At 48.6% G+C, this 57671-nt stretch carries 55 protein-coding genes and 1 tRNA gene (1 of these 56 running past the window's edge); 15 read left to right on the top strand and 41 right to left on the bottom strand.

All coding sequences use genetic code 11. From position 1 onward, the window contains the following. The 10 genes from T472_RS15785 to T472_RS15740 all read right to left on the bottom strand — a co-directional run. Window positions 1-1143, bottom strand: the 5' portion of a protein-coding gene (locus tag T472_RS15785) for an FAD-dependent oxidoreductase (RefSeq protein ID WP_023388569.1). Its footprint begins 516 nt before the window's first position; the window shows 1143 of its 1659 coding nt (coding positions 1-1143); it begins with the start codon at window positions 1141-1143; the stop codon falls past the left edge of the window. Window positions 1144-1286: 143 nt separating this feature from the next. Then, window positions 1287-1928, bottom strand: coding sequence for a bifunctional phosphoribosyl-AMP cyclohydrolase/phosphoribosyl-ATP diphosphatase HisIE (gene hisIE, locus T472_RS15780; protein WP_023388570.1), 642 nt, complete (start codon window positions 1926-1928; stop codon window positions 1287-1289). After that, a complete protein-coding gene (hisF, locus tag T472_RS15775; RefSeq protein ID WP_023388571.1) occupies window positions 1921-2685 on the bottom strand; it encodes an imidazole glycerol phosphate synthase subunit HisF in 765 nt (254 codons plus the stop codon). Before hisF ends, hisIE begins: the two co-directional genes overlap by 8 nt. Further along, on the bottom strand, window positions 2682-3386 hold the full coding sequence (hisA, locus tag T472_RS15770) for a 1-(5-phosphoribosyl)-5-((5-phosphoribosylamino)methylideneamino)imidazole-4-carboxamide isomerase (RefSeq protein WP_023388572.1): 705 nt from the start codon (window positions 3384-3386) through the stop codon (window positions 2682-2684). The genes hisF and hisA overlap by 4 nt, the downstream gene beginning before the upstream one ends. Then, on the bottom strand, window positions 3383-3958 hold the full coding sequence (hisH, locus tag T472_RS15765) for an imidazole glycerol phosphate synthase subunit HisH (RefSeq protein ID WP_023388573.1): 576 nt from the start codon (window positions 3956-3958) through the stop codon (window positions 3383-3385). The genes hisA and hisH overlap by 4 nt, the downstream gene beginning before the upstream one ends. Beyond that, window positions 3959-4534, bottom strand: a complete 576-nt coding sequence (gene hisB / locus T472_RS15760; protein WP_023388574.1) for an imidazoleglycerol-phosphate dehydratase HisB — start codon at window positions 4532-4534, stop codon at window positions 3959-3961. It lies immediately after the preceding gene. Beyond that, entirely contained in the window at window positions 4531-5520 is a 990-nt protein-coding gene (locus T472_RS15755; RefSeq protein ID WP_023388575.1) for a pyridoxal phosphate-dependent aminotransferase, read from the bottom strand. The genes hisB and T472_RS15755 overlap by 4 nt, the downstream gene beginning before the upstream one ends. Next, entirely contained in the window at window positions 5517-6770 is a 1254-nt protein-coding gene (gene hisD / locus T472_RS15750; RefSeq protein WP_207643985.1) for a histidinol dehydrogenase, read from the bottom strand. The genes T472_RS15755 and hisD overlap by 4 nt, the downstream gene beginning before the upstream one ends. Further along, a complete protein-coding gene (gene hisG / locus T472_RS15745) occupies window positions 6767-7369 on the bottom strand; it encodes an ATP phosphoribosyltransferase (protein WP_040907912.1) in 603 nt (200 codons plus the stop codon). Before hisG ends, hisD begins: the two co-directional genes overlap by 4 nt. A 9-nt stretch (window positions 7370-7378) precedes the next feature. Next, complete coding sequence (locus T472_RS15740; RefSeq protein ID WP_207643984.1) at window positions 7379-8194, bottom strand: ATP phosphoribosyltransferase regulatory subunit; 816 nt, start codon at window positions 8192-8194, stop codon at window positions 7379-7381. Between the two features lie 151 nt (window positions 8195-8345). On the opposite strand from T472_RS15740, the gene hisJ reads away from it, so the two are divergent. Next, entirely contained in the window at window positions 8346-9119 is a 774-nt protein-coding gene (gene hisJ / locus T472_RS15735; protein ID WP_242864820.1) for a histidinol-phosphatase HisJ, read from the top strand. A gap of 79 nt (window positions 9120-9198) precedes the next feature. Here the strand turns inward: hisJ and nifJ are convergent, their stop codons facing one another. The 4 genes from nifJ to murG all read right to left on the bottom strand — a co-directional run bounded on the left by nifJ (window position 9199) and on the right by murG (window position 17197). Beyond that, window positions 9199-12720, bottom strand: a complete 3522-nt coding sequence (gene nifJ / locus T472_RS15730; RefSeq protein ID WP_023388579.1) for a pyruvate:ferredoxin (flavodoxin) oxidoreductase — start codon at window positions 12718-12720, stop codon at window positions 9199-9201. A gap of 210 nt (window positions 12721-12930) precedes the next feature. Further along, window positions 12931-14514, bottom strand: a complete 1584-nt coding sequence (locus tag T472_RS15725) for an MBL fold metallo-hydrolase RNA specificity domain-containing protein (RefSeq protein WP_023388580.1) — start codon at window positions 14512-14514, stop codon at window positions 12931-12933. Between the two features lie 123 nt (window positions 14515-14637). Next, entirely contained in the window at window positions 14638-16077 is a 1440-nt protein-coding gene (locus T472_RS15720; protein ID WP_023388581.1) for a glycoside hydrolase family 1 protein, read from the bottom strand. Window positions 16078-16132: 55 nt separating this feature from the next. Further along, a complete protein-coding gene (murG, locus tag T472_RS15715) occupies window positions 16133-17197 on the bottom strand; it encodes an undecaprenyldiphospho-muramoylpentapeptide beta-N-acetylglucosaminyltransferase (RefSeq protein ID WP_023388582.1) in 1065 nt (354 codons plus the stop codon). A 279-nt stretch (window positions 17198-17476) separates the two neighbouring features. On the opposite strand from murG, the gene rsgA reads away from it, so the two are divergent. Both rsgA and T472_RS15705 read left to right on the top strand, forming a co-directional pair. Continuing rightward, the gene (rsgA, locus tag T472_RS15710) at window positions 17477-18544 is read left to right on the top strand and encodes a ribosome small subunit-dependent GTPase A (RefSeq protein WP_023388583.1); all 1068 of its coding nucleotides are present in this window, start codon (window positions 17477-17479) and stop codon (window positions 18542-18544) included. 140 nt (window positions 18545-18684) lie between these two features. Further along, window positions 18685-19194 carry a GNAT family N-acetyltransferase gene (locus T472_RS15705; protein ID WP_023388584.1) on the top strand — a complete coding sequence of 170 codons (510 nt, stop codon included), beginning with the start codon at window positions 18685-18687 and terminating at the stop codon, window positions 19192-19194. A gap of 96 nt (window positions 19195-19290) precedes the next feature. Here the strand turns inward: T472_RS15705 and T472_RS15700 are convergent, their stop codons facing one another. The 3 genes from T472_RS15700 to T472_RS15690 all read right to left on the bottom strand — a co-directional run bounded on the left by T472_RS15700 (window position 19291) and on the right by T472_RS15690 (window position 21676). Next, a complete protein-coding gene (locus T472_RS15700; protein ID WP_023388585.1) occupies window positions 19291-20145 on the bottom strand; it encodes a MurR/RpiR family transcriptional regulator in 855 nt (284 codons plus the stop codon). 216 nt (window positions 20146-20361) lie between these two features. Next, complete coding sequence (locus T472_RS15695) at window positions 20362-21333, bottom strand: HAAS signaling domain-containing protein (protein WP_023388586.1); 972 nt, start codon at window positions 21331-21333, stop codon at window positions 20362-20364. Between the two features lies 1 nt (window position 21334). Continuing rightward, window positions 21335-21676, bottom strand: coding sequence for a PadR family transcriptional regulator (locus T472_RS15690; RefSeq protein WP_023388587.1), 342 nt, complete (start codon window positions 21674-21676; stop codon window positions 21335-21337). Window positions 21677-21874: 198 nt separating this feature from the next. On the opposite strand from T472_RS15690, the gene scfA reads away from it, so the two are divergent. The 3 genes from scfA to T472_RS15675 all read left to right on the top strand — a co-directional run bounded on the left by scfA (window position 21875) and on the right by T472_RS15675 (window position 25016). After that, entirely contained in the window at window positions 21875-22021 is a 147-nt protein-coding gene (gene scfA / locus T472_RS15685; RefSeq protein ID WP_023388588.1) for a six-cysteine ranthipeptide SCIFF, read from the top strand. Between the two features lie 113 nt (window positions 22022-22134). Then, window positions 22135-23538, top strand: coding sequence for a thioether cross-link-forming SCIFF peptide maturase (scfB, locus tag T472_RS15680; protein WP_023388589.1), 1404 nt, complete (start codon window positions 22135-22137; stop codon window positions 23536-23538). Next, a complete protein-coding gene (locus T472_RS15675) occupies window positions 23535-25016 on the top strand; it encodes an aminotransferase class I/II-fold pyridoxal phosphate-dependent enzyme (RefSeq protein ID WP_023388590.1) in 1482 nt (493 codons plus the stop codon). The genes scfB and T472_RS15675 overlap by 4 nt, the downstream gene beginning before the upstream one ends. Window positions 25017-25070: 54 nt before the next feature. Here the strand turns inward: T472_RS15675 and T472_RS15670 are convergent, their stop codons facing one another. Together T472_RS15670 and proA are read right to left on the bottom strand one after the other, a co-directional pair. Further along, window positions 25071-25607, bottom strand: a complete 537-nt coding sequence (locus tag T472_RS15670) for a phosphatase PAP2 family protein (protein ID WP_023388591.1) — start codon at window positions 25605-25607, stop codon at window positions 25071-25073. A gap of 1 nt (window position 25608) precedes the next feature. Beyond that, window positions 25609-31359, bottom strand: a complete 5751-nt coding sequence (gene proA, locus T472_RS15665; protein WP_023388592.1) for an anti-phage protein ProA — start codon at window positions 31357-31359, stop codon at window positions 25609-25611. 169 nt (window positions 31360-31528) lie between these two features. Between proA and T472_RS15660 the strand changes: the two genes are divergently transcribed. Continuing rightward, window positions 31529-31933, top strand: a complete 405-nt coding sequence (locus T472_RS15660) for a DUF4332 domain-containing protein (protein ID WP_023388593.1) — start codon at window positions 31529-31531, stop codon at window positions 31931-31933. A gap of 49 nt (window positions 31934-31982) precedes the next feature. On the opposite strand, the gene T472_RS15655 is transcribed toward T472_RS15660, so the two are convergent. Next, window positions 31983-32918 (bottom strand): hypothetical protein, encoded by a 936-nt coding sequence (locus T472_RS15655; RefSeq protein WP_023388594.1) that lies wholly within the window; start codon window positions 32916-32918, stop codon window positions 31983-31985. 187 nt (window positions 32919-33105) lie between these two features. On the opposite strand from T472_RS15655, the gene T472_RS15650 reads away from it, so the two are divergent. The 5 genes from T472_RS15650 (at window position 33106) to T472_RS15630 (ending at window position 37349) form a co-directional block, all read left to right on the top strand. Then, the gene (locus T472_RS15650; RefSeq protein ID WP_023388595.1) at window positions 33106-34041 is read left to right on the top strand and encodes a DUF4349 domain-containing protein; all 936 of its coding nucleotides are present in this window, start codon (window positions 33106-33108) and stop codon (window positions 34039-34041) included. Window positions 34042-34276: 235 nt separating this feature from the next. Beyond that, a complete protein-coding gene (locus T472_RS15645; protein WP_023388596.1) occupies window positions 34277-34636 on the top strand; it encodes a CidA/LrgA family protein in 360 nt (119 codons plus the stop codon). Beyond that, entirely contained in the window at window positions 34633-35340 is a 708-nt protein-coding gene (locus tag T472_RS15640) for an LrgB family protein (protein ID WP_023388597.1), read from the top strand. Before T472_RS15645 ends, T472_RS15640 begins: the two co-directional genes overlap by 4 nt. Before the next feature lie 18 nt (window positions 35341-35358). Then, window positions 35359-36249, top strand: coding sequence for a DMT family transporter (locus T472_RS15635; protein ID WP_023388598.1), 891 nt, complete (start codon window positions 35359-35361; stop codon window positions 36247-36249). A 122-nt stretch (window positions 36250-36371) separates the two neighbouring features. Further along, the gene (locus T472_RS15630) at window positions 36372-37349 is read left to right on the top strand and encodes a diaminopimelate dehydrogenase (protein WP_242864819.1); all 978 of its coding nucleotides are present in this window, start codon (window positions 36372-36374) and stop codon (window positions 37347-37349) included. Window positions 37350-37440: 91 nt separating this feature from the next. On the opposite strand, the gene T472_RS15625 is transcribed toward T472_RS15630, so the two are convergent. From T472_RS15625 to T472_RS15590, 8 genes are all read right to left on the bottom strand, one after another. Next, window positions 37441-37854: a hypothetical protein gene (locus tag T472_RS15625; RefSeq protein ID WP_023388600.1), complete on the bottom strand. Its 414-nt coding sequence runs from the start codon at window positions 37852-37854 to the stop codon at window positions 37441-37443. A 175-nt stretch (window positions 37855-38029) separates the two neighbouring features. After that, on the bottom strand, window positions 38030-39019 hold the full coding sequence (locus tag T472_RS15620) for an ABC transporter ATP-binding protein (RefSeq protein WP_023863703.1): 990 nt from the start codon (window positions 39017-39019) through the stop codon (window positions 38030-38032). Further along, window positions 39016-40026, bottom strand: coding sequence for an ABC transporter ATP-binding protein (locus tag T472_RS15615; protein ID WP_023863702.1), 1011 nt, complete (start codon window positions 40024-40026; stop codon window positions 39016-39018). The genes T472_RS15620 and T472_RS15615 overlap by 4 nt, the downstream gene beginning before the upstream one ends. 13 nt (window positions 40027-40039) lie before the next feature. Further along, a complete protein-coding gene (locus tag T472_RS15610; protein ID WP_023385294.1) occupies window positions 40040-40990 on the bottom strand; it encodes an ABC transporter permease in 951 nt (316 codons plus the stop codon). A 1-nt stretch (window position 40991) separates the two neighbouring features. Continuing rightward, window positions 40992-41921, bottom strand: coding sequence for an ABC transporter permease (locus tag T472_RS15605; protein WP_023385292.1), 930 nt, complete (start codon window positions 41919-41921; stop codon window positions 40992-40994). Between the two features lie 97 nt (window positions 41922-42018). After that, a complete protein-coding gene (locus tag T472_RS15600; protein ID WP_023385290.1) occupies window positions 42019-43665 on the bottom strand; it encodes a peptide ABC transporter substrate-binding protein in 1647 nt (548 codons plus the stop codon). A 547-nt stretch (window positions 43666-44212) separates the two neighbouring features. Beyond that, window positions 44213-44977 carry a MerR family transcriptional regulator gene (locus T472_RS15595; RefSeq protein WP_023385288.1) on the bottom strand — a complete coding sequence of 255 codons (765 nt, stop codon included), beginning with the start codon at window positions 44975-44977 and terminating at the stop codon, window positions 44213-44215. Between the two features lie 80 nt (window positions 44978-45057). Further along, entirely contained in the window at window positions 45058-45708 is a 651-nt protein-coding gene (locus T472_RS15590) for a CAP domain-containing protein (RefSeq protein WP_160319146.1), read from the bottom strand. A gap of 200 nt (window positions 45709-45908) precedes the next feature. Here T472_RS15590 and T472_RS15585 point away from each other — a divergent pair, with 200 nt between their 5' ends. Genes T472_RS15585 through T472_RS15575 form a run of 3 tightly spaced genes read left to right on the top strand, consistent with a single transcriptional unit; the run spans window position 45909 to window position 47944 of the window. Next, on the top strand, window positions 45909-47087 hold the full coding sequence (locus tag T472_RS15585; protein ID WP_023385281.1) for a PQQ-dependent sugar dehydrogenase: 1179 nt from the start codon (window positions 45909-45911) through the stop codon (window positions 47085-47087). 33 nt (window positions 47088-47120) lie between these two features. Beyond that, complete coding sequence (locus T472_RS15580; RefSeq protein ID WP_023385279.1) at window positions 47121-47363, top strand: alpha/beta fold hydrolase; 243 nt, start codon at window positions 47121-47123, stop codon at window positions 47361-47363. Next, window positions 47348-47944 carry an alpha/beta fold hydrolase gene (locus T472_RS15575; RefSeq protein ID WP_082447741.1) on the top strand — a complete coding sequence of 199 codons (597 nt, stop codon included), beginning with the start codon at window positions 47348-47350 and terminating at the stop codon, window positions 47942-47944. The genes T472_RS15580 and T472_RS15575 overlap by 16 nt, the downstream gene beginning before the upstream one ends. 7 nt (window positions 47945-47951) lie before the next feature. On the opposite strand, the gene T472_RS15570 is transcribed toward T472_RS15575, so the two are convergent. The 13 genes from T472_RS15570 to T472_RS15510 form a co-directional block, all read right to left on the bottom strand. Then, a complete protein-coding gene (locus T472_RS15570; RefSeq protein ID WP_023385275.1) occupies window positions 47952-48494 on the bottom strand; it encodes a hemerythrin domain-containing protein in 543 nt (180 codons plus the stop codon). 37 nt (window positions 48495-48531) lie between these two features. Then, window positions 48532-49008, bottom strand: a complete 477-nt coding sequence (locus tag T472_RS15565; protein WP_023385273.1) for an SgcJ/EcaC family oxidoreductase — start codon at window positions 49006-49008, stop codon at window positions 48532-48534. A 12-nt stretch (window positions 49009-49020) separates the two neighbouring features. Further along, window positions 49021-49644: a GyrI-like domain-containing protein gene (locus T472_RS15560; RefSeq protein WP_023385270.1), complete on the bottom strand. Its 624-nt coding sequence runs from the start codon at window positions 49642-49644 to the stop codon at window positions 49021-49023. A 104-nt stretch (window positions 49645-49748) separates the two neighbouring features. After that, a complete protein-coding gene (locus tag T472_RS15555; protein WP_023385268.1) occupies window positions 49749-50576 on the bottom strand; it encodes an HAD family hydrolase in 828 nt (275 codons plus the stop codon). Window positions 50577-50604: 28 nt separating this feature from the next. Beyond that, window positions 50605-51618 carry a magnesium/cobalt transporter CorA gene (gene corA / locus T472_RS15550; protein WP_023385266.1) on the bottom strand — a complete coding sequence of 338 codons (1014 nt, stop codon included), beginning with the start codon at window positions 51616-51618 and terminating at the stop codon, window positions 50605-50607. A gap of 98 nt (window positions 51619-51716) precedes the next feature. Continuing rightward, window positions 51717-52274, bottom strand: a complete 558-nt coding sequence (locus tag T472_RS15545; RefSeq protein ID WP_023385264.1) for a 3'-5' exonuclease — start codon at window positions 52272-52274, stop codon at window positions 51717-51719. 41 nt (window positions 52275-52315) lie between these two features. After that, window positions 52316-53086 (bottom strand): DUF6904 family protein, encoded by a 771-nt coding sequence (locus T472_RS15540; protein ID WP_023385262.1) that lies wholly within the window; start codon window positions 53084-53086, stop codon window positions 52316-52318. A gap of 207 nt (window positions 53087-53293) precedes the next feature. Further along, window positions 53294-53369 (bottom strand) — tRNA-Thr (locus T472_RS15535). A gap of 199 nt (window positions 53370-53568) precedes the next feature. Further along, entirely contained in the window at window positions 53569-53769 is a 201-nt protein-coding gene (locus tag T472_RS15530; RefSeq protein ID WP_023386965.1) for a hypothetical protein, read from the bottom strand. Between the two features lie 3 nt (window positions 53770-53772). Continuing rightward, window positions 53773-54729: a phosphodiester glycosidase family protein gene (locus tag T472_RS15525; RefSeq protein WP_023386968.1), complete on the bottom strand. Its 957-nt coding sequence runs from the start codon at window positions 54727-54729 to the stop codon at window positions 53773-53775. After that, a complete protein-coding gene (locus tag T472_RS15520; RefSeq protein WP_023386971.1) occupies window positions 54730-55821 on the bottom strand; it encodes a bifunctional glycosyltransferase family 2/GtrA family protein in 1092 nt (363 codons plus the stop codon). It abuts the gene before it with no gap. Between the two features lie 136 nt (window positions 55822-55957). Further along, window positions 55958-56794 carry a pirin family protein gene (locus tag T472_RS15515; protein ID WP_023386973.1) on the bottom strand — a complete coding sequence of 279 codons (837 nt, stop codon included), beginning with the start codon at window positions 56792-56794 and terminating at the stop codon, window positions 55958-55960. Window positions 56795-56814: 20 nt separating this feature from the next. Beyond that, window positions 56815-57333 carry a cysteine hydrolase family protein gene (locus T472_RS15510; RefSeq protein WP_023386975.1) on the bottom strand — a complete coding sequence of 173 codons (519 nt, stop codon included), beginning with the start codon at window positions 57331-57333 and terminating at the stop codon, window positions 56815-56817. Between the last annotated feature and the right edge of the window lie 338 nt (window positions 57334-57671).

The following is a 57671-nucleotide window of genomic DNA, read 5'->3' as shown; positions in this document are numbered from 1 at the left end:
GTCAGCAATGGACTTTATGACCATTTCCTTACCGCCATAATACGTGGGCCTGTCAGGCTTTATGTTGTGTGACACTTCGATGTCGCAGCCTTCCTGAAGAGCCTCCCTCTCTGTAAGCCCGGTCTGGCCAACAGTCATGTCAAACACCCTGAAGATTCCGGTTCCAAGTACTCCCCTGAATTCAAGGCTGTCATTGAAGATCGAGTTTCCAGCAATCCTTCCGGTCTTGTTTGCTGTGGATCCGAGCGGCCTGTATACAGGCTTCCCTGTGATGACGCTGAAGCTCTCTGCGCAGTCACCGCAGGCATATATGTCATTTATGCTTGTTTTCATGGACCTGCCAGTGCGTATCGCCCCGGACTGTCCGGTTTCGATTCCGCAATTCCTTGCAAGTGTGGTCTCAGGTCTTACCCCTATTGCAAGTATCACCATGTCCGCCTGAAGGGTTTCACCGGATTCAAGCGTAACCCCCGATACGGTCCCATCTCCCTGAATGGCAGCTGCAGAGGTCCCGAGGTGAAGGATTACACCTTTCTTTTCAAGGTAGTCCCTGAGATAGTTTGACATGTCGCTGTCGAGCCCCGGTGTGACCTGAGGAAGCTTCTCGACCATATGGACTTCAAGACCATTCTTCACCAGCACCTCGCATAACTCAAGCCCGATGAAGCCGGTTCCCACGATCACAGCCCTTTTCGGGGACCTCGACCTGAGGAATTCCCTTATCCTGTCTGCGCTCTTGACATTCCTCAACGTGAAGACACCGTCCAGGGATATCCCCTCCATCTGAGGTACGAAAGGCCTGGCTCCGGTAGCTATGATGAGCTTGTCATAAGATTCCTCATATTCCCTTCCGTCAGTGAGGTCCCTTACACTAAGGGATTTCCTGGTCGGATCTATTGCCAGCACCTCATGCGAGGTCCTCACATCGACATTGTACTTGTCCCTGAAGAAGGCAGCATCCCTTGGGACGAGCTCGCTCCTCTTCTCCACTTCTCCTCCGATGTAGTAAGGGAGGCCGCAGCCTGAATAGGAAATGTCACTGTCCTTATCGAATATTATGATCTCAGCATCCTCGCTGTTTCTTCTTGCCTTTGCAGCAGCGGAAGTTCCTCCTGCCACCGCCCCGATTATAAGTATCCTCATATGTTTCCCTCCATGTTTCGATTCTCAAATCTAATTATATCGATATGACTTTGGTTATGGAAGGATTCCTGCAAGAATTAACACAAACGCAACAAAAGGCATCCAGACGGATACCTCTTGTTATCCATCCGGATGCCATAATGTCAATATTCCTCAACATCTCGGCGAGTTCCCTTGAAGTTCTTCTTTTTCATGTGCCTTGCATGGAGCACCTTTTCAACATCGCTGATGCTGACTCCCCTCTCATAGAGGAGCACCGACAGATGGTAAAGTACGTCTGCGGCTTCGTTTGCCAGCTCTTCTTTATCGCTGTTCTTCGCAGCGATCACAGCCTCGAAGCTTTCTTCGCCGAACTTCTTTGCTATCTTGTCAGTCCCTGCTGTAAGGAGGTAGTTGGTGTAGGAGCCCTCTTCAGGATTCTCGGCCCTTTCCCTTACTGTATCCTCAAGGTCCCTGAGCGTGAATGAGACATCAAGGTCAAAGCAGCTTTCAGTGTTCCTGTGGCAGGTCGGTCCCTGGGGGTCAACCTGCACAAGGAGCGCATCGCTGTCGCAGTCAAGGTACATATCCTTTACTGTCTGCACATGTCCGCTTGATTCGCCCTTCATCCAGAGCCTTCCCTTGCTCCTTGAGAAGAACCATACGACACCCTCGGCACAAGTGCGCCTGAAGGCCTCCTCGTCCATGTAGCCCACCATCAGCACGTTCTTGTTGGTATGGTGCTGAAGCACCGCTGTAAGAAGCCCTTTGTTGAAATCAGGCTTCAGTTCGCTGTAATCAGACATTCCTTATTGCAACCCCTTCCTTTGCGCAGGCTTCCTTGACCTCGGATATGCTCACCTGTTCGTCGTGGAAAATTGATGCTGCAAGTCCTGCAGAGACATCGGTCTCCTTGAAAAGGTCAACGAAATGCCTGGCGTTCCCTCCTCCTCCGGAGGCTATTATAGGTATGTTCACGATTGACATGAGCTTCCTTAGAAGCCTGTGGTCGAAGCCCTGCTTCATTCCATCATAGTCCATGCTTGTCACAAGGAGCTCTCCGGCTCCAAGTTCCTCGACACGCTTTGCCCACTCAAGGGTCCTTATTTCGGTAGGTCTCTTCCCGCCATGGGTATAGCAGAACCAGTCACCCTTCTCCTCGTCCCACTTGGCGTCTATCGCTACGCAGGTGCACTGGGCACCGAACATCTCCGATGACCTCCTTACAAGGTCAGGGTCCCTGAGCGCCGCAGAATTGAGGCTCACCTTGTCAGCCCCGGCGTTAAGCATCCTTGATATGTCTTCAACGGATTTCAGCCCGCCTCCCACGGTCATGGGAATGAAGAGCTGCTCTGCCGTCCTTCTTATGACGTCTACCATGAGCGCATGGCCAGTTTCCGTTGCAGATATGTCAAGGAACACAAGCTCGTCAGCGCCAAGGTCGTTGTACCTTCTGGCCATGGCCACGGGATCGCCGACCTCCCTTAGTCCCTTGAACTGTATCCCCTTTACCACTACGCCGTCCTTGACGTCGAGGCAGGGTATTATCCTTTTCTTGATCACTTTACATCCCTCCAGAACTCAGGGGTGTTTGCCGCTTTCCCTACGATCGCAGCATGGACTCCCAGTGCATCGAGGCGCATTATGTCCTCCATGCTCCTGACCCCGCCTGAAGCGGTTACGGGGTGGACGGAGAGCTTTGAAAGCTTCGCGGTAAGCTCGAAGTTAGGTCCCGCCATCCTGCCGTCCTTTGAGATGTCGGTGAATATTATCCCTCCGAGGGGTATGCTGTTCGAACGCTCTACGACCTCGTATATTGTCTCGCCAGTCTCTTCGGTCCAACCGTTCACGGAGACCATCTCTTCCCTGGCATCAAGGCCCAGGTATATTTTCCCCGGAAAGGCATTGGCCATTTCAGCGAGCCACTCCGGATCCTTAAGCCCCCTTGTACCGACAATGAGATATGAAGCTCCGGCTTCAAGGTATGACTCAATGATCTCCCTTGAACGTATGCCTCCGCCTATTTCAACAGGCAGCGGGCAGTTCCTTATGAGACCTCTTATGAACTCGGATTCCTCAGGACCCTTCTTCAGGGCACCCATAAGGTCTACGATATGTATCCTCTTGACCATGCTGAAGCCTGAGTAGAAGGCTATGGCCTCTTCAGGCGTCCTCTCCATCTCAGTGCTTGTTCCGTAGTCGCCTTCAGTCAGCCGCACGCTTTTGTTTTCAATCAGGTCTATGGCAGGCCAGATTTCAATCATAGGAATCCTCCTTTCAATGCCTTGTCGAGTATTGCAAGTCCTGCATAGCCGCTCTTTTCCGGATGGAACTGTATCCCTATGAGGGAGCCCTTCTGGACTATAGCTGTTATCCTCTGGCCATAGTCTGCCCAGGCCACCACGTTCTCATCGGTGGCAACCTTATATGAGTGGATGAAATAGACATCCTCCTCGAGGCTGCCATCCTTTGTTACCAGTGTATTCCATCCAAGGTGAGGTACGGGAAGGTCGCTCCTTATGAGCTCCACTTTTCCTGGAAGGTAGCTGAGTCCGTCAACATCACCTTCCTCGCTGTGGGAAAAGAGAAGCTGCATGCCAAGGCAGATCCCTATGAAGGGCTTCGACCTTCTGAGCTCATCAAGCACAGGTATGAGGCCTTCCTCCCTGAGCCTGTCCATAGCAGCCTTGAAGTGGCCTACACCGGGAAGTATGACATGTGAAGCCGCTGCAAGTACCTCCGGGTCCTTTGTCAGCACGACATCATATCCCAGGTATTTCAGCGCATTCTTGAGGTTCTGTATGTTGCCGAGACCGTAGTCAACCAATGCGACCATCTAGAGCACTCCCTTTGATGAGGGCACCCTGCCCGACTGGGACGGAGAAAGTGCGATCCTTACGCTCTGGGCAAAGGACTTGAATATGGACTCGATCTCATGATGCGAATTTCCTCCCCTTATGAGGTCGATGTGCACGGTATACCTGGCATTGATGACAAGAGCCCTGAAGAATTCCTCCACCAGCTCAGTGTCAAAGGTCCCTACCTTTTCAGTCGAGAACCTGGCGCCGAACGAAAGGTAGGGCCTTCCGCTGACATCCGTTACGGTCCTTGACAGGGTCTCGTCCATGGGCACGTATGCATGCCCGTATCTTGTTATCCCGGCCTTGTCAGCCGACATCTCGGAAAGGAGCTGGCCAAGGACTATACCAACATCCTCAACGGTATGGTGGTCATCCACGGTCACATCGCCGTCAACTGTGCAGTTCAGGATAAAGTGGCCGTGGAATGCGAAAAGGTCGAGCATGTGGTCAAGGAACCCGACACCTGTGTCTATGCTCGACGGTCCTATTCCCTTCTCTATCGATATGCTTATCTTAGTTTCGCTGGTCTCCCTAATCTTCTTGAATATCAAAGCTTTGCCCTCCATTCCTTAAGGACCTCATGAAGCCTTTCAAGGTCCTTTTCTTCTGCTATGGAATATCTTACGACGTCCTTTAGACGATCATCCTTATAGAGCCTTGGCAGGAATCCCTTCTCCATGATGTATTCACCAAGTGAAGGAGCGTTCTTGCCGTATGTGAACACGAAGTTGGTCTCGCTTGGAAGCACTTCAATGACATCGGAGACAGTTTCACTGAAGATCTCCTTCAGTTTGTCAGAAAGGGCCCTCTGCCTGCTGAAGAATGCCCTAAGGTCGTCCTCGTGGGTAAGTAGGTAGGTCCCGATATTCAGTGAAAGTGAATTCACTGGGTACGGGTGGGCTATGGAGTTCAGCATCTCGATGGTGTTCCTCGTCGATACCGCCACGCCAATCCTCAGTCCTGCAAGCCCGTATATCTTGGACAGGGTCCTTATTACAATGACATTGTCACCGGTCGGCTTTTCGTAGCTCCTGCTTGAAAACTCCAGGTATGCCTCATCCACCACCAGGTAACCGCCTGCTTCAGTTACTGCAGCGGCGATTGCCTCCACGAACGAATCGCTGTGCATAGCCCCTGTAGGGTTGTTGGGCTGTGAAAAGATGAAGAAGGAAGGCTTGTGCTCCCTTATTGCCTGAACTGTCCTCTCCTCGTCGAATGTGAAGTCATCGTTGCATGGGACCTTGATGACAGGTCTCTTCAGCTGCCTGGCGTAACCCTCGTACATCGAGAAATCCGGGTCCAGCGTCATCATCGGACCTTCTCCGAGAAGTATCATGAACTTCTGTATCCACTCGTCGGACCCGTTGGCAATCGCTATGCACTTAGGGTCCAGATGATGGAACTTGGCGTATGCTTCAACGAACCTGTCGTGCTCCTCTGCGGGATACCGGAAGAACGGTGTCTCCTGTATGATCTCCCTGATCTTCTCCTCTGAAAGCGACGGAACGGGGCTTTCATTCTTGTTTATCCTTATCATGCTCTTCCCCCCATCCTTTTGGATACTGAATCCCTGTGCGCAGCAAGAGACTCCTCGTTCGCTATGGCAACCGCTGTAGCTGCGCATTCCATGAATGTCCCCCTGCTCAGTGCGATCACTGAGTTTGTCCTGAGGAAGTCGTTCACAGAGAGCCCGCTGGCAAACCTTGCATTCCCTGAAGTCGGAAGCACATGGCTCGGACCTGCGGAGTAGTCCCCGATAGCTTCAGGCGAGTACTCCCCTATGAAGATCGCTCCTGCAGTCCTTACATTATCCACATAGTCTTCGGCATCGGCTGTCTGTATGGAAACATGTTCACCGGCAATCAGGTTGACGATACCTATGCTCTCAGCCCTGTCTGATGTAAGGATTGCATAATGGTTATTGGCAAGGCTTTCTTCAATTACATTTATCCTTGGCTGAAGAAGCTTCTGCTTCATGAGCTCCTCTTCGATGTCAGACAACACCTTTTCATCGGAGCTTATGAGGAAGGTCCTCGCCATCTCGTCATGCTCGGCCTGGGCAAGTATGTCCAGAGCCACCCACTCCTTGTTTGCGGTATGGTCAGCGACTATGACTATCTCTGAAGGTCCTGCTATGGAATCTATTCCAACATCACCATATACAAGCTTCTTTGCTAGGGCAACGTACTGGTTGCCGGGTCCCACTATCTTGTCTACCCTCGGTATTGTCTCGGTGCCGTATGCAAGCGCTGCGACAGCCTGGGCTCCGCCGGTCTGGAAGACCCTGTCCACTCCAGAGATGTAGCATGCTGCAAGCGTAGCCCGGTTGATTCCATCCTTCTGCGGTGGTGTGACAACCACTATCTCCTCAACACCAGCCACCCTTGCAAGGACTGCAGTCATGAGGACCGTCGAAGGATAGCTTGCCTTTCCGCCCGGAACGTAAATCCCGACACGCCTCAGCGCATGGACCTTCTGGTAAAGCTCCGACTTTTCCATCTGCTTCCACATTATGGTCTTCTGGTATTTCTCGATGTTTCCCTTCGAGAGAAGAAGGGCAGCCTTAAGCTCCTCATCAAGCCCGTTCCAGGCATTCTCCATTTCGGACGCGGGAACTTCAAGCTCGCTGGTTTCGACTCCGTCAAACTTCAGCGAGTATGACCTTAATGCGGCATCACCCTTTTCCCTGACTTCCCTGATGATGTCCATCACCGAGGCTGCCTTGCTGAAGTCAAGGGTATCCATTTCCTTGTATGCCTTCCTGAATTCATCTGCACTGATCATCATTTCACCTTCAACCGCTCTATGATTCCCTGGATCTCATCGTATTTGATGAAGTAAGCGTGCTTGTTGGATATGAGCCTCGCGTTTATCTTGTCCAGGGTCACCCTTTCCTTGAGTCCGTTCTTTTTCAGGGTATCCCCCGACTGCACGATGTCCACTATGGCATCGGCCATTCCGATCACTGCAGCGAGCTCGACAGAACCCTTGAGGGGTATGATCTTTACAGGCTGCATTATCGAGTCGAAGTACCTTCTCGTATAATTCACATACTTCGTGGCTATGACGTCATACTTCTTTTTGGCCTCAGTACTTGCAATGGTGAAGTGGCAGTAGCCGAACGGAAGGTCCATGAGGCTGTTGACGCCTGTCTCGGTCTCCATGAGTATGTCACTGCCTGTTATGCCAAGCTCAGCTATCCCTTCCGCAACATAAGTAGGGACATCATCCCCCTTGACGAGAAGGAAACGCACGTCCCCTGCCTCCACCACCAGCTCCCTGGTGACCTTTGAGAGGGCATCTACCCATTCGGTTATTCCCCTCTCCTTGATGTAGCTTATGAAATCAGTGTACTGTCTTCCCTTTGACAGCGCTATTGTAATCATTTGTTCCTCCTAACCGTTGATCCCCATTCCGAATGCCTTTGAAGAGCTTGTGTACTGCCCTCCTGAAGCCTGCGGCTCAGTCTCGTTCTTTTGATAGAGCTGTATGAATATTCCCCGGTAATACGATTGTCTCGGCATTACAAGGGTGTCTATATATACGTTCTCGATTGAAAGCTTCCTTAGCTTGTCCTCCCATACCTTGAGGTCCTCAATCTCCTGTGCAAGCTCAGGAAACCTTCCCGCAATGTATTCGAGCTGGTCCTCAGGCCTTACCTCCATAAGTCCGATGACAGGATGGTCCTTTGACAGCGCATGTGAGAGCGCATCCCTGTTCCTTTCAGAAACAAGCCTGTGGATCATCGGGTCCTCCATCTGGTCCTTCGTTAGGAGCTTCTTCAGGAGCTTGTTGTGGGAGATGACCGCTATGGATATGTTCTTCTTCAGATGCTCCTTCATGAATGCAAGGACATCCGAAAGGACCTCCTGCTGCGCGGATATATCTGAAGTGAAGGTCTCGACTCCCATTTGGTGGATCGTCCCGGATTTCTTGTATACCATCCCGGCATAGGCTATCTTCTCCGCCTCAAGCTCGTACTGCTTCCTGTACCTTACGATGGAATTCGTCCAGTCGCTTCGAAGCGCATGGAGCACACCGCCGTCGGTCCAGGAATGCCTCTTGTCCATCATCTTCTGGTCATCAAGGGTGATGCTTCCCCAATTGAAGGTCTCCACCACATTGAGGTCCACAAGGTCATAGCCAAGCTTGGCCATGAACCTCAGAAAATCCATTTCCTGCTTCTTGGTCTTGAGAATTGTGTCATTCATAGTTATCCTGTTCAAGAAATCACTCCCATCCAATCTGAGGACAAGGCAGGATGTACCGTCAGCCTGTAATTGTCCTTCCTCTGTATGATAATATATAGTAACATAGATGTGAATATTAATGCAAACAAAGGAGGCTTTATTCGTGAAAGACATGCATATGCACACAGATTACTGCCCCCATGCCTCGAGGGACAAGGCAGAGGAATACGTACTGGCATCCATCTCGAAGAACCTTGACGAGATAGCCTTCACAGAGCATGCTCCCCTGCCGATCGATGACACTGTTCCTGCAAAGGACAGTGCCATGTCAATTGAGGATGTTGACCTGTACCTTAAGGAGATATCCCTTCTCAAGGAAAGGTACGTAGGAAAAATCATAATAAACGCAGGCTTCGAGATAGATTACATTGAAGGAATGGAGAAGGAAACCATGGAGTTTCTGGGACTTCATCCTGAGACAATCCCTTATTCCATAATCAGCGTACATTTCGTGCTGCTTGACGGCAAGTATTTCTGTGTCGACTATTCTCCCGGATCCTTTGTTGAAAAGGCTGAGGAGACGGGCTTTGAAGCTATCGGCAAAGCCTATGAGGAGACCCTTATCAAGGCTCTTTCAAAACCTTATGGAAACCTCACTCCAAAGAGGATAGGACACCTTGACCTCATAAAGAAGTTCAAAGGGTTCCACGGGAAAAGACTGGACCTGGACATTGACAGGATACTTTCAATTGTAAAGGAGAACGGATATTCACTTGACATCAACACATCAGGATATGACAAGGAGTATTGCGGTGAACCATATCCATCCCAGGATATCATCAGGAAGGCAGTCAATTTGGGAATACCGGTTGTCACAGGGTCTGACGCCCATAGCGCGAAAGAGGTTGGAAGGCATTTTGACAGGGTCAGTGAATTCACCGGCTGAAAATGATCATAAACCATTACTGCAAATGGATACTTTGAATGCAAAAGGGATCGCCAATCTGGCGATCCCTTTGATTTTTCTAGTAAACCTGAGCTGCAAGCCTCTTGTAGCCTTCCAGTCTTTCCTTCGCGTCCTTCTCTGTCTTTTCGAACAGGGCTTCTGCGACATCCGGATAAGCCTGCTTGAGTGAGGAGTACCTTACTTCGCTCTCTATGAATTCCCTGAAGCTCCTTGTAGGCTCCTTTGAATCCAAAGTGAACGGGTTCTTTCCCTCTTCCTTGAGAAGCGGGTTGTACCTGTAGAGCGACCAGTATCCTGACTCTACCGCTCTCTTGGTCTGCTCCTGGCTGAAGCCCATTCCAAGCTTCAGTCCCTGGTTGATGCACGGAGCATATCCGATGATGAGTGACGGGCCGTCGTATGCTTCAGCCTCTGTAAGGGCCTTCATGAGCTGGTTCTTGTCAGCTCCCATACCAACCTGTGCCACATATACGTATCCATAGCTCATTGCCATCATTCCGAGGTCTTTCTTCTTGGTCCTCTTTCCTGATGCAGCGAACTTGGCGATAGCTGCTGTAGGTGTGGACTTGGATGACTGTCCGCCTGTGTTGGAGTAGACTTCAGTATCGAATACGAACACGTTGATGTCCTCGCCTGTTGCAAGAACATGGTCAAGTCCGCCGTATCCGATGTCATATGCCCATCCGTCTCCACCGAATATCCACTGGCTCTTCTTTGTCATGTAGTCCTTGTTCTCGTAGAGCTCCTTGGCTGCCGGGAACTTGTCAGCAGCTTCCTTGAGTACAGGAAGAAGTGCTGCCCTTGCCGCCTTTGAACCTTCACCGCTCGTGAAGTTGTCTGCGAAATTCTGGAGCGCTGCCTTAAGCTCTGCCGATGCTGACTCTTCTGCAAGAAGTGATTCAGCAAGAGGAAGAAGCTTTGCCCTCTGTGCGTTGTGGCCAAGGTAAATTCCAAGTCCGAATTCGGCATTGTCCTCGAAGAGTGAGTTAGCCCATGCAGGACCCTGTCCGAGATGGTTTGTAGTGTAGACTGTAGCTGGTGCTGAAGCTCCCCATATGGATGAGCATCCTGTTGCATTCGCTATCATCATCCTGTCTCCGAAGAGCTGGGTGATGAGCTTGGCGTATGGCGTCTCACCACAGCCTGCGCATGCTCCTGAGAACTCGAGCAGCGGCTGTTCGAACTGGCTGCCCTTCAGTGTGTGCTTGCTCATAGGATTAGCCTTTGGAGTTACTTCAAGTGCATAATCCCAGTTTGTAAGCTCATGCATCTGAGTCTCGATCGGCTTCATCACGAGTGCCTTGTTAGGTGCCGGGCAGATCTGTGCGCAGTTTCCGCAGCCTGTGCAGTCAAGCACTGATACCTGTATCTTGTATCCGTAGTCTGCGAATGCCTTGCCGCCGATTGCCTTCTTTGTCGCGAATCCTTCCGGAGCCTTCTCTATCTCAGCCTGGTCCAGGAGGAACGGTCTGATTACAGCGTGAGGACATACATACGAGCACTGGTTGCACTGTATGCAGTTGTCTATCTGCCACTCAGGAACGTTGACTGCTATTCCCCTCTTCTCGAAGGCTGATGTTCCCATCGGGAATGTTCCGTCTTCTCTTCCGAGGAATGCTGATACAGGCAGCTTGTCGCCTTCCTGTGCATTGATCGGCTGGAGAAGCTTCTCTATGAATTCAGGTACTGCCTTCTCATCTGCCTTGGCATCAGCTGCCTCAGCCCATGATGCAGGAACCTCTACCTTGACAAGTGCGTTTACACCCCTGTCTATGGCTTCGTTGTTCATTGCGACGATCTTCTCGCCCTTCTTGCCGTATGACTTGTATACGGCTTCCTTCAGCTGCTTGACCGCATCCTCAACAGGGATTATGTTGGCAAGCTTGAAAAATGCCGACTGCATGATCATGTTGATCCTGGTCCCGAGTCCGATCTCTGAAGCTATGTGCTGTGCATCTAGGATGTAGAACTTGATATCCTTCTTTGCGATGTAGTTCTTCATCTTCGCAGGAAGCCTTGTTTCAAGCTCTTCAACGGACCATGGGCTGTTGAGAAGGAATGTTCCGCCAACCTTGAGTCCTGAAAGCACGTCATACTTGTCCACATACGATGGGTTGTGGCATGCCACGAAGTCCGCGTTCTGTATGAGGTACGGGCTCCTTATCTTCTCTTTTCCGAATCTCAGGTGTGAGACTGTTATTCCGCCTGACTTCTTTGAGTCATATGAGAAGTATCCCTGTGCATACATGTCTGTGCTGTCGCCTATGATCTTTATGGCTGACTTGTTTGCTCCGACTGTTCCGTCTGAACCAAGTCCCCAGAACTTGCACTGGATGGTTCCCGGTGCTGACGTATTTATCGGCTCATGCTTGGCAAGGCTTGTGAATGTCACATCATCCTCTATTCCTATCGTGAATCCGTTCTTGACTTCGTTGAACTTAAGGTTCGCGTATACGGCGAATATCTGGTCTGGAGTAACATCCTTTGAACCAAGTCCGTATCTTCCGCCAACGATGACAGGTCTGTCTTCAACTTCATAGAATGCATTCCTTACATCCTGGTACAGAGGCTCTCCGGCAGATCCGGGTTCCTTTGTCCTGTCAAGGACTGCAATCTTCTTTACTGTCTTGGGGATTGCGTTCATGAAGGCCTTTGTTGAGAACGGTCTGTAAAGATGCACGTTCACGAGACCTACCTTTTCGCCCTTTGCTGTCAGGTAGTCGATAACTTCGGAAGCGGTATCGCATACCGAACCCATCGCTATGATCACATGCTCAGCGTCTTCAGCTCCATAGTAGTTGAAAAGCTGGTAGTTTCTTCCTGTAAGCTTGTTGATCTCCTCCATGTAGCCTTCGACTATCTCTGGAATCGCTTCATAGAACCTGTTCGCAGCTTCCCTTCCCTGGAAGTATATGTCCGGATTCTGAGCTGTTCCTCTGGTCACAGGTCTTTCTGAGTTGAGTGAGTTTGCCCTGAATGCTGCGACAGCATCCTTGTCAAGCAATGCCTCAAGTTCGTCATACTCTATGACTTCGACCTTCTGGACTTCAGCTGATGTCCTGAATCCGTCGAAGAAGTTGAGGAATGGGACTCTTCCCTTGATAGCTGCAAGATGTGCAACTCCGGCAAGGTCCATGACCTCCTGGACATTTGACTCAGCAAGCATGGCGAAACCGGTCTGCCTTGCTGCCATTACGTCCTGATGGTCACCGAATATTGAAAGCGCATGTGCCGCAAGTGCTCTGGCACTTACATGGAATACTCCAGGCAGGAGTTCTCCGGCAATCTTGTACATGTTTGGAAGCATGAGCAGAAGCCCCTGTGATGCTGTATAGGTTGTGGTCAGAGCACCGCCCTGCAGTGATCCGTGAACTGCGCCTGCGGCTCCCGCCTCAGACTGCATCTCAGTGACCTTTACAGTCTGACCGAAAATGTTCTTCAGTCCCTTTGATGCCCATTCGTCCACACTCTCAGCCATAGTGGATGATGGTGTGATTGGAAATATCGCCGCTACATCTGTGAAAGCGTACGAAATGTGCGCCGCAGCGGTGTTTCCATCCATGGTTTTCATTTTTCTCATGTTTGTAACCTCTCCCTTAAACATATTTGAAATCCGGCCTAAAGATTTCATTTGGTGCAGTTGCCTGCATTGCATAGGTTGGATAAAAATGTGCGTGCGATTATGCACTGACATGAATATGATGATGCCGGTGCATAATGACTACGTTAACAATTATAAACCTTAATCCATCCATAAACAAGCTAAATGGTTATTTTTACTGTCTGCATATCAGCCTCCAGACTTCTGTCTGCGGGAGAGCACTTCCTCGACTCCCCTGATTATGTCCAGGTCTGAAGCGTTTTCAAAATCCATGGTGCTTATGAGCTTCATAAGTGCTTCCTTCTTCCTCAGGGATTCGATTCCCTTCTCCACATCCACCTTTTCGATTTCAATTTCAGTGTATGCCGGAAGCTTGACGTAATGCTTGAGCGGGACAATATCTCCATTCTTCGCGACCTTCACGTTGTAATCATCCCTTACCAGCAGGTCCTTGAGGGCATTGGCCGCCTTTTCGTCTCCATGGACCAGGAATGTCTGAAGGGGTCTCTTTTTGAAAGCGGATACCCATTCATGCAGACCGTTCCTGTCAGCATGGCCTGAAAGCCCTGACAGGGAGTATATCCCTGCATTTACAGCGACATCCTCACCGAAAATCCTTACCATCTTCTCGCCGTCCTGGATCATCCTTCCCAAGGTGCCTTCAGCCTGGTAACCGACAAAGACCACTGAGCACTCCTTCCTCCACAGGTTATGCTTGAGATGATGCTTTATCCTTCCAGCTTCTGCCATTCCAGATGCGCTGATTATGACGCAGCCCTTCGGCGTATTGTTCAGTATCCTCGAATCCTCTACGGACTCAGTGAAATGAAGGTTCTTGAAGTCAAGGACGTCATCTCCCATCCTGTACCTTTCCTGTGTATCCTCATCGAAGTACCTTTTGTTTTTCCTGAATATCTCTGTGGATTTCGTTGCAAGAGGTGAATCGACATAGACTGAAATACCGCGGTTTAGCTCACCCTTCTCCATGAACTCATTCAGAATGTATATTATCTCCTGTGTCCTTCCTACTGCGAAGGCAGGTATTATTACATTTCCGCCCTTCTTGTAGGTGCTGTTGATGATGTCGATGAGCTGACGGAACTCAGACCTTGACTCAACATGGAGCCTGTTGCCGTAGGTAGATTCAAGGATCAGGTATTCGCAGCCGTCTATCAAAGCCGGGTCCTTCATGAGAGGTATTCCCTTGTTTCCAAGGTCTCCGGAATATACCAGCTTTACCTCCTTGTCTTCCTCCTTCATGAAGACCTCCACAATCGCCGCTCCAAGTATGTGTCCCGCTTCCCTGAACCTCACCCTGAACCCTTCAAAGAGTGTGAGCTCCTCATCGAAGTCAAGCTCCTCGAAAAGTGTGAGTGAATCCTCAGCATCCTCAGCAGTATAAAGCGGCTCTATCCTGTCCTTCCCCTGCCTTTCCCTCTTCTTGTTGTCCCATTCGGCCTCCTGCTCCTGTATGTAGCCCGAATCTAGAAGCATGATCGAACAAAGGTCAAAGGTTGGCGGTGTGGTTATTATCCTGCCCCGGAAGCCCCTCTTGTACAGAAGGGGTATCCTTCCGCTGTGGTCTATATGGGCGTGTGAAAGGATAAGATAGTCTATGGACGAAGGGATGAAAGTAAACACGTCATTGCCCCTGTCCTTGTCATCCTTGCCCTGATAAAGCCCGCAATCGAGTAGTATGCGCTTGTCCTTCACCCTGAGCAGGTGGCTTGATCCTGTTACGCAGCCTGCTGCGCCTGAAAACTCTATTCTCATCTGATCACCTCAACTTAATTGTACAGCCTGGAGCGCAAGGATTATGTAAACAATTGGTGAAAATGGAAAATCCGCACCTGGCTTTCTGCGTCCGATGCGGATTACTCGTTCTAATATGACTTCCTAAAGCTCTTCTCCATTGCTTTCAATTACTCTCCTGTACCAATGGAAGGAATCCTTCCTTACACGCCTCAAATCCTTAAGGTCAGTCTCCTCCCTGTTGATGTATACGAAACCGTACCTCTTCTGGTAACCATTGAGCCATGAAAGAAGGTCAGTGAAGGACCAGGTACAGTAGCCCAGGAGCTCGACACCGTCTGTTACAGCTTCCCTGCAGGCAAGTATGTGTGCCTTAAGGTAACCTATCCTGTAGTCATCATGGACCTTGTCGTCACCAGTCAGCTTGTCATATTCACCAAGCCCGTTCTCAGTTATAAGTACAGGAAGGTTGTATCTTCCTGTTATTCTCCTAAGTGCAACCCTAAGTCCTTCCGGGTCGATGGTCCAGTCCCAGTTGGTCCTCTCCAGGTAATCATTGGCTGAAGTCCTGTATACTCCGGGGATTCCAGTGGACTTTGAGGTCCCCTTCTCTCCCGTCGTGTTCATCTCAAGCTTTTCGCCGACTCCGTCCAGGGGGTTCGCCTCATAGGTGGTTGTCTGGTAATAGTTGAGTCCCATGAAATCAGGCTTCCCTTCCCTGAAAAGCTCCAGGTCCCCTGGAAGAACCTCGGGAGCTATGCCCTGTGACCTGTACAGGTCCATTGCGGCTTTTGGATATGTACCCCACGCATAGACGTCCATCCACCAGTGGGAAAGGATCTCCTCTGCATCCTCGGAAGCGAGGATATCTTCAGGTTTGCTTGTCCTGGGGTAGGCTGGAGAATACGCGAAGCTCGGACCGATCTTCCCGTTAGGGACAAGCTCCCTGAACGACCTTATCGCCCTTGCGTTAGCGAGGAATGCGTTGTGGTTGGCCTGGAGCATCCTCTTCTTGTCCTTCACTCCGGGTGGATGCATTCCTGTCATATAGCCGAAGCCGATGAAAATATTCTGCTCGTTCAGCGAAACCCAGTACCTGACCCTGTCTCCGAAGCTCCTGAAGCATATCCTCGCATATTCATCGAAGTCGTCAGCTATCCTTCTTGACTCGAAGCCGCCGTATTCATCGAGGAGCGCCTGCGGAAGGTCCCAATGGTAGAGGGTTATCACCGGCTCGATGCCTTTACTGAGAAGCTCGTCGATAAGGTCGCTGTAGAACCTTATGCCAGCCTCATTGACCTTCCCCCTTCCCTCAGGAAGGATCCTTGCCCAGGCTATCGAGAACCTGTATGCCTTAAGTCCCATTTCAGCCATCAGAGCCACATCTTCCTTGTACCTGTTGTAATGGTCAGCAGCAACGTCTCCATTGGAGTCCTTGAAGGTCGTTCCTGGCAGCTTCGCATAGATATCCCAGACCGACAGTCCCTTTCCGTCACTATCCCATGCACCCTCCACCTGGTAGGCAGCTGATGCGCTTCCCCAAAGGAAGTGTTCCGGAAACGGCTTGAGTTCTTCATGAAACATTTTGCACCTTCCTTTCATAAGCACTAGAATCAGGAATAAAAGATGAAGTGATTTTCTATGCCTTCGAGTATTTCTCGATAAGCTCGACAGCGAGGTCGGTACCGTTGACAGCCTTGTCGAGAGACATCGAGTTTCTATAGGTGTCTCTCTTCCTGTAGAGCTCGTTCAGGCTCAATAAGAGAGTATCGCTTGTCAGGTCCTCTTCCTTGAGGACCATGGAGTAGCCCTTTGACCTGAAGCTCTCCGCATTCTGCAGCTGGTCTCCCCTGCTTGATGCCAGGGGAAGGGGGATAAGAAGGTTTGGCTTCCTCAATGCAAGGAATTCAAATATCGAGTTTGAGCCTGCCCTTGAGACTACCAGATCGGACATGGCAAGCACATCCTTCATCTCTTGCCTCAGATACTCAAACTGGCGATACCCTTCGGCTCCATCAAGCCTGCTGTCAAGGTTCCCCTTGCCGCAGAGGTGGATCACGTCGAACTGGCCTGTTATCCTCTGAAGTATGCCCCTGACAGCCTGGTTTATCTTGACTGACCCAATGCTGCCCCCCATGACCAGGATCACAGGCTTGACACCGGTGAACCCTGTAAGCTCCATTGCCTTGACGCTGTCTCCCTGGAACAGCTCCTCCCTTATTATGCTTCCGGCAAGTATACCCTTTTCTCCGGTATGCTTAAGGGTCTCTGGGAATGTTACGAGGAGCTTGTCGCAGAATCTCATTGAGATCCTGTTTGCAAGTCCCGGAGTCATGTCTGACTCGTGGGAAAGCACAGGGATCTTGAGGATGCTTGCGGCTATTACCACAGGCACGCTTACGAAGCCGCCCTTTGAGAATACGATGGACGGCTTTTCCTTCCTGAGGACTGAAAGCGCATCGAATATACCCTTCACAACCTTGAAGGGGTCGGTAATGTTCTTCAGGTCGATGTATCTCCTGAGCTTGCCTGAAGAAATCGCATGATACCGTATTCCCTCCTTCTCGATTATGGTGCGCTCTATGCCATCCTTTGAGCCTATGTATGCAATTTCATATTGAAGCTTCCTAAGCTTCGGCATCAGGGCGAGGTTGGGATTGACGTGTCCCGCGGTGCCTCCGCCTGTCATTATTATCTTCTTCAAATCAAACACCTTTCCGGACCATTGTCCTATAAAATATCTCAAGTACATTATAGCGTGAATTGAGGTCAACGGCTCGGAATCTTTTGCCCCTGATTACCGGTTTCTGCTATAATCATTGGTGAACCAAGGTTCCAATAATTTCGAGGAGTGTGTTTTATGATAGATTTGAGGATTGCTGAAGGAAGGCCCTCTGAGACTTGAGCCCCGGATCCGTACAAGGGGTCTTCGTTGAACTGCAGATATCCGGGGTAATCTTAATATAAGGAGACCACAGGAAATTTGAATAACGAAATAATTCCAGTATCAAGGAAAGTAGAGGCAGAATCGCTTTTCCCCGGCTCATACGCAGGAAGGATAGCTGAGGAGGAAAAGGAGCTTTACACAGTAATAACATCTAGAGGAACGATGCTTGCTTCAGTCACAGGAAAGATGATGCAGTCAGCGTCTTCTAGGGAGGACTACCCTGCTGTCGGCGACTATGTTGCTCTCGACAGGGAGGATGACAGAGCGGGCTTCGGAAGGATCATGGGCGTTCTCGAAAGAACCTCATGCATAAGAAGAAAAGCAGCAGGTGATACTACTGACATACAGGTGATCGCGGCAAACGTAGATATGCTGTTCCTTACCATGGCACTAAATCAGGATTTCAACATAAGGAGACTTGAAAGGTACATTGCCGTAGCTAAGGAGTCAGGAAGCGAATCAGCGGTCTTGCTTACAAAGCTGGACATTGCTGAAGGCCTTTATGAAAAACTCGAGGAGGTAAGGAAAGCAGCCTCCGGAGGAAGGATCATACTTCTAAGCAACATAACAGGTGAAGGCGTAGATGAAGTGAGGAAACTGCTTTCAGCAGGAATCACCGCTGCCTTCATCGGGTCATCAGGAATAGGGAAATCAAGTGTCATAAACTCACTTCTGGGAGATGAAGCACTTGCAACAGGCGGGCTCAGGAAGGGCGATGGTAAAGGAAGACATACGACTACCCACAGGGAGCTTATTATCCTTCCATCAGGCGGAATGGTGATTGATACACCTGGTATGAGGGAGCTTCATCTTCTCGATGACATTTCGGGGGTCGATGAGGCATTCTCTGATATACTTTCACTTTCTTCCGGCTGCAGATTCAAGGACTGCTCGCACAGGACCGAGCCTGGCTGCAGGGTGCAGCAAGCACTTGCAGACGGAACCCTCGACAGGAAAAGGCTTGAGAGCTACGAAAAGCTCCAGAAGGAAGCAAGGCACATGGCATCAGCCATGGATGACAGGGTCCGGAGGGAGAAGAAGGCGGAAAACAAGAAGCTGGGTAAGCTGATAAAGGAAATCAAGAAGGACAGAAGAAAGATTTAGATGTTTTGGAAGGCTCCGGCCTTCCTTTTCCAATTCAGACAATAATTCAGCTTCAGGACCGATAAAATTTAACACAATGTATGTAAGGCTTGCCTAAAGCTTTGCTATAATATTCCTACAGGCAAAACGAGGTGATTTTATTGAAATTCTTAGAGGCATCCACCATATCTGAAGACCGTTTCAGGGAATATCTGGCAGAATGGCATGCTGGAAATGAGAAGATAGTTCCAATGTCGACTGATATAGCGGACAAGAGCTTCAGCAAATGGCGGGAGGAAACTATCGCCTTCCGCGATGAGAAGACCGTACCTGAATGGTTTGTCCGTTCTGAGACCTTCTTCCTTTGCGAGGACAACGGCTATATCCTGGGTGCGGCAAACATAAGGTACGCACTAAATGACAATCTTATGAAGTCAGGCGGACATATCGGCTATGGAATAAGGCCATCGGAAAGAAGCAAGGGCTATGCGTTCATAATCCTAAAGCTTGCACTTGACAAGCTGGCATCAAACGGAGTCAAGAAGGCCCTTCTTACTGTATCAAGATACAACAGGGATTCAAAGAATGTCATAAAGAAGGCACACGGCGTCCTTGAAAACAGCTTTGAGAAGGACGGGGATGTCATAGAGAGGTATTGGATAACACTCTAGACAATCCATTTATCCATGCATGGATACAAACTGAACTTACCACCTGAAAAGGTAAAGGCAGGCCCGGCGGCCTGCCTTTCTCATTGGAATTCCATTCTAAAGGAGCTTGTTGATTACAACGCTTGAGGTGCTTTCCCTGTTCTTCGAGGATTCCTTGTAGTTTCTCCTGAAGTACTCCACGTACAGGACATCAAGAAGGTACAGCTGGGCAAGCTTCGCTGACAGCGAACCTCCCTGGAGAGGACCTTCTTTTGCTCCGCACAGGAGCGTGATGTCAGCATAGGTAGTCAAGGGTGACTTCGAATACCTTGTTATCGCAATTACCTTGGCCCCTTTCCTCTTGGCGGTCTTGGCAAGGTCTATGGTATCCTTTGTCGAGCCTGAATACGAGATTATGATGGCCACATCCTTCTTTGTCAGAAGGGATGCGGATATTACCTGAAGATGTGAGTCAAGTGAACACTCCGTCTTGGGGGTTATCCTCATGAACTTTATCTTTCCCTCCATGGCTGTCATGAGTGAAGCACCCACTCCGTAGAAGTGTATGCTTTCAGCCTTTGTGAGATAGTCTATGCAGGCCGATATATCCTCCTCCTTGATCAGCTTCCTCGTTTCATTGAGTGCGTTGATGTTGGAATTAAGGATCTTTGTTGAAACCTCGTCTATTCCGTCTTCTATAGTAATTTCATTTGAAAGCTGTGGAGTTATGTCTTCCATTGCAGAGCTGTGTGCAAGTGCGATCTTGAAATCCTGGTAGCCCTTGAAGTCCAGCGACCTGCAGAATCTGAATACGCTTGACTCCCCTACTCCGCACGCGTCGGCAAGATCGATTATCGACATGTATATGGCATCCTTGGTATTCCCTAGTATGTAGTCGGCAACCTTCTTTTCAGTATTGGTAAATGAATTGTATCTGGAATTGATAAGTGAAAAAACATCCACCTTGTTCATTTTTGTCCCCCTATGCCTCATGTTTATTATTCGATTTCGATTTTATCTTCTGGAAAAAATATCCTTCAGTTTCTATTTTAATCAAAATTCTACCTCATTACCATATTTATTTGCCTGTCAGTCAAAATTTGCAGCAGAATATGAGAATAGTTGTGAAAAACTGGAAAAACCGCAGAGAAGTTTTCTCTGCGGTACGGGATTATGCATCTATACTTTTCAGTCGTTGTACTTTATTCCCTTATAGAAGTTAGTGATAGTCTCTACAGCATATCCGAAGAAAGCAACGTAGACTATGAAGTCCCTGATCTTTTCTAACATCCCGGGGAGAAATCCGGTACCGTCGATCGACCTGAAGTACTCGAAAAATTGGGGATTGTAGATCGAGTAGTCACTAAATACCGTGAAGAAGCAGACTATCGATATGCTGGACATGATGAATGACACTATGGCTACCTTGAGGTTCCATCTGCCGTAGATGTACTTTACAATATCCCTCAGTATGCCGACGGCAAACATGATCACAAAAAGCCATGCGTAGCTTCTGATCTTTGTAAGGTCAAAAACCGGGATTACCGTAAGGCCTCCTGACTCACCTACATATGCTGCGAATACTCCAGGGAAAAGGAGTATGAGTCCAGTGAAGAGAGTAGTAAAGAATATGCTTACAGCAGATTCAACCCTGCTTATCTTCGACTCGTCCTTCGGTACCTTCTCAAGGCTTCTGGCACTGAATGGCTTCCCGTCATCAAGCACTCCCCCTTCACCGTATCGTTCGATAAGGAAGAAGATGATTGTGACATACGCAGCACCCTGCATGGAAGCGGATATCAGTGATGAGATGTAGCCGATTATGAACTCAAACGGTCCTTTTCCACCAGAAAGCAATGCCAGGCCGGTTGCGATCGAAATACCTATGAAAATGCAGAATATGACTATCTTCAGGACGAACAGGTAGCTTCCGAAATACCCTGGTCCTATGAGATACTTCTGGTCCATGTAGTTTTCAGCTAGCTTTTCAGGTCTCCCAAGCTCCTCTATGGCCTTAAGCACCTTCTCCTCTTCAGTACCTGGATCGTAGCCTTCTGCCATATCCATGATTATGCTTCTTATTTCCTTTCCGATTTCCTCCCTCTGCTTTTGGGGTAGCCTCCTTGTTACCGCATATACGTATCTTTCAATGTATTCCATCTCATTTCCCTCCTTCAATGAGCCTTTCCATAAGGTCTGCCATTGACCTCCATTCTTCCTGGAGGTCTCTAAGTATCCTCATTCCGTATTCAGTCAGCCTGTAATATTTCCTTGGCTTGCCGCTGTCAGTGTCCCACATCGATTCCAGAAGCCCCTGCTTCTCAAGTCTTCTCAGGAGCGGGTAAAGTGTTCCTGAATCTATCTTAAGTCCTATATCATCAAGCATCGTGTTCAGTGAGTACCCGTACTGCGGCTTGATGAGCTGGCTCAGGACACCAAGTACAAGGAATCCTCTCCGGAATTCTGAAACCAACCCGTCATACGTCTCGTCTCTCATTTCCATGTCCTCACCTCCTCAATTACATTATAGTGTGTGATGCACAGTATTGTAAATACGTTAGTATTAAAATTTGATTAATAATATGTTAATCATTTCGGATAACTTGAGAAACCTCCTCAGACACAGCGGCATCAAGCTTTTTTTGCAATTGGGCCTTAGTGTGATATAATGTCAATGCAATACAATTTAGGGAGGTGCGATATGAAGAAACACATCAGGACCTTGACACAGAGTACCCTTAAGAAAAGTGCTGCAAAAGGCGGTTGCGGAGAATGTCAGACTTCGTGCCAGTCGGCATGCAAGACATCCTGCACAGTAGCAAACCAGGAGTGCGAGAGGGAAAGATAAAGCCCTTAAGGCTCCGGAAAAGGGTCTGGAGGATGCTTCAGTCCCTTTTTTTCATTTTCCGGGAAAGTGTATACATTCATTTTTTGGCATAGCCAATTCTGGGAGGAATAAAATTGGTACACAAATTCAAGATGAACGGACTCAACATAGCGCTTGATGTCAACGGCGGATCGGTGCATGTTGTTGATGATATAACTTATGAGGTCCTTGACCATTATCCGCTTATGAACAACGGGAAGCTCTCAATAGACGGGCTGTACGACCTTCTCCCCCACTACACTCAGGACGCCATAGACGGAGCGGTGGACGAGATCGAAGACCTCATAGATGAGGGTATGCTCTATACGGATGACGAATACATAAACCTTGATGCATTCAGGAACAGGAAGCAGGTAGTAAAGGCGCTCTGCCTTAACGTCGCCCATGACTGCAACCTGAAGTGCACCTACTGCTTCGCTTCACAGGGCGACTTCGGCGGTGCCAAGGAGCTCATGAGCTACGAGGTAGGCAAGAAATCACTTGATTTCCTTATAGCTAACTCCGGTTCAAGAAGGAACCTTGAAGTCGACTTCTTTGGCGGCGAACCTCTCATGAACTTCAATGTGGTCAAGAGGCTTGTTGAATACGGACATGAAGAGGCTGCAAAGCACGACAAGAACTTCAGGTTCACGATAACGACCAACGGAGTCCTGCTTGATGACAAGAAGATTGAGTACATCAACGAGCACATGGACAATGTGGTGCTTTCCATAGACGGAAGGAAGACAGTTAACGACAAGATGAGGCTCACCCTGAATGACAAGGGAAGCTACGACATCATAGTACCCAAGTACCAGAAGCTGGTAAGTTCAAGGAAGGACAAGAGCTACTACATAAGAGGCACGTTCACAAGGAACAACCTTGACTTCTCGAAGGACCTTGAACATTTCAAGGAACTGGGCTTCGTGCATACCTCAATGGAGCCTGTGGTTTCAGCTGATGGCAACCCTTTCGCAATACGGGAGGAAGACCTGCCGGAGATATTAAAGGAGTACGAGGACTTCGCAGTCAAGTATGCTGACATGAAGGTCTCAGGTGACCCGTTTGATTTCTTCCACTTCATAGTGGACCTTACACAGGGACCATGCGTGATCAAGAGGATCACAGGATGCGGAGCAGGAACCGAGTACCTCAGCATAACCCCTGACGGAAGCATATACCCCTGCCATCAGTTCGTAGGGAATGAGGATTACCTCATGGGTAACGTAATGGATGAAAACCTTGTCCTTCCGCAGGAGATGAGGGACTACTTCAGGGATAGCCACGTATATTCCAAGGATGACTGCAGGGATTGCTGGGCAAAGTTCTACTGCTCAGGCGGATGCCATGCGAATGCAATAAACTTCAACAATGACATTACCAAACCATACAAGGTGGGATGCGAGATGCAGAAGAAGAGACTCGAATGCGCGCTCATGATCGAGGCTAAGAGGATGCTTGAAGCGGACACTGAAGAAGAGAAGATGATGTTCCTATGATGGATATGGTTAAGGCCCCTTTATTAAAGGGGCAGGCCCCTTTATTAAAGGGGCTTCTCTCTTATCACGGGGAAAACAATGCCCTCTTCCATATGCCGGGACACAAAGGTGATCCTCACGGAATACTTACCTCCATTCTTGGAAATGTCATGAAGCTCGACGTAACCGAGGTACCCGGCACAGACAATCTCCATTACCCTGAGGGAATTCTAAGGGAGTCGATGGATCTCCTGACAAGGGCCATGCGCTCAGAAGAAAGCAGATACCTTGTCAACGGCAGCACAGGAGGGATCCTCGCCATGGTCATGGGGTGCTTCAGGCCAGGCGACAGGGTACTTGTTCAGAGGGACTGCCATCAGTCGGTATACAATGCAATAGCATTGTCAGGGATCCAACCTGTATTCATCGACCCTGGGATAAATGAAGAGTTCGGGATCCCAACGGCAATTGATACTGAAACTGTAGTCAAGGCAATGTCTTCCAATCCCGGACTTAGGGGATTTATACTCACATCCCCGAGCTATTTTGGCGTTTCGCCTGATCTTGATGGAATTTCAGATATCTGCAGAAGTAATGGAATGAAGCTCCTTGTAGACGAAGCCCACGGGTCACATTTCTATTTCGGCGAAGACCTGCCTGTGACCGCCATGGATTGCGGAGCTGCAGCATCAGTCTGCAGTTTCCATAAGACGCTGCCTTCACTTACCCAGGGCTCTGTAATAAACCTGGGGAAAGGTGCGCAGGAGGAGGACAAGGACCGTATAAGGCATTATCTCAGGGTCTTCCAGACATCAAGCCCGTCGTATGTGATCATGGCAAGCCTTGAAGCTGCAAGACTTGTGATGGAAACGGAAGGGTATGAGCTTCTCAAGTGTGTAAAGTCGATGATTGACAGTCTCTCTGAATCCATCAGGGATATCCCCGGAATCAGGCTGCTGAAAGAAGCAGACCTCAAGGGGCTTCGAAAGGACTATACACGTTTGGTGCTCAATACCCCGATTACCGGCAATCACCTTTCAGAAGTGCTAAGGCGGGATTATGGAATACAGGCAGAAATGGCTGCGGGCAACAACATAGTCTTCCTGGGGAGCTGCTTCGACGATGAAGGCATGTATCACAGGCTTAGAGACGCCATCATTGACCTTGACAGCAAAGGCATGTTCAGCAAGTCCCTGTCTGGCAGGAACAATTCAGGAACATCTAAGCTGCCATCACCGGTCACGATGATCCCTGAAAGGGAAGCGTTGTTTGAAAGCTGGGAAGTGATAGCTTTTGAACAGGCCGAGGGAAGGGTCTGCGCTGAAAGGATAACTCCCTACCCTCCAGGTGTCCCGGTACTCATGACGGGTGAACTGGTCTCAAGGGATGCCGTTGAGCATCTTATGAGGCTTGAAGGGTCTGGTGCAAATATCCTGAAGTCAAGGTCAGGCGGAAGAGGAACTATCGCAGTCATAAGCAGAAATGTAGAAAACAAGTAAAAGGGAACCGCATCGGTTCCCTTTTGCTTGTATCCGGATTTTTCAGTCTGATCCTTACTTGTCAGGTCTTCTTTTTCTGTAGTATATGCTGTTCTGAAGCCATCTCCCTACCCACCTGACAGTGACATATGAGACCAGAAGTCCAAGGACAATACCCCCAAGGATGTCTGTCAGGTAATGGACATTAAGGTAAACGCGGGAAATGCTTACATATGCCGCAAATGCAAGGAATGGCTTCCTGTACCTGTGTCCTGTGAAAAGGAACACTCCTGCGACAGCAAATGACATGGCTGTATGGCCTGAAGGGAAGGAATACGATTCTGGTCTCTTGATTATCACAGGCAGGCCGTATTCCATGAATGGCCTGACCCTCCCGATGGCATTCTTAAGTATCAGCTCACCGGAAATCCAGGTAATGAGGAAGGCTATGGAAACAAGCACGGCAGTCTTCCTCGTACCCGGCAATATGATAAGGACAGCGGTTATTGCAATCAGTATGTATAGTGCATAGACTGTAACAGGATTTCCGAAGAACAGGTCGAGGGCCTTTGAGTTCAGAAGCTTTGCTGCCTCAATACCTAAAGAGTCCATGTCATGGCCTGACAGACGTTACTTTACCTGTTTCGTCTATCCTTAATGTACCTTTTGAAATGCAGATGCTCTCTGCAGCCTTTACCTTTTCTGTCAGGGCCTGCGAGGTCCTCTGGAACCCAAATGCCCTTGCCACCTCCTTGGGAAGGTCCTCGGAAGGTATGGACACGTTCTTGTCTACCGTTTCCCTGAGTGCGGAAATGAATTCGGCCAGCGGTATTTCCTTTGCTTCCCTTGTCATCTCGCCTTCTCCCGTCCTGTAATGGTCTATTGTTTCCATCTGGTTCCTGTCCCTCCAGATGAACAGTTCGCCGCCCTCTTCCTCAACATGGTAACCGAGGTCGGTGACCAGGGCATCCATGATTGCAGTGTTCTTAGCCCCATTCCTGAGTCCGTAGGCAGCGAGGATCCGCCTGAACAGATAGACTGCCGCAACCGGAGCTTCAGTCTCGATTATACTTACAATGTCATCTTTTATCTTCCTCCTGTTCTTCGGCATCTGGAATTCCTCTGAAGAAAGGGATTTTCGAATGAGGTTTGCAGAAACATAGCTTCGTCCTGCACCTGTCTGCTTCTCAGTGGTGGAAGACCCGGTCAGGTCAAATGACATTATCTTCTGTTCAGCTGATGCCTTCCTGTCTGCCTTCGGCGAATTTCCTGCTGCAAGCTCACTGACAAGGTTGAGTATCCGTTCTGTTTCCTTTTCACTGTTCTCGTACCAGTCCATCGGATAGACCCTTGTTATGTTCCAGCCTAGCCCCATGAGGACCGAATCCTGCAATATGTCCCTGTCCCTCGCTGTCCTTGCCTCCCTGAAGGAATCACCGCCGCACCGTATTCCCAGTATGAAGTCATCTTTATTTTCAGGATGGACGATCCCAAGGTCAACCCGAAACCTGGACACACCTACATCAGTAACTGCCTCAAGACCTCTTTTTTCAAGCGAAGACATAAGGACTGCCTGGAGCCCGGCCCTTCCCCTTAGCCTTTCAGCCTCAGAGAATGGAAGCGCCTGACTTCCTCTCAGTGCATATTCGAGGAATGCCTTAAGGTCAATCACCCCTTTTGCTGTAGTCTTCGAAGGGTCGATCATCTCTGGGCGGATGCAGGTGAAAACCTTCATCTCAAACCTTGCCCTGGAAACTGCAACGTTAAGCCTTCTCCAGCCACCCTCCTGGTTCAGCGGGCCGAAATTCATGGTGAGCTTACCCTTTTCGTCAGGTCCGTAGCCTACTGAGAACAGTATGACATCCCTTTCGTCCCCCTGTACATTCTCAAGGTTCTTCACGAACACAGGCTCTTCGCTTTCTGCTGAAATGACCTCAAGCTCAGGATGCTCAGCAAATGCCTCATAAAGGAGGTCTTCTATAAGTGTCTGCTGCACTGAACTGAATGTGACTACTCCTATGCTTAGCTTCCTCAGCTCCATATCCGAAAGTCGTCTCATTATTTCAGCCACGACAGCCTCTGCTTCCTTCCGGTTCTGCTTGGAGCCACCCCTTTCATAGGAGCCCTCCACGTACTCGCAGGTTACCCTCGATACAAGTGCTCCGGGGGATGGATATGTGTAGAGCCTGTTCTCGTAGTAGTTCCTGTTGCTGAAGGCTATGAGGCTTTCATGCCTGCTCCTGTAATGCCACTGGAGATAGGATTCAGGCATTGAAAGGGCCAGACAGTCCTCAAGAATGTTGTCAAGGTCCTCCATCTCAAAGCTTTCCTCGTCATTGTTCTGGGTCATGAAGAAGCTCGTGGGCGGAAGCTGTTTCGGATCACCCACAACCACCACATTCCTGCCCCTGGCAATGGCCCCAACCGCTTCACTTGTAGGCATCTGGGATGCCTCGTCGAATACTATGAGGTCGAACAGCTCCTTTGATGGAGAAAGATACTGTGCAACTGAAATAGGGCTCATGAGCATGCAGGGGGAAAGCCTTGGCAGAAGGTTAGGTATGCTGTCAAAAAGCTTCCTTATGGAAATCCCTCTGCCACCGCTCCTTATCGCCCTCTGGAGGATCCCGACCTCAGAGGACTGAGATACCTCCCTCGTCATATCAGGCACCTTGGCAGCGAGCTTCGAATATATGTCTTTTTTCGAAAGTTCCTCATACTTGTCCCATGTTTCCCTGAAATATGTTATCTTGTCCCCTATCTGCCTTCCTGTATATCCTGACAGGACAGGCTCAAGGCTAAGAGCTGAATCAAGCGCTTCTGTATACAGCTGCCTCCTGAGGCTTCCCACCGCATCCCTGCCAAGTATGGCTGATGCCTCGAAGTCCCTTATCATCGCTCCGATACCTGATTCCTCAGCCCTTTCCTTCACCTGGTTATAGATAGTCCATTCCCTTAGGCTGTCAAGATTGTTCGAATATGTCGCTAGCCTGTCGCAGAGCCTCTGAAGCCAGTTTCCTTCCCCGGAAGGCATTTCATTGAGTTCGAGTGAAAGAAGCCTCTCGAGCTCAATGAATACCTCCCTGAACTCCTGCCACCTTTCACTGAATCTCACCAAGCTGCCCTCTGGAGACTCTGACCCTTCGCATATGGCCTTTCTTGCCTCTTCACCTGTGCCTGCGATGGCTGAAGCATCAAGGAATGAGGAAATGTCGGAAGAGAGTTCTTTAAGCTCTTCCGCTATGGTATCGATGCCTTTGGCGACATCACCGAGAAACCTGAGCCTGCCAAGCTTTTCCTCCAGCTCAGCTATGGATTTCCTGTATGCTGATACGGTCTTTAGCCTATCAACAGCGTTGCCGGCATTCAGGGATGCCGGATCCTTTGCGTTTGACCTTATTGTCCTCATGACTCTGCCCTCACCGATGAGCCTGCCCACGAACCATTTGGATTCTGCCATACCCAGTTCGGCGATCAGGCCTTCTGAATCGAAGTCCTGAAGGTCATGAAAGAATCTCGAAGCTTCATCCCGTTTGTCTTTTGCGGCTTCAAGGGCTGCAACCGCAGCATCCATTAGTGCCGGAACATCAGATAGCTCCTTGGATGCCAGAAGCCTGGAGTGTATCCTGTTCTTTATGGATATGTCAGTCATTCTTGCGATTGCAGCAGTTTTTCTGTATGTGTCAGGTTCAATTCCCAATTCTGACGCATCAAGGAGTTCACCGGCAGAGGCTGCCTTTTCACTAACCCTAGGAACAAGGTCTGAAGCATCCCTCCTTACCGAAGGATTATATGCTGAAAGTCCGATTCCCTTGAGTGGAGCATCGCTGTAGTCACCGTTTTCTCTCGCTGCGGACTCCAGGTCCCTTGCGATAAGTATCAGCTTCTTTAGGTCTTCATTACCCAGGGTCTCGTAAGGCAGCCCTATCCTGGACATCGCCTTTTCATTGGTCAGTGTACCTAATTCTGATATCAGGTCGTATGCGGAAAGAGAGAAACCATGCTTCCTGTACATTGCCTTAACAATTTCATTGAGCTCTTCCCTTTCCCTTGAAACTTCTGAAGAAACCTTCAGGAATTCATCACTTGTCCTTCCGTTCCTGACTGAAATGGTCCTTGCAAGCTGGTCCAGCACGTCCCTCTTCTTCGCCTTGTTCGAGTGAAGCTCCAGGGAAAACGGATCAAGCCCTATCTTCTGCAGCCTCTTCTGGACGACTGACAATGCAGCCATCTTTTCCGCAACGAACAGGACCCTCTTACCGTCAGAAAGGGCGTTAGCAATGATATTGGTTATGGTCTGTGATTTACCTGTGCCTGGAGGTCCGTGCAGGACGAAGGACCTGCCTTCAGCAGCTGCCTTGACTGCAAGCATCTGTGACGCATCTGCGCTTACAGGGAACATCAGGTCAGAAGGGTCTACCACGTCATCAAGGAGTTCGTTCTCAATTTCTATCCCTTCAGGGACAAACTGAAGGCTTCCTTCCATGAGTGACCTGACTATCCTGTTTTTACCAAGCTCTTCGCCATGGTTCTTCAGGTCGTTCCACATTATGAATTTCCTGAATGAGAATATACCGATATGTGAGTCTTCAACAACATCCCAGCGCTTTTCATTCATTATCGCAGAACGGACAATGCTGAATATCCTGGTAAGGTCACAGCCGCTGCCATCATCAGGAATCGGGTCAAGCCCCTGGAGGTTTATTGAAAAGTCCTTGCTAAGAAGCTCAGAGAGAGTAATGTTGAATACCGCATCCTCTTCCCTTGCCTTAAGGACATATCCCTTCTTTCCAAGCTTCCTCTGGAGGTCCACTGGAACGAGCACGAGAGGAGCATACCTCTCCTTCTGGCTTGCAGGGCTTTCGTACCACTTGAGCCTGCCAAGGACAAGAAAAAGGCTGTTTGCTCCGGATTCCTCGATAGCTGTCCTTGCCGTCCTGAAAAGGCTTGCAAGCCTGTCAGGAAGATCCTCCTCTGAAAGGAGTGTCCTGAGCTTGCCCTGCCTGAATTCAGAGTCTATGAGATCCTTCATGGCAGGAGTGAGGGTCAGTCTGTCAATACCTTCATTCTCCAGGTCATCAGGCTTCTTGAGTATCTGGAATTCCTTCCCGCTGAAGAGCTCATTTTCAAGTGAAGTAAGGTCAGCAGACAGCAGCGCTACCCCCGATTTCCCCTGTCTGTAGTTCAGAAGGTTATTCCGAAGTGACAGGTCAAGAAGCTTCCTCTCCCACTTTTCCCTGCGGGTCTGTACCTTCTGTGAGGCTTTCTCATCAATCCGTATGACATTGATCAGGTTTGGGTCTACCATTGCCCTTTCCTTGAGTGTCGTCTCCCTCTCAGTGACAGCGCCGTCAGCTGAAAAAACCTGGGGAATAGGCTTTATACCTCCTGCTCGTGACCTTGCGATATCAACGGACAGTATGAACCTGCCCTTCTCCGAGAGCCTATTCTGGCCTGTCCTCACAGCTTCGCTGAAATCCATGGGGCTGCCCTGGCGGATCCCTGTAGCTTCAATGACCGCAAGCTGATTCACACCATTAGCGGTCCTCTTGGTGAGAGCCGCCACGTCCTCCTGGACCGGGTCCGGGAAGAATTCTTCTCCAAGCCAAAGTCCGGTCATGGCATGACCTTCGGTGAAGACCACCAGAGGATTCAGTGAAACAGCCTCAAGGCACGATGAATAGAGGAGTGCCAGGTCAAGGCACGTGCCTATCTTCTCTGTCAGGACCGCGTCTGAAAGCCTTACCCTCTGACCCTCGGTCTCGAAGCTTGCAGGAGGACCTGCATAGACTATCTGGAGCTCCTTGAGCGCACCGTAGATTGCAGCAGCCTGTTCGAGCACCCTTTCAGGATTCTTTGACTGGTAGCCTTCGAATGAGGGCTCCTTGCCGCTTTCCTTAAGGATATCCGATGCCCTGACAATGACCTTGTCAATTGCCGGGTGGTTGGGTGTGGCAAAGGCTGCCGTTAGTTCAGGCATCACTCCAAGCCCCGGCCACTGGTTGAACGGAAGCATCTGTATGGTAACTGAGGCTTCGGCAAGCTTTTCCTCACCCTTCATGAGACTTGACTCAATAGTCCTTGTTACCCTCTCAGTAACTGAAAATATCTTCCTTATGTCCATTTCAATGATCGGGGTGCCAAGGTCAATTTCCCTGTCATTTGGAAGGAAGGGAATCTCCTTGACGTACTCCTTGGCAAAATCGTCCTGGAATGAAATGGTAAGGACGGTTTCCTCAATGTCCGTACCGGTACTGTTCTTTACGGTCATGCCCCTGACAAGGGGGAATCCGTTCTCTGCCATGGCATAGTTTACTGCAGCATTTGCTTCAAGCTTTAGAAATATTGATCCTTGTTCATCCATGTGAAAGCCTCCGGAAATTCATAATTCAAATATTAGCACGCATATATCTTGATAAACCTTGATTATCCATATCCCATATGTTATTAATTAATTATAGCATACAAACGTTTACTGTTGTTCTTGGCAGCGCGACAAGGCGGCAACAACCGCTCACCACGGGAGGTGTAAAATGGCAAATCTCAAGTACATCGAAGGAGTAGGAGAAGGTTATGCTGAAAAGCTTCAGGAAGCTGGAATCAAGAATGTAGATTCACTTCTTGCTGCAGGAGACACAAAGGCAAAGAGGAAGAAACTGGCTGAAACGACCGGTATCTCTGAGAAGCTGATCCTGAAGTTCATAAACCGTTCGGACCTCATGAGGATCAAAGGAGTCGGATCGGAGTATTCAGACCTTCTGGAGCTTGCCGGAGTGGATACCGTACCGGAGCTTTCAAAGAGAAAGCCTGACAACCTGTTTGCCAAAATGGTTGAAGTCAACGCAGAGAAGAAGCTTGTAAGGAAGCTTCCTACCGAGAAGCAGGTCGCTGACTGGGTTGAGCAGGCAAAGGCCCTTCCAAGGCTCATAAACTATTAGGATCATATGGCATTCCATCAAGAAGGAGGAAGTTCTTAGCTTCCTCCTTCTACTCGTTTACAGTCAGTCTTGCATAGTGCTGGAGTACACGCATGGCGCGCATGGGGTTCCACCTTCCTGCCTTTCCTTCCTCCATCCTGAAATGAAGTTCTCCTGAAATGGTCTTCCCCTTTAGAAGGGTTCCATCCTTTGTCCTCAATTTCTCAATTATCAGAAGGGCGTCCTCCATCCTGCTGTCAAAAGGAATACCGACATCCGCAAAGTACCATAGGGCCTTCAGTATGTCATACTTCCATCTCGGAGGATAAGCAGGCTGGATGAAGTTCTCATTCATAACATCTCCAGTTGTTGATGACCTGAACAGATGATGAGACAGAAGGAACTCCTCCGCTGTCCTCTTCATCCTCATGATGTCCTCGATCCTGTAGGTATATCCGTACCTGATAAGGCTCAGGAAGCCCTCAAGAACCGACAGCGTCGTATGAACGGAGCTGTGGGTTGACTTATCCTGGCAGTTGAAGCCGCCGTCCGGGAGCACCTGCGAAGATAGAAGGTCGACAATGGTTTTGACTGGTTCATCCTCCATATGGAAGTAAGCACCGTAGTTCAGGAACATGCCGTTGACGCACACGTCGCTATGCTTGCTTCCCCTGGTACCTGTTACTCCCCCGTCCCCTGCCCTGCAGTTCTTTGTGATATCCCGGACTGACATGACCAGAGACTCAGTTTCCCTTGGGATTTCAAGGTACCTTAGGTCAAGTAGTGAATAATGCGTCGATGTCCATTTGTGGGCATAGAAGCCCTTGCCGAAGCTAAGGTCCTCATTCTGCGCATCAAGGTACATCCTGCCCCATCCGCTCTTTGAAATTGATTGCCTGAGCCCTGAAAGCTCCGCTTCTGTCTCACCCAGCAGATACTTCCTGGTCTGGTACTGTATTGATGGGTCACCTTCCAGAAGAAAGGAAATCACTTCAAAATCGTTCATCAGATCACCTCCAAACCTTCCTTACCTACAATTATACAGCATCAGGATACGGTTTCATCTGTCCCCGATTATTTCCCTGTTTGGAACGAATTTGTAATTAATTCATGAACAGCCTGCCATATACTGAGAATAGATACAGGAACACAAATACCGATATACCTAAAATCGCTCAAAGGAGCTGATCGAAATGTTAAGGAACAGGAAACGAATAATCACATCAACTGTAGCTGCCATTGCACTGATCTTTGTCACGGTGCTTGGCTATAACCTATCAAAGGGATATTTCGGCTCTGAAAAGAGCGATGGAGGAACCTCATCGCCTGGTGTCGTAAACCCTCAACTCCCTTCCACTCCAAACTATGATACCGGAAACAAGGGAAGCGAGTCCCCTTCAGTGATCGTTGACCAGGACAAGACCATAGGCACTTATTACTTCAACATGGAGACAAAGCAATTCGAGAAGGTTTCAAATGAACTTAACATGCTGGTAACCAGGTACAACGGTTATGTCGAGAACTCCAACGTTTACTACGGCGGCTATTACGACGGAAAGAAGCTGAGGACCGGCCAGTTCACCTTCAGGATCCCAAAGGCCCAGGTGCTGGCATACAACGCCGAGCTCAAGCTCCTTGGAAACGTGGTATCTGAGACTTCGAGCAAGACCAATGTATCAAAGACATATACTGATACTGAATCAAGGCTCAATGCACTCAAGATAAAGGAAGAAAGGATGCTGGCACTCTATGAGAAGGCCGAAAGGATCGAAGACATAATCGCAATAGAAAACCAGCTGAGCTCCATATTCTATGAGAAGGAGCAGCTTACCCTTTACCTCAAGGACCTTGATGACAGGATAGACTACAGCTACGTTACAGTCCAGCTTCAGGAAGTAGAGAAGCTTACCACCGAAGAGACTGTTGAGACAACCTTTGCAGAAAGGCTGGCAGCCGCATTCAAGGATTCCATATACTTCTTCACTTCGGCAGTCCAGAACTTCGTTATCTGGCTTGTGCTTGCACTTCCATACATACTGATCGCTGCGGTCGCTCTCTTCATAGGCCTTAAGGTCTACAGGGGAAGACGCAAGGAAAAAGCAGTTCCGCCTGAAAAGAAAAATGACTGATTAGGGCTGAAAGAGGATCCGGAGTAATCCGGGTCCTTATATTTTGAGGTTTTTCAGGGAAATAATACATTGATTATCCATATGTAAAAAATGAATCCTTGCTATCTGCACTCCTGACAACATTTACATCACCCGCATATACCTCCTTTTTCCATACATTCTTTCAATCCGGTTCAAAAACTGTTATATTGTAATGTATCGGACTTGACGCACATGTAATGCAAAAGGAGGAAAAATGAAGATAATAAAGGAAATGTCCCTGATCCTTGGGATATATTTCATGGGTGAAGTAATAAAGGTCTTGACCGGGCTTCCCATACCAGGAAACATAATCGGTTTTGTGCTGCTTCTGGCGCTGCTTCTTATGAAGTTACTTAAGGTGTCCCAGGTGGAGTCAGTAACGACTTTCCTCCTTGAGAACCTAACCTTCTTCTTCATCCCCAGCGGGGTAGGTCTTCTGTCGTCATTCGGACTGCTCCAGGGGTCTGTCCTTAAGCTGATCCTTGTCTTAACCGTCACTACGTTCCTAACCATGGCGGTTGCAGGAATAACCACGCAGGCAGTGCTCAGGGCTGGCGCAAGGAGGAAGAAATGACAGAGAGACTTATTGCACTTACAAAGTCCCCTCTATTCGGACTTGCCATATCATTCCTGGCATACAGGATAGGTGTGCATGTGTTCAAGAGGGTAAGAAATCCCCTATTGAGTCCACTGGTTGTCTCGACAGCCGTTGTCATTGGTGTGCTTGTGGCACTGAAGATACCAGTTGAGAACTACAGCTCTGGCGGAGCCATGTTGAGCTTCATGCTGGGGCCTTCAGTTATCGTACTTGCCGTACCGCTTTACAGGAACTTCGGACTCCTGAAGAGCCACTACATTGCAATACTCTCAGGTATATTTGCAGGAACCCTTACAAGCATCACTAGCGTGCTTCTGCTGTCCAGAATGCTTGGAATAGACAGGGAAATCATCTTATCCATGATCCCCAAATCTGTCACTACCGCCATCGGAATTGAAATATCAAAAGAGCTTGGAGGCATAGTGCCGATTACTGTTGTTTCCATTTTCGTTACAGGTACCCTGGGAGCAATAATGGTGCCTCTGGTGATGAAGGCGGCAAGGCTCAGGGACCCTGTCGCAAAGGGCGTTGCCATAGGAACTGCAGCCCATGCTCTTGGAACCGCAAAGGCAGTTGAGATTGGAGAGACAGAGGGTGCGATGAGCGGCCTCTCCATTGGAATCGCCGGGCTCATGACAGTAGTGATTGCCCCGATACTTCTTGCTTTCTCGGGAATATGATTTGATTGGAAGTGTAATATGTTGATTGGTGAAATAGCAGCTCTTGGAACCGCGTTCTGCTGGGTGGTGTCATCCACATCCTTCGAATATTCGGGAAAACGAGTTGGAACCCTCGTGCTTAACCTGATGAGGCTAATAGTAGCATTCCTTATAATTACTGTCATCAACTTCTTCCTGACAGATGGCTTCAGGAACACAGGACTTACGACGGGTGGCATAGGATATTTGATGATATCAGGGATAATCGGGTTCGTGCTTGGAGACCTGTTCCTGTTTCAGGCTTACATAGAGATCGGCGCAAGGATATCCCTCCTCATAATGTCCATGGCTCCACCGCTCACTGCGGTAATGGGATACCTCATACTTGGAGAGACCCTTACAGCCATGCAGATGGCCGGTATGGCAGTCACCCTTTCAGGCATCGCGCTGGTCGTGCTTGGCAAGGAAAAGGGAAGCAACCGCGTAGTCATAAGGCATCCCGTCAAAGGCCTTACCTTCGCCTTCCTGGGAGCATTCGGACAGGGACTCGGCATGATATTCTCAAAGCTTGGTGTGAAGGACCTGAATCCCTTTGTGGCAACTGAAGTAAGGATCCTAACAGGGATAATATGCTTTGCGGGAATAATAACCTTTACGCGCAACTGGGGCAATTTCAACTCTGCCCTGAAGGACAGGAAGACCATGACAGGAATCTCGATAGGTTCGCTGATCGGTCCTGTCGTAGGAGTATCGCTGTCCCTTCTGGCTGTAAAACATACAAGCACCGGTGTAGCTTCAACACTTATGGGAGTAGTGCCTGTGCTGATACTCCCTGTTTCCATCCTCTTCTTCAAGGAGAAGGTGGCTTTCAAGGAAGTGCTGGGTGCTGTTATCGGTGTTGCCGGCGTAGGTATAATGTTCCTCAGATAGATACTCAACGAATTGAACCCGAAGAGGAAGCAAAAATTATTGCTGCTTCTTCGGGTTTGTCGTTCACAGGAAATACAGGTGTGTGCTAAACTGTACTAGACATATCAAATGAGGAGGATTCAATTATGGGAAAAACTAGAATTGGGATAGTCGGCTACGGTAACCTTGGCAGAGGTCTTGAGCTCGCAGCAGAAAGGAACTCGGACCTGGAGGTGGTTGGGGTATTCACAAGAAGAGACCCGGCGGCTGTAAAGGCAAAGTCTCCGGTATATAAGATGGATGACATGAAGGACTTTGCAGGCCTTATAGATGTCATGGTACTTTGCGGAGGCAGCGCGACTGACCTTCCAAAGCAGACATCAGAAATCAACAAGCTCTTCAACACAGTTGACAGCTATGATAACCATGGTGAGATACCTGCATATTTTGCAGGAGTTGACGCCTCTGCAAAGGCGTCGGGAAAGGCCAGCATAATAAGCGTCGGCTGGGATCCGGGACTCTTTTCACTGAACAGGGTACTTGCAAATGCAGTTCTTCCATCAGGCAAGGACTATACCTTCTGGGGAGAAGGAGTAAGCCAGGGACATTCTGATGCGATAAGAAGGATCGACGGAGTAGTTGATGCAAGACAGTATACAGTACCTGTTGAAGAAGCCCTTACCTCTGCAAGGTCAGGAGAAGGCAGGGAATTCACTGCCAGGGAGAAGCACAAGAGGGTATGCTTCGTAGTCGCAAAGGAAGGCGCTGACAAGGTAAGGATCGAGAAAGAGATAGTGACCATGCCGAACTATTTCGAGCCATACGACACCACCGTAACATTCATAAGCCTTGAAGAGCTAAAGGAAAAGCATGGCGGAATTCCTCATGGCGGATTCGTCATAAGGACCGGAGAAACCAGCGAAGGCGTAGTCCAGAGGTTTGAGTTCAGCCTGAAGCTTGACTCCAACCCTGAATTCACATCATCAGTTCTGGCAGCTTACGCTAGAGCCTGCCACAGGCTGGCTCAGGAAGGAAAGTCAGGAGCCTTCACGGTTCTTGATATCCCCTTCTCTCTCATATCTGCAAAGTCACCTGAAGAACTCAGGAAAGAGATGCTCTAAGAAACAGGAACCCGGGAACTGATCCCGGGTTCCATCACTTTATTCGTCCCTTTTACTCCCGCATCTCCTAAAGTAACTGCTGGCAAATGACTTACCAGAAAAGCTTCAACACGACATGGTTGAAGATGGACAGGAAGACAAGGTAGGGAATAATCCTGTGTATCTTGAGCCAGACGCCTTGCTTCCCCTTCATCTTCCTGAAGCCATAGCCTCCGAGGATCCCCTGCAGCATTACAAGTGACAGCGTCAGGAATCCACTGGCAACAAACCCATAGACGGAAGCCTTCATGACCCCGTGAATCAGAGCCGAGGCTCCTGCAAGGGCTCCAAACAGTTTGTGGTTCCTGACAAGGAACCTCATGAGGGACTGGAATGTCCCTTTGAAGGAAGTCTTAGCTATTTCCTTTCCGTACCTTCTGTTTATGGCCTTAACAGGTCTGTTCAGGAAAGCTATGGTAAACAGTATTGCTGTAAGTGACCCCATCAGATTTCCAAATTCCCTCATGATACTCACCTCTTATAATTAATGAACTATACATGAAACATTCTCCTAATGTATCCAATATAGCATATATTAACCACGAATACTGTTAATAATCAGTTATGATTCAGGGGGCCAATCTGAGGATTGCTGGAGTATTCGCATCATCTGCAAAAAAAGAAGCCTTCCGGCTTCTTCCTTAAATCTTGCTCTTCGAGTTATTCTCCATGAGCTCTTTCGCCCTGTGGCATGCCGCGTAGTGCCTATCCTTGATCTCTTCGAATTCAGGTGTTATGTCCCTGCACTTCTGGATGGCGTAAGGGCATCTTTCGACGAACCTGCAGCCTTCCTTTGGATTTATCGGGCTTGGAACATCGCCTTCCAGCACTATCCTCTTCCTGTTCCTCTGGATGTCAGGGTCAGGTATCGGGATAGCTGAAAGCAGTGCCATTGTGTATGGATGAAGAGGCTCGTTGTAGAGCTCTTCCGCATCAGCAAGCTCCATCATGTGTCCAAGGTACATAACGCCGACCCTGTCGGAGATGTATCTTACCATTGAAAGGTCATGTGCTATGAAGAGGTAAGTCAGTCCAAGCTTGTCCTGAAGGTCCTTCAGCAGGTTTACCACCTGTGCCTGAATGGATACGTCAAGGGCTGAGATAGGCTCGTCGCAGACAATGAATTTAGGGTTAAGGGCAAGCGCACGCGCTATTCCTATCCTCTGCCTCTGTCCGCCTGAGAACTCATGAGGGAACCTCATTGCGTGTTCCTCGCTGAGTCCGACAAGCTGAAGAAGTTCCATTACCCTCTTCTTCCTCTCCTCGGAGTTCTTGTATATGCCATGTACGTCAAGAGGCTCAGCCACTATGTCAAGGACTGTCATTCTCGGGTTCAGTGAAGCATAAGGGTCCTGGAATATCATCTGGAAATTCCTTCTTACCTCATGCATCTCCTTCCTTGAAAGGGTATATATATCCTTTCCCTTGTAGAAGAGCCGCCCTTCCGTAGGCTCATATATCCTTACTATCGTCCTGCCTGCTGTTGATTTTCCGCAGCCTGATTCTCCGACAAGACCAACGGTCTCGCCCTCATAGATATCAAGGTTCATTCCGTCAACTGCCTTCAGCACTCCACCTGATACATGAAAATGCTTCTTGAGGTTCTTTATGCTAATTAATGGCTCCATCATGCCTGACCTCCCCTGGTATCCTTCTTCATGATCACCATTGGGTGATTCAGCCAGCATCTTGACTTATGCTCATCAGTATGTTCAGTGAAGTCAGGAAGGTTTTCCTTGCAGACCTTCATCGCATCAGAGCACCTGTCATAGAACGAGCATCCCTTAGGAGGTATGTACAGGTCAGGAGGTGTTCCGTCTATGGAGTTCAGCGGCTTGTCCTTGCTCATGTCGAGCCTTGGAACTGAGCCCAAAAGCCTCCTTGTATATGGATGCATCGGGTTTTCAAATATCTCCTCAGTGGTACCCTGCTCAAGTATCTGACCTGCATACATGACTACAAGCCTGTCTGCAACGTCAGCGACTACTCCAAGGTCATGTGTGATTATGATTATTGACATTCCGAACTTCTGCTGTATGTCCTTCATGAGGTCAAGTATCTGGGCCTGGACAGTTACATCCAGTGCTGTAGTCGGCTCATCAGCTATAAGAAGCTGTGGATCGCAGACCATTGCAAGGGCGATCATTACCCTCTGTCTCATACCGCCAGAGAATTCATGCGGGTATTGCCTAACCCTCTTTTCAGGCTGAGGTACTGATACCAGCTCCAGCATTTCAATAGCCTTCTGGTCAGCTTCCTTCCTGCTCATTCCCGTATGCTTTATAAGGGATTCAACTATCTGGTCGCCAACTCTCATGGTCGGGTTAAGGCTGGTCATCGGATCCTGGAAGATCATGGCGATCCTCTTTCCCCTGATACCCTGCATCTCCTTTTCATTTTTATCAAGGAGATTCTCTCCGTCAAAGATTATCTCTCCGCCCTTATAGAATGCCGGAGGCATTGGCAGGAGCTGCATTATGCCTGCAGCGGTAACGGATTTTCCGCATCCGGATTCTCCAACTATCGCAATGGTCTCCTTCTTGCCAACATCGAAGGTTACGCCTCTTACGGCTTCAACTTCTCCGAAGAAGGTCTTGAAGGATATTTTCAGGTCCTTAATCTCTAAAAGTTTTTCCATCTCTTCTGTCTCCCTACTTTCTAAGCCTTGGGTCCAAGGCATCTCTCAAGCCATCTCCAAGTACGTTGAAAGCAAACATGATTAAGGAGATAAATATGGCCGGAATTATTATCTGGTATGCGTTTCCTACAGCAAGCCCTATGAGTCCGTCGTTGGAAAGATTTCCAAGTGACGGGTCAGGAGGCTGAAGTCCAAGCCCGAGGTATCCCAGCGTAGCTTCCGCGAAGATGGCTCTCGGTATTGTGAGTGTGACATTTACTATTATCGGTCCCAAGGTGTTAGGGATGATATGCTTCTTGAGTATCCAGCCCTTGGTGGCACCGAGGGATTCCGCAGCAAGCGAATATTCGCTTTCCTTGAGCTGAAGCACCTGGCCTCTTACGAGTATGGCCATCGGTACCCAGCCTGTAAGGCTCATCGCAAGTACAAGAATGATAAGGCTGTTACCTCCGCCTTCACCGGAAAGCACCACGGAAAGGAGGATGACTATGAGCAGGTAAGGTATGCTGTATATTACCTCAGCGAACCTCATCATTATAGAGTCTACTTTCCTTGTAGCCATTCCGGCTATTCCGCCGTAAACGACTCCTATTATGAAGTCCATGGCAGCCGCCAGGAACCCGATGATGAGTGAGAACCTAGTTCCAAGCCAGACCCTGGAGAACAGGTCCCTTCCGAGTTCATCGGTTCCGAACCAGTATTCCGCACCAGGATGCACGTTGATCTTGTCGTAGTTCTGGTCAGTGTACGAGTAACCGGAGATCTTGGTTCCAAGATATGACATTACAAGGAATATTATGATTATGCTAAGTCCAACCATGGCAAGCTTGTTCTGCTTGAGCCTTCTCCACACATCAGGCCAGTACTTGATGGTAGGCCTCTTTATGATATCCTTGCTACTGTCTTCCCTGTGGGCGGGCTCGAACATGTCCTGGGTCAGTTCCTTCTTGTTCTGGAGTTCCATCTTAATGTCCCTCCTTTGTAAGCTTGATCCTTGGATCGATGAACATATATGCAATGTCCACAATGAAGAGCATTATGATAAGGATCAGTGAATAGAATATGGTTGTACCCATAATCAGGGTGTAATCCCTGTTGCTGATTGAAGTCGTGAAGAATTTCCCCAGTCCGGGTATGCCAAATATCTTTTCAATTACGAAGCTTCCTACAAGCAGATTCGAAATTATCGTTCCGAGAACTGATACGACAGGAAGTATGGCATTTCTGACTGCATGCTTATAGACTACTGCGGCCTTTGTTATACCCTTGGACTTTGCGGTCTTGATATAATCCTGTCCGAGTACTTCAAGCATGCTGGACCTCATGAGCCTCGCCATGGTGGCAAGAGGCATCAGCGAAAGTGCAAAAGACGGCAGCACCGTATGGTTCCAAGTTCCCCAGCCGCCTATTGGCAGCCATGATATGTTCTTAGCCAAAAATTGGATCAGAACAGTGCCCATTATGAAACTCGGTACCGAAATACCGATTATGGCTACAATCATTGAAAAATAATCAAGAGCCTTGTTCTGGTTAAGCGCAGCCAGTGCGCCAAGAGCTGGCCCGAATACTACCGCAATAAGGAGTGCCTGAACCGCAAGCCTTGCGGATATAGGGAATCCTCTGGTTATCATCTGGTTAACAGTTTCTGTCCTGGACTTCATTGAGTCTCCGAAATCGCCCTTTATGAGGTTTCCGAGATAGATGACATATTGTTCTGGAAGCGGCTTGTCAAGGCCATACTTCTTCTGCAGGTTCTCATATACCACCTTCGGCATCTTGCCCTCCTTGTTAAAAGGATTACCGGGAACGATATGCATAAGTACAAAGGTGATTGTAATGACTGCCCATAAAGTGACTATTGACAACAGCAGCCTTTTTAAAAGGTACTTTTTCATGCTACCTCTCCTAATCTATAGAATAACAAAGAAAAATCGAGGGCTATAATATAGCCCTCCGATTCTTCTGGAAGGAACAAACAATACTGTTTTTGTACTATTTGTTGATGTCAGCGTAAATAAAATATGGATATCTGTTTATTGGCTTGTATATACCTGATACATAGCTCTTCTGAACATACGGCTGTGTATAGAAGTATACTGGAGCTATAGGCATCTGTTCCATGAGGAGCTTCTCAGCCTTTCTCATGTTTTCCATTCTAACTTTCTGGTCAACAGTAGCCTTTGATTCTGCAACGAGCTTGTCGTATTCAGCGTTGCTGAACTTTGCATCGTTGTAGCTTGAGGTTGTCTCCCAAAGATCGATGAATGTCATTGGATCTGCATAGTCGCCTATCCAGCCTGCCCTTGATATGTCGTAGTCGCCGGCCTTTTCCCTGTCAAGCTTTACCTGGAATTCAACATTCTCAAGTCCTATCTCAACTCCAAGGCTTGTCTTCCACATGTTCTGAACAGCTTCAGCTATCTTCTTGTGAGTCTCCGAAGTGTTGTAAAGGAGCTTGAAGCCCTTTGCGTTGAACTGTGCAAGAGTCATTCCCGCTTCTGCAAGTCCCTCTTCGAAAACCTTCTTGGCTTCGGTCAGGTCATACTTTATGAGGTTTCCGACTGCAGTTCTGTATTCTGTGTTGTTCTCATCGAACATACCGAATGGAACTACGCCTTCTGCAGGTGTCTGTCCACCCATAGTGATCTTCTCAACGATTGTCTTCCTGTCTATCGCCATTGAAAGGCCTCTTCTGACCTTGGCGTTGTCGAAAGGAGCTCTCTTTGAGTTGAAGTTGTAGTAATAGGTCGCAAGGTCAGTACCTATGACAAGCTCGCTGCTGTTTGAAGCCTTTAGCTGACCTACCACTGGTCCAGGGATAGGTGTAAGGAAATCAAACTCTCCGCCTTCATACTTCTGCCAAGCTGTTGTCGCATCCTCGAGTATCGCGAACTCGATTCCGTCAAGCTTTACGTTGGCTGCATCATAATATGTGTCGGTCTTTTCAAGTTTTATGGATGCGTTGTGAACCCAGTCAGTGAGCTTGAAAGGTCCATTTGAGACATAGGTCTTTGGATCCTTCGCCCAATCAGCGTTTGATTCAACAAGCTTCTTGTTTACCGGATAGTAGGTGTAGAATGCTGTTAGTTCAAGGAAGTAAGCTGTAGGCACTTCGAGAACTACCTCAAGGGTCTTCTCGTCAATAGCCTTGACTCCTACGTCCTCAACCTTCGCTTCACCTGAGTTGTACTTTGCACCATTCTTAAGGTAGAACATCTGGTAAGAATAGTCTGCTGCCAATGCAGGGTCAAGTACCCTCTTCCAGGCAAATTCGAAATCCTGTGCAGTAACCTTCTCACCGTTGGACCACTTTGCGTCGTCTCTCAGTGTGAAAGTGTAGGTAACCTGGTCATCTGCAAGGGTATACTTTTCAGCAACACCTTCAACGATGAGACCTTCTTTGGACCTCTTCATCAGGCCTTCGAATGTGTGGTCGAGTACCCATGACTCATGGGTTCCCTGAGCAAGCGCCGGATCAAGCGAACCAGGCTCACTGCTGTTGTTTGTTCTCAGTATCTTTTTGGCAGCTGGAGTAGTTGGTGCTGTGGTAGGCGTAGTCGGAGCAGATGTTCCGCATGCCGTTGCCACAAATGCAGCTGTCATAACGATACTTGCAAGAAGTAACACTTTCTTTTTCATGAAAAATCCTCCTTTGAACTTTTTTAACTAGTTCCCTAGTATTTTCTAACTTTAGCACAGTTCATAATTATTTTCAATATTTACAGTTTATACACAAAAAATTTTAGTCTGGCGTTAACATTTGTACAAAAACGCAGTTGAATTATTTATAAATAGTCGAAATACACGCGGAATAAATGATTATTCGTAAACGAATGACGACAAATACCTTTAGATACACAACCCCGAACTTAGAGCACCAACGTTTCAGCAGTTTTTCAATTTTCTTTAAGATGCATTAAACTTCTGAAAATGTGCATGAATATTATCTTTTCAATATATGAGTATACATATTTCTCATATTTATAAGTAAGTGCGCATACTTTCAATTTTGCCTGCAATGAAATAATCGAAATAATTCTTATCCTTCAAATGTCAGACAATAAACGTTTGCAAAAGAACCTGCCTAAGCTAATAATATATCTCTCAGCCAGGTAATTCAAGTTCCGTCCAAAAAAAACGCTCCGCAATAAGCGGAGCTCTGCCAGATACCATTAAGACCTGCCTTCTATTTGTTCATTCCGGTAAAAATCTGCACAGCATCCCTGAGGAATTCTGCAGTTCCTGGCTTTTCCCTGTCGTAGTATGCCTTGAACCTTTCATCGTCCACATACATCTGGGCAAGGCCTGCATGAGCCTCCGGTGAGTATTTGTCCCAGTACATCGTAAGCCATTCCTTGTGGAGGTCAGCTGCCTTCTGTGCTGTTTCTGAAGCAGGGTCCCCACCCTCCATGGCTTCATGAAGTGCGGTTATTATGCCGGAAGCGAGCTTCTGGGCCCTTTCGTAATCAGCCTCAGTCATTCCCATCACTTTGGCATTTGACTTCTCGTATGCATCGTCACCGTACTTCTGCCTTGCTTCAGCGCCATATTTCCTGTCATTCTCCTCAACAAGATCCTTCTTGAATCCTTCGAACCGTTGCTTGTCCTTCATTTTTATCCTCCCCTGATAATCCTCGATGCTTCTCTCAACATTGACAAGAAGCTCTTCAATCTGCTTCTTACGCTCCTCAAGGCTCCTCTTGTGCTCCTGCAGTGCCTTCCCTTCATCAAATGAGCCGGAGGTCACTATCTCTCCTATCTTATCCAGAGATAAGCCCAGTTCCCTGTAGAACAGGATCTGCTGCAGCCTCACTATCTCCTTCTCACCGTATATCCTGTAGCCTGAAGAGCTCGTCCTTAGAGGCTTCAAAAGCCCTATTTCGTCGTAGTACCTCAGTGTTCTTGTGCTGATACCAGCCAGACCGGCCAGTTTTTGTATTGTATATTCCATGACGGCCTCCCTTCATAGTGAATATACACCTTTACGCTGCGTCAAGGTCAACCATGAAATAAAAATTCAATAAAGTATGATCAATATCCAAAGTGCTGCGTCCCGATTAGTGTCCTGTACCCCTTGAACCTTGGTCCTGATGATGTTGACCTCACCAGTCCGATGCCGGTATACCTGAAGTCAGGGTTAAGCATCTGGGCATTGTGGTCAGGCGAGGATTTCCAGCCCTCGAACAGCTCTGCCGCATCTATTTCCTCACTGGGTCCGGACTTCCCCACAGAAGCCAGATTCTCCCCAATCACCGTATATTTCAGGCCGAACACATCCCAGATAAGGTAATCGAAGCCCCTTCCTTCAAAATTCGGGTTGGAGTGTTCGAAGTAGTCAAGCTGAAGCATGGCATTTGACTTGTATCTGGCAGATGCACGGAGGTTATCCCTCATTTCAAGTGCCTGAAGTCCGTTTTCCCTGCGGTATTCGTTTATCATGTCAAAGAGTTCCATCTCACCATTCTCATCATAGGTATATCCATATTTTTCAGGCAGCCTTTCAAGCTCCAGGGCAATCTTAGCTGGAGCAAAAGGAACCTCGATATGCGTTACCGCTTCAGTTACCGACGGCGTCCTGTCAAATAGAAGCTCAAGGTCAGCAAAACTGCACCCCGAAACCAGAGCAGCCAGAAGGATGACGGACGTGATCCTGAGAAACCTGAAATACTTGAATCTATACATTCCTACCACCAATCCCCTTATTAACCTGTGACTATTGTTCAGCTGGAGAAGCTGATGATCCATTCCCCACCTCGATTATAACACCCAATGGATTCCATGCTGTTTGTCTCAAAAAAGGTTAAACAAGTGTTGCCAGAATGTTCAGAAATTAAATTGTGTAAAATGTTATTCTTGTCTTACACAGTACAAGGAGGATAGCCATGAAAACCAGGATATTAGGTGCCCTTCTGGCACTACCCATAATCTTATCAGCATGCAGCAATGCTTCACCGCTACCTGCGCCAACTGGAACCTCGTCTCCGACCCAGGGCACAGCCTCACCGACAAATGAGCCTGCCCTGCCTCAGAAGCCTGAAAGCTATCAGGTTGTGGATGCCTACCCGGCCCTGACCTTCAAACAGCCTTTGGAATATGTATGGTTGGAATCTTCCGGCAAGGCATATGTTGTAGAGAGAGGCGGGCTCATCCATGAATTCGAAGACAGCGTGGATGTCAGGGGATCAAATGTCTTTGCAGACCTTACAGATAAGGTTTCAGTATCAGCGACTGAACGAGGGCTTCTTGGCTTAGCCTTCCATCCTGATCATGAGGAGAATGGCCTCTACTATGTCAACTACACTACCGAAAGGGATACTGTAATCGAGTCTTCAGAAGGTGAAGTGGTCATGTCATTCCCGCAGCCATACAGCAACCATAACGGAGGCCATATCGCATTCGGAAATGACGGATATCTCCACATAGCCGTGGGCGATGGCGGAGGTGCCGGTGATCCGCAGGGCAATGCGCAGAACCTGTCGAGGCTGTACGGAAAGCTGCTGAGGATAGATATTGACAAGAAATCGGGATCGAAGAACTATTCGATACCGCCGGACAATCCCTTCGCTGACGGCAGAGGCGGGGTTCTTCCGGAGATATTCGCATACGGTCTGAGGAATCCCTGGAAATTCAGCATAGATGGGATGACCGGGAAAATAATGGCAGGCGATGTGGGACAGAACCGCATCGAGGAGGTCGATGAAATCGTCAGAGGAGGAAACTATGGCTGGAATATCATGGAGGGTACCTCTGTGTACAAGGATGACAAAGCTGCAGACAAGGCAGCTCTTATTCCGCCACTTACAGAGTATCAGCACCCAGAGGGCAAATCTGTGACAGGAGGATACATTTACCGTGGTGAGCTTCTCAGCTGGCTTTACGGCGATTATGTATATGGTGATTTCGTTACAGGCAGGGTCTGGGCATATGATTTTGAGTCTGGAGAATCCAGGAAGATACTTGAGACAGGCCTGAACATCTCGTCCTTCGGACTGGACAGCAAAGGTGAAATACTGGTCGTCGATTACTCCGGAAAGCTGTTCAGGATAACGTCCAAAGATTGATGAACATATATCCAAGTGGCGGGAGATGATGTAATGGTCACCAAAAGAAAGTTACCGGTAAGGGATGGAATTTCGCTGGAATTCGTTGAAGCTGGTGATGAAAAAGGGATTCCGCTTCTGCTCATACACGGCATTGCAGATTCCTGGAACGCATTCTTGCGGCTTCATCCATTTCTTGACAGGAACCTGAGGATGATCGCACCTTACCTGAGAGGGCACGGGGAATCTGACAAGCCGGTAGCGGCTATGACAGCAAAGAAATGGCAGATGACATGATGGGTCTCATGGACAGGCTGATGATAGATAAGGCAGTAGTATTGGGTGCCTCAAGCGGTGGCTTCATTGCCAGGGAACTTGTGCTTCGGTACCCTGAAAGGTTTGTCGGATTGATACAAATGGGCAGTCCGCTTCAGCATAAAGGCAACCCATTATTCCAACAAATGTATGATACAATAATATCGAAATTTGGTGACGAGGTAGACCCTGACTTCATAGGTGAGTTCGTTTCAGGACTTTCCGGGACAAAGGTATCTTCATGGTTCACAGGGATGATGGCTGAAGAGACCATGAAGGTGCCTTCATGGGTCTGGAAGGAATATACGGCTTCGCTGCTAACCGAGGGTATACCAGATAACTTAAGAGCGATCATCGTCCCCTGCCTCATAATATGGGGAGGTCAGGATGGGATAACCCTAAGGTCAGATCAGGAAGAGGCTTCAAGTCTCATAAGTGGCTCACGACTTGCCATACATGAGGACCTTGGGCATATGCTCTACTGGGAGGATCCCGAGGCTGTGGCGGAGGATATAAATGGGTTTATGAAAGAAATTGAAAAGGCCGGGGTGACCCGGCCTTAAATTATAATTAAAGGACATGTATGTTCCTGTGAACGTACTTCCTTTCAAGCTCCTTCAGCAGAAGATGGAGCTTTTCGTGGGTACCCTCCCCCATCACCTCATCCTCGAAATTTCCGAAGGCTTCGAGGAGCTCTGCCTGCTCCTCCTTTGGTATGAGGGCATCTCCCATCGGGAAAAGCTCTTCGTTCTCTTTCCTTATATGCTTTCTGAGAAGTACCGAGTACGCCTCTGCAATCTTGAACAGCTCTGGGGATCCCGAATGCTTCTTTATCCTTGCCAGGAGATTCTTGCCTTCAGCATGCTCCTTGAGAAGCTCGTCAGTCAATTCCGCACCACCACCTGCGTGCCTTCTTATGGCAGGGAAATATAGTCCTTCCTCCTTGCCATGATGGCATTTTTCCGTAAACATACCGAAGAACCATACAAGGTCCTCGATATCCTTCCTGTCTGCATTCAGCCCGGACTGGAGCGTAACTGAAATCTCATCCAGTATCCTCAGACCGTGCAGTATGCCATCATGTTCATTCCTGAGGTCCATACTTGCAAGCATGTTGTCACCTCTCCTTCATTTTATGCAGATGAATCCATTAGTTTTTCTCGAAGTACCATGCATCAGGTATGAGCATTCGGAGCTCTTCAGTAAGCTTTTCAGATTCAAGGGGCCTTCCGTGATAAGCTGCCGGGGTGTTCTGGAAGTGCAGTATCCTCCAGCCGTGCTCCCTGTTGACCGCAACCATTGACTGTACGGCATTCACACTGGGATTGATGTCGCTCTTGCCTCTCAGCACCATCCCCACGACACTGTCAATTATTGCGATGCCATCTGCAGGAAACCCCACTGCCCTTACAGACTTTACGTACCTGCCCGTAGGATTGTTGCTGAATATTCCTTCAAGGGTGCTGTGGACCTCAGCCCTACCTCTCATCACGCTGCCGTCGAAACCGATGATAGTGCAGTTCTCGTCGCAGATCTCTGCCATGGCACCCGCATCCTTGCTGTTCCAGCCATCTATCCATGCATCGTAAAGCTTCCGTACATCATGTTCGGCCTCGTCCCAGTCCATCTTCACTCCTCCTCAAATGCCTTTCTTAATTATCCTGAACCTTAGGACAGTCTTAAGGTCTTCCTCCTTCGTCTTCCTGGGGTCGCTGAGATATATCTCCCTGTGAGTCTTCTCAAGCCTCTCGTAGCCATTGGTTCTGCAGAACTCCTCCATTATCCCGAATGACCTGGACTCAGTGTCGTAGCTCCCCTTATGCAGCATCTGGCAGACAAGCCCTTCCGTGAAGCTCCCGAAAACTGCTTTTTCAGTCTGGAGCTTCTTTTTTCTGGCAACCTCAGCTGCAATCCCTTCATAGAGAGTCCTGTCAAGGAAGTCAGGCTGCCGTATCATTAGCCTGTACTTCAGATTGTCCTTGTCAAGGTGGGAGACCCCCTTGTCAACAAGGTCCCATACCCCCTCAAGCGGGAAGACGGTATATTCATACCAGCCTGCTGGCGGATCAGGCCATTTGTAGGACATCCTTGCCCCATAGCTCAGCGCATATAGGAGCTCGGTATCCTTCTGGAACCCTTCCTTGTTCGGATCCCCCTCCCCGTCTACATATATGAACGGCAATTCAGGGACGTTTATAATGACTGGTGTCTCCTTCGGCAGGTACAGCTCCTTGAAGTCCTTCCTGTAGTCAACCTTCTTCATGTCTTCCTCCTATCGATAAACAATACCCTCTCTGTTCATTATATCTTTTCCATATTTTATTTCTGTTACATATCTCTAAACTTTGTTTGACAAAAAAGGCCCCCCTAAAGGGAAGCCTCATCGATTTCGAATATTTCAAGGAGCTTTTTTCCTACTCCGTCCCGATCGTTCGTTTCTGCCACAGAATCTGCAAGGCTCCTCAACGAATCCTTCGCATTGCCCATGGCTATGAGCGTTCCTGAGGAATCAGCCATTGAAAGGTCATTTTCCCCGTCGCCGAATGAAATGACGTCAGCCAGGGATATCCCGTGATGGTCAGCAAGCATCCTGATGGCGGTCCCCTTGTCAAATTCCCTGGTGGAGATGTCAAGGGCCCCTGTGAAGGGGGATACTATGTTCAGTCCGCCGATTTTCTCCAGCTCATCCCTTGCCGACTGGAGCTTCGACTGGTCCATTCCCATAAGCGTAGAGAGCACATATTCATCAGAGTGCAGAAGGAACTCATGCTTGTCCTGAAGCGTGATCCTTCTCTCTACATCCCTGGGGAGAACCAGGCTGGAAGCAGCGCTTACAACTGAAGACTGGAAAGACTTAGTAAGGTACAGTGCGTCAATTCCATGGAAGCCTGCGATGAGCCCGTAACTTTCGGCGACATCATAGACGAGCTCAAGTTGCCTCTCGTCCTGAAAAGTCCTGTGGATGAGCTTACCCCCGGTCATTATGAGATTGCCGCCTGAAGCAATGACATCCGCATCCGGTCCTATAAGGGACGCATAATAGGCGGCAGAACGTATCTGCCTTCCTGTACATACACTGAAGACATGACCTTCGCCCTGTAGGGCACGTATTACGCGGATATTGAAATCTGAGATCCTTTTGAAGCTCGTCAGAAGCGTTCCGTCAAGGTCCGAACAAATCAGGTGTCTGGTCATATTCCTCACCTCCGATACTAAAAGCAGGTCAGAACCATTTCTTCTTCTTGAAGAATATGATCATTGAAACCGCAATGACCACCATAATGACCCAGGTAGCATAATAACCGTATTTCCAGTCTATTTCAGGCATGTACCTGAAGTTCATCCCATAAACCCCTGCAATGAAGGTCAGGGGTATGAACAGCGTCGAGATTATTGTCAGTACCTTCATGACCTCGTTAAGCCTGAAGCTTACGCTTGAAAGGTTAAGGTCTATAAGTCCTGCAAGGAGCTCCCTGTAGGTCTCCGTGGTATCGATGATCTGAATGATGTGGTCGTAGACATCTCGTATGTAGAGCTCGGTGGCTGGCCTTATAAGTTCGGTGGAATCCTTTCCCATCCAGGATGTCACCTCACGCAGCGGCCAGATGTATTTGTGTATGTACATTAGACTGTTCTTGACTTCCCTTATCTCATGAAGCGTTTCGGTGGATGAGACCTGGAGCACATCCTCCTCGACCTTGTCAATCCTCTCGCCAAGCACCTCGAGGACCTCGAAATAACCATCCACTATGGCATCGAGAAGCGAATACATCAGGTAGTCAGCTCCTGATTTCCTGATTAGGGTATTCTGGTTCCTTATCCTGTCACGGATACTTGTGAACACATCACCCTTCAGCTCACCGAAGGAAATAACATAGTTCCACCCGAGAATGAAGCTGATGTGCTCTATGATGAGCTCGTCCTCCATATAGTAGATCATCTTTGAGACTATATACAGGTAATCGTCGTAGTCCTCGATCTTTGCCCTCTGGACATTGTTGGCGATGTCCTCAGTGACAAGCGGGTGTATCCTGAAGGTCTTGCTGAGGCATTCCAGGGTCGACTGAGGACAGCCTCCGTCAATGTTTATCCATCTTGTGGTACTCTCAGGTATGTTCTTAAGTACTTCAAAGTCAACTCCATCCTTGTCTTCGATCCAGTATTCGCTGAATCCATCAGACCTGTAGTCCATTATCTCAAAGATGCAGCCATTGACTGCCTTCACAGTGCTTTCCATCCCAAGCCCTCCAGTCCTTGTTGCCTATTACCTTCATTTTATCAAACTTCGGGTATTAATATTTGCTATAGACAAAATAATTGAGATCGGGTAATCACTCATCCCCTGCTGAAGCTGGACACTGAAATGTCAGCATATGTCACAGGCCTTGACCTGTTTATCCTTGCGAAGACCTCCTGACATGCAACAGCATCGCAAAGGGCATTGTGGTGGTCTTCAAGTCCTATCCCGTAATACTCGCAGACATAGCTCAGACCATGTCGCCTGAGCCCCATGTTCACAGCCTTTGAGAGCCTGTAGGTGCATACATATCTGAAATCCGGAACATCTAGATTGCTCCTTCTAAGTGACTTGGCCAGTACATTAAGGTCGAAGGTGGCATTGTGCGCAACTATTATCCCATCATTGAAATGGTGCCCGATCCTTCTCCAAAGCTCAGAAAAGCTCGGACTTCCCTTTACCATAGTCTTCGAGATACCGTGGAGCCTCACATTGAACTGGTCGAAGTAATCCTCCGGGTCCACCAGATGGTATTCCTTCGAGACCACCTTACCTTCCTTAACCCTCAGCAGGGCAATTGAACAGATCGAATCATTCTTGGCATTTGGTGTCTCCACATCTATAACTGTATATTCCTTAATTATTCTGGTTTCCATATGATCTCCTCATTTATGACAGACAGAAATGGTTCATGTCATTACCACACGATTTCGTCAGGATAGTCAATTCCCCTGATCACTATTTCATCAGGAGGGCATCCGTATTGTCTGGCAGCTTCCCAGACCTCATTTTTTATTTTCTGATGGTCACTGTCATTCTCAAATTCAGCGATCCTTTTTGCAAATGCACTTATGTTCTTAATGCGCTTCTCTTTTGTCAATGATACATATTCAGTATTCAACAGGTCCAGGTACTGTGTTGAAAGCGAAGTAATGTACGAGTACTTCCTGTTCATGAAATTCAGCCATCTTGCGTATGACATTTGAGTAATCGTCCCTTTGATGCACTCAGTGAATGCTGCCTGAAGCATTCTGACATTTGCTATACTCTTGTCCCAGATCACCTTTCTGTCAAATGCCTCATTGAATATATATCCCGTTTTGGTCAAATTCCTGATCCTAAGCTCAACCAGGCTGTTAAGTGCAATCATGATATAGAACATTTCAGGATAAAGGCTATTGCAGGAATAGCAGACATTGACCTTAGGTACAACCATGTTATGCCATTTCATCTTGTCTTCATCCATGCCATTATCTACCAGTTCGACTTCCCTGTCGCCCTGGAACGCGTGTCTTATATCATAGCATAATCCCAGGACCCTCGTTGTGATACATCTGTAATTCGTAAGTCTCCTGTCATCTCCGATGTCACAAATCTCATGCAGCGCCTCTACAAGACTGTAAAGGTCGTTATAGTCTCCACTTATCTTTACGCCTGTATAGCTTGGTGTGTTTTCAACCTTTATCATGGCATCCTCCCGGACCGTTTTTTGAAATCTTGATGAGCTTGGATAATGTAGTGATTCATGAAGCAAATCTGAGTTTTTAAAGAATATTATCCCATATCAAAATTATACTATAAATTGTTTCATGATTTAGATCCTGAGTCAGGACAAATAAATTATTAAACAATGATAAAAACGAGCAGCAAAAAATGCTGCTCGTTTTAAATGACATGGAGCTGAGGAAGGGACTCGAACCCTCGACCTGCTGATTACGAATCAGCTGCTCTGCCAGCTGAGCTACCCCAGCATATAGCACCTGTGACACAGAAGCGAGTCACCAGCTACCTTTACTATGATAATGCGTTTTTTGTTTTTCGTCAATTATTGGGAGGTTGAAAGTATAAAACGGTCAAACAATCAGATAATTCAAGAGGGTATTGGAACATTAACGAATCCTAAGTGCAATGCATTAAGGGTGCCTTACTTGCTTCAGGCACCATCTTCTTTCACTCCTTCTGTCTTGTCATATTGAGGATCATGGCTGACATTGATATTGAGACAACGCTCAGCAGAATTGCAGCTCCCTGTGATGCTGCGCTGTCCATGAACAGGCTCTTCGCGTTGAAGAGGTCTATGATATAGAAGACAAGGATCATTCCCGACAGGATGATTCCTGCATGCGCTGTAATTCTTTTAATCTTGTCCATTCGTCACTCACCGTCCGTTATGAATATTATGTCGCTGGTGAGCCTGCCGCCCTTGTAGGGCTGGTTTGCTATCTCGTCACCGAAGGTCATTGTCGAAGTCTGGCCGCCATCAAGGTTGTATGCAACCTGGCACCCTAAAGCCTCCATTGTTTCAGCCAGCTGCTTGAGCGTCATTCCGCTGGAATAGCCTGCCTGTCTCCCGTCGACTGTAATGAACACGTAATGTCCGGGCTCCACATAACCGATGGCGGTCCTTGGATTGGCTGAGCTTATCCTGCTTGAGAAGCTTGTTAGTGCAGTTCCGTCTTCGACAAGCACAGGACCGAAGTTCCATGCCTGATACGCACCGTTTGCCATCTCAAGGTCAGCATCGAACTCAGAAGCCGGGAAGGCCTTCATCGTACCGTCGTAATAAAGGACCAGCACATCAGCATTGGCATCATCCCTGTAAAGGACGCCATTCCTTATGACAACTCCTCCGCTTTCAACACCGTAGTAGTCTCCGTTAATTGCTGTTACTGCATCATTCTCAATTGCCATGTCCAGCACCCAGTCAGTGACGGCCTTGCCATAGGTATCCTCGGCGAATGCCGTCTTAAGGTTCTCGATGCTCCTTACGTATATGTCCTGCACGTAGTAGGTAATCCCGTCTTCCTGGACCATTGTCATGGTCACATTGACATTTTCGCTCATGTAAGTGGAATCTGTCTCGATTACATCTCCGTCAGTGAATTTGTCAGGGAATGAAGCTCCCCAGTCTGAGGTTCCGGTTGTTGTACCTGCAGCTGCTCCTGCTGCGCTCCCTGACGTGACTGAAGCAGGAGCAGCTTCAGTCCCTGACGCGTTCGCCACATAGGTTTCAGGTATGAGCAGCCTGTAGGCGGCTATACCTCCTACTATGACCGCGACTGCCAGAATGTCTAATAGTATCATCATCGCCGGATGTCTTTTCTTTCTCATCTATCTAATCCTCCCTGTGATCGTCGTTTCCATTTTGTTTGAATGCCGTTCCTCCCTGAACACCAGGTTCCTTTGAATCCTGTAGCTGACAGCATACAGGACAAGCTCCGTCACCACCTTGGCAGCAACCAGGTTGATTCCAAGGGCTATGTTCATAACGTACAGAAGCCCGTAATTCGCTGCCAACATCCCTCCTGCCAAAGTGAAATACTTTACTGCCTCAGGAGCGGCGCTTCCTTTGCTCTCAAACACAAGCCTCTTGTTCAGCGTGAAGTTGAACACCGAGCTTGCAGCCCTTGCGCCTGCAACGCTGACAAGGAGTGACAGAGATGGCTCAAGCGAGGAAGTGAGCTGCTTGAGGATAAGAAGAAGCGTGAAGTCAAGGGCGAAGGATGCCAGGGATGAAAGTCCGAACTTAAGAATCCTCCCATAGATCATAAGTGAATCCCTGACCGCCCTGAAGTGTGAGGATTCGTTTCCCCTGATATAGACAGTCCTTATCGGGACCTCCCTTATGTCTGTCTTCCCCCTGGCAGCCGATAGGAGCACGTTCATCTCGTACTCATACCTGTCACCTCCGATCCCAACCATTTCCGGCATCATCCTGTAGGGTATCGCCCTAAGGCCTGTCTGGGTGTCCGTGACCATCTTTCCTGATGATGCGGCGAATATCCATCTTGTCAGAAGGTTACCCAGCCTGCTCCTCAAGGGTACCTTGCCATCAAATCTCCTGCTGCCGAGTATCAGGCTGCCGTCGTTCCTTTCCAGCTCGTCAGCTACCTTCATGATATCCTGGAGAAGGTGCTGTCCGTCAGCATCTGCAGTCACAACTCCCACTATGCTCGGGAAATGCCTGTGTATGTATTCGAGTCCCGTCTTCAGCGCCCTGCCCTTTCCCCTGTTGACCGTGTGATTAAGGACCAGAGCCTCTGTAGGGAGCATGCTGAAGTAATAATTGTACTCTATGCCGCTGCCGTCATTTATGACTACCACCATGAACCCCATGCTGACCAGCTGCCTGCAGAGCCTGACTAAGGCTTCTCCGGGCTTGTAAGCCGGTATCAGGACCACTATGCGTCTCCTTGTTTCCATCTGTGTACACCTGCCTTGTTTCTTCTGATGTCTAAATATTAAACCTCAAGGCAGATATAATCCCCGAAAAAGAGCCTCCAATGTACCGCAAAACCAAGGCAAAAAAAGAAGGCTTAGAAGCCTTCTCTGATTTTTACTATCTGTGGCGAATGAACGAACCGTCCCGAAGCTCTGAAAATGCCTTGTCGAGCTCTTCCCTTGTATTCATTACGATAGGACCGCCCCATGCGACAGGCTCCTTGAGTGGAGCTCCCGAGAACAGTATCGCCCTCAGGCCTTCGCTTCCTGCATTAAGGTCAAGCACTTCACCTTCTGAAGTGAGGTTTGCGCTCTTTGCAGATATTTCTCCACCCTCCATTGTCCCTGATCCTCTGACAACGTAGAAGAAGAGCGTATCGGTCTGTGGTACTTTTACCTTGAGGCTGCCGCCCGGTTTAATGTCAGCGTCGAGCATAAGTGTCTTCACATAGTCTCCCTGGATCGCTCCTTCTACACCCTTGAAGTGCCCTGAGATTACAGCTACAGCAGTCCCATCTTCCTCGACCTTCGGAACCATTGCGGCTGTTATGTCCCTGTACTTGGGCCCGGTCATCTTGTCCTTTGCAGGCAGGTTCAGCCACAGCTGAAGGCCAAGCATCCTCTCGGCTTCCTTCGGCATCTCCTGATGTATTATCCCGCTCCCGGCGGTCATCCACTGGCAGTCGCCATTTCCTATGGTTCCGCTGTTTCCAAGGCTGTCACCATGCTCGATCCTGCCTTCGATTAGGTAGGTAACTGTCTCGATGCCTCTGTGGGGATGCCACGGGAATCCCTTGACGTAGTCCTTAGGATCCCTTGAATCAAATGCATCCAGCATGAGGAAAGGGTCGAAGTCAGTGACGGTCCCGTGTCCGAGAACCCTTACAAGCCTTACGCCTGCTCCATCCACAGCATCCGAACCCCTTACAGTCTTGGTTAAGCTCCTTGATCCCATACCATTTCCCCCTTTAGGTGTTATTCGTTTAAAATTTCAACCTGGCAGACCTTCATCGCTTCAAGGGCATTCCTGTGGCTTTCAGGTGAAACACCGGCACAGCAGGAGGCATCCACCCGTATCTTCGCCTCAGGAAGAAATGCCTTGATCAGCAGGGCATTGCTTATCACGCAGATGTCGGTGCAAAGCCCCACAAGCTCTATGACGTCAGCGCCCACATTCATAAGGTCCATGGCTAGCTCCTTGGAGCCGAAGGTATCCTTGTCGTATATCCTCTTCTCCCCATCCGCTGCCTCAAGCACTGTCTTGTCTATCTCCCAGCCTGGCGTTCCCGAAATGCAGTGCATTACAGGAAGGTTACCGCCCTCATTGGTCTGAAGGTATTCTTCCCTATGGGTATCCCTCGTGAAGACCACGTCTCCGTCCCAGTTGGAAATCTTCTTTACAACCACTGGAACTATCTCGACTGCCTCGCTGGTACCGAGAGAACCATCGATGAAGTCCTTCTGCATGTCAACGACCACAAGCACCTTTCTCATCAGATCCACCTCCTCTCATTCAATCATACCCTCATGAAAATGTTTTCGCAAGAAAGCGGATCCCTATAAGGAGAAAAGTGAAGGATCCATTCCCGAAATGAACCGGAGATGGATCCCTGTTGTGCGCCCGGCATGGGCGATAACTTGGTGGTGAGAGTCCACTACGCGCTCGGTAGCAGGAAGCGTTAGCCGAAGTCAAGGGTGTCCATCGCGAGGTGGAATCTGAAGGAAGCCGGATGTCAGGGCGAGGAGTTCTGGCGGGCAAATTTTCGGGCCGACGAACAGAAATCTTATATAAGGCCGGATTGGGACGGACGACTCTGCAACACAAGAGAAAG

Origin of the sequence: Youngiibacter fragilis 232.1, from assembly GCF_000495435.3 — a bacterium.
In the GTDB taxonomy this organism is placed as follows: domain Bacteria; phylum Bacillota; class Clostridia; order Clostridiales; family Clostridiaceae; genus Youngiibacter; species Youngiibacter fragilis.
The sequence above is the reverse complement of the archived record's forward strand: the minus strand, read 5'-3'. Positions and strand labels throughout refer to the sequence as shown.

What these genes read in the sequence shown, in the direction of transcription:
- hisIE (WP_023388570.1), bottom strand. Translation starts at nt 1,928, where the DNA reads ATGTCTGATTACAGCGAACTGAAGCCTGATTTCAACAAAGGGCTTCTT.
- hisA (WP_023388572.1), bottom strand. Translation starts at nt 3,386, where the DNA reads ATGATTGAAATCTGGCCTGCCATAGACCTGATTGAAAACAAAAGCGTG.
- hisH (WP_023388573.1), bottom strand. Translation starts at nt 3,958, where the DNA reads ATGGTCGCATTGGTTGACTACGGTCTCGGCAACATACAGAACCTCAAG.
- T472_RS15755 (WP_023388575.1), bottom strand. Translation starts at nt 5,520, where the DNA reads ATGATAAGGATAAACAAGAATGAAAGCCCCGTTCCGTCGCTTTCAGAG.
- hisD (WP_207643985.1), bottom strand. Translation starts at nt 6,770, where the DNA reads ATGATGATCAGTGCAGATGAATTCAGGAAGGCATACAAGGAAATGGAT.
- hisG (WP_040907912.1), bottom strand. Translation starts at nt 7,369, where the DNA reads ATGATTACAATAGCGCTGTCAAAGGGAAGACAGTACACTGATTTCATA.
- T472_RS15740 (WP_207643984.1), bottom strand. Translation starts at nt 8,194, where the DNA reads ATGAATGACACAATTCTCAAGACCAAGAAGCAGGAAATGGATTTTCTG.
- hisJ (WP_242864820.1), top strand. Translation starts at nt 8,346, where the DNA reads ATGCATATGCACACAGATTACTGCCCCCATGCCTCGAGGGACAAGGCA.
- nifJ (WP_023388579.1), bottom strand. Translation starts at nt 12,720, where the DNA reads ATGAGAAAAATGAAAACCATGGATGGAAACACCGCTGCGGCGCACATT.
- T472_RS15725 (WP_023388580.1), bottom strand. Translation starts at nt 14,514, where the DNA reads ATGAGAATAGAGTTTTCAGGCGCAGCAGGCTGCGTAACAGGATCAAGC.
- T472_RS15720 (WP_023388581.1), bottom strand. Translation starts at nt 16,077, where the DNA reads ATGTTTCATGAAGAACTCAAGCCGTTTCCGGAACACTTCCTTTGGGGA.
- T472_RS15700 (WP_023388585.1), bottom strand. Translation starts at nt 20,145, where the DNA reads ATGAACAAGGTGGATGTTTTTTCACTTATCAATTCCAGATACAATTCA.
- T472_RS15695 (WP_023388586.1), bottom strand. Translation starts at nt 21,333, where the DNA reads ATGGAATACATTGAAAGATACGTATATGCGGTAACAAGGAGGCTACCC.
- T472_RS15690 (WP_023388587.1), bottom strand. Translation starts at nt 21,676, where the DNA reads ATGGAAATGAGAGACGAGACGTATGACGGGTTGGTTTCAGAATTCCGG.
- scfA (WP_023388588.1), top strand. Translation starts at nt 21,875, where the DNA reads ATGAAGAAACACATCAGGACCTTGACACAGAGTACCCTTAAGAAAAGT.
- T472_RS15675 (WP_023388590.1), top strand. Translation starts at nt 23,535, where the DNA reads ATGATGGATATGGTTAAGGCCCCTTTATTAAAGGGGCAGGCCCCTTTA.
- T472_RS15670 (WP_023388591.1), bottom strand. Translation starts at nt 25,607, where the DNA reads ATGGACTCTTTAGGTATTGAGGCAGCAAAGCTTCTGAACTCAAAGGCC.
- proA (WP_023388592.1), bottom strand. Translation starts at nt 31,359, where the DNA reads ATGGATGAACAAGGATCAATATTTCTAAAGCTTGAAGCAAATGCTGCA.
- T472_RS15660 (WP_023388593.1), top strand. Translation starts at nt 31,529, where the DNA reads ATGGCAAATCTCAAGTACATCGAAGGAGTAGGAGAAGGTTATGCTGAA.
- T472_RS15655 (WP_023388594.1), bottom strand. Translation starts at nt 32,918, where the DNA reads ATGAACGATTTTGAAGTGATTTCCTTTCTTCTGGAAGGTGACCCATCA.
- T472_RS15650 (WP_023388595.1), top strand. Translation starts at nt 33,106, where the DNA reads ATGTTAAGGAACAGGAAACGAATAATCACATCAACTGTAGCTGCCATT.
- T472_RS15645 (WP_023388596.1), top strand. Translation starts at nt 34,277, where the DNA reads ATGAAGATAATAAAGGAAATGTCCCTGATCCTTGGGATATATTTCATG.
- T472_RS15640 (WP_023388597.1), top strand. Translation starts at nt 34,633, where the DNA reads ATGACAGAGAGACTTATTGCACTTACAAAGTCCCCTCTATTCGGACTT.
- T472_RS15635 (WP_023388598.1), top strand. Translation starts at nt 35,359, where the DNA reads ATGTTGATTGGTGAAATAGCAGCTCTTGGAACCGCGTTCTGCTGGGTG.
- T472_RS15625 (WP_023388600.1), bottom strand. Translation starts at nt 37,854, where the DNA reads ATGAGGGAATTTGGAAATCTGATGGGGTCACTTACAGCAATACTGTTT.
- T472_RS15620 (WP_023863703.1), bottom strand. Translation starts at nt 39,019, where the DNA reads ATGATGGAGCCATTAATTAGCATAAAGAACCTCAAGAAGCATTTTCAT.
- T472_RS15615 (WP_023863702.1), bottom strand. Translation starts at nt 40,026, where the DNA reads ATGGAAAAACTTTTAGAGATTAAGGACCTGAAAATATCCTTCAAGACC.
- T472_RS15610 (WP_023385294.1), bottom strand. Translation starts at nt 40,990, where the DNA reads ATGGAACTCCAGAACAAGAAGGAACTGACCCAGGACATGTTCGAGCCC.
- T472_RS15605 (WP_023385292.1), bottom strand. Translation starts at nt 41,921, where the DNA reads ATGAAAAAGTACCTTTTAAAAAGGCTGCTGTTGTCAATAGTCACTTTA.
- T472_RS15600 (WP_023385290.1), bottom strand. Translation starts at nt 43,665, where the DNA reads ATGAAAAAGAAAGTGTTACTTCTTGCAAGTATCGTTATGACAGCTGCA.
- T472_RS15595 (WP_023385288.1), bottom strand. Translation starts at nt 44,977, where the DNA reads ATGGAATATACAATACAAAAACTGGCCGGTCTGGCTGGTATCAGCACA.
- T472_RS15590 (WP_160319146.1), bottom strand. Translation starts at nt 45,708, where the DNA reads ATGTATAGATTCAAGTATTTCAGGTTTCTCAGGATCACGTCCGTCATC.
- T472_RS15585 (WP_023385281.1), top strand. Translation starts at nt 45,909, where the DNA reads ATGAAAACCAGGATATTAGGTGCCCTTCTGGCACTACCCATAATCTTA.
- T472_RS15580 (WP_023385279.1), top strand. Translation starts at nt 47,121, where the DNA reads ATGGTCACCAAAAGAAAGTTACCGGTAAGGGATGGAATTTCGCTGGAA.
- T472_RS15575 (WP_082447741.1), top strand. Translation starts at nt 47,348, where the DNA reads ATGGCAGATGACATGATGGGTCTCATGGACAGGCTGATGATAGATAAG.
- T472_RS15570 (WP_023385275.1), bottom strand. Translation starts at nt 48,494, where the DNA reads ATGCTTGCAAGTATGGACCTCAGGAATGAACATGATGGCATACTGCAC.
- T472_RS15565 (WP_023385273.1), bottom strand. Translation starts at nt 49,008, where the DNA reads ATGGACTGGGACGAGGCCGAACATGATGTACGGAAGCTTTACGATGCA.
- T472_RS15560 (WP_023385270.1), bottom strand. Translation starts at nt 49,644, where the DNA reads ATGAAGAAGGTTGACTACAGGAAGGACTTCAAGGAGCTGTACCTGCCG.
- T472_RS15555 (WP_023385268.1), bottom strand. Translation starts at nt 50,576, where the DNA reads ATGACCAGACACCTGATTTGTTCGGACCTTGACGGAACGCTTCTGACG.
- corA (WP_023385266.1), bottom strand. Translation starts at nt 51,618, where the DNA reads ATGGAAAGCACTGTGAAGGCAGTCAATGGCTGCATCTTTGAGATAATG.
- T472_RS15545 (WP_023385264.1), bottom strand. Translation starts at nt 52,274, where the DNA reads ATGGAAACCAGAATAATTAAGGAATATACAGTTATAGATGTGGAGACA.
- T472_RS15540 (WP_023385262.1), bottom strand. Translation starts at nt 53,086, where the DNA reads ATGATAAAGGTTGAAAACACACCAAGCTATACAGGCGTAAAGATAAGT.
- T472_RS15530 (WP_023386965.1), bottom strand. Translation starts at nt 53,769, where the DNA reads ATGGACAAGATTAAAAGAATTACAGCGCATGCAGGAATCATCCTGTCG.
- T472_RS15525 (WP_023386968.1), bottom strand. Translation starts at nt 54,729, where the DNA reads ATGAGAAAGAAAAGACATCCGGCGATGATGATACTATTAGACATTCTG.
- T472_RS15520 (WP_023386971.1), bottom strand. Translation starts at nt 55,821, where the DNA reads ATGGAAACAAGGAGACGCATAGTGGTCCTGATACCGGCTTACAAGCCC.
- T472_RS15515 (WP_023386973.1), bottom strand. Translation starts at nt 56,794, where the DNA reads ATGGGATCAAGGAGCTTAACCAAGACTGTAAGGGGTTCGGATGCTGTG.
- T472_RS15510 (WP_023386975.1), bottom strand. Translation starts at nt 57,333, where the DNA reads ATGAGAAAGGTGCTTGTGGTCGTTGACATGCAGAAGGACTTCATCGAT.